The organism is Mesorhizobium sp. LNJC405B00 (assembly GCF_000502615.1).
In the GTDB taxonomy this organism is placed as follows: Bacteria; Pseudomonadota; Alphaproteobacteria; order Rhizobiales; family Rhizobiaceae; genus Mesorhizobium.
Window position 1 is genome coordinate 1 of sequence record NZ_AYWC01000018.1, and the last position, 57671, is coordinate 57671.

Annotated in this window: 47 protein-coding genes and 2 pseudogenes (1 of these 49 running past the window's edge); 23 read left to right on the forward strand and 26 right to left on the reverse strand. The window is 60.4% G+C overall.

Translation table 11 applies throughout. The features are described 5' to 3' along the window. Positions 1-528: 528 nt before the first annotated feature. The 9 genes and pseudogenes from fni to X756_RS140670 form a co-directional block, all read right to left on the reverse strand. Positions 529-1575, reverse strand: a complete 1047-nt coding sequence (fni, locus tag X756_RS140700; RefSeq protein ID WP_031239369.1) for a type 2 isopentenyl-diphosphate Delta-isomerase — start codon at positions 1573-1575, stop codon at positions 529-531. 85 nt (positions 1576-1660) lie between these two features. After that, positions 1661-2563, reverse strand: a complete 903-nt coding sequence (locus X756_RS140695; protein ID WP_023731263.1) for a hypothetical protein — start codon at positions 2561-2563, stop codon at positions 1661-1663. Beyond that, a complete protein-coding gene (locus X756_RS140690) occupies positions 2560-4110 on the reverse strand; it encodes a hypothetical protein (protein ID WP_023731264.1) in 1551 nt (516 codons plus the stop codon). The genes X756_RS140695 and X756_RS140690 overlap by 4 nt, the downstream gene beginning before the upstream one ends. A 146-nt stretch (positions 4111-4256) precedes the next feature. Then, the gene (locus X756_RS140685; RefSeq protein ID WP_031239371.1) at positions 4257-5246 is read right to left on the reverse strand and encodes a polyprenyl synthetase family protein; all 990 of its coding nucleotides are present in this window, start codon (positions 5244-5246) and stop codon (positions 4257-4259) included. 147 nt (positions 5247-5393) lie between these two features. Then, positions 5394-6737: a cytochrome P450 gene (locus X756_RS140680; RefSeq protein WP_023731266.1), complete on the reverse strand. Its 1344-nt coding sequence runs from the start codon at positions 6735-6737 to the stop codon at positions 5394-5396. After that, on the reverse strand, positions 6737-7579 hold the full coding sequence (locus X756_RS0135315; protein ID WP_031239373.1) for an SDR family oxidoreductase: 843 nt from the start codon (positions 7577-7579) through the stop codon (positions 6737-6739). Before X756_RS0135315 ends, X756_RS140680 begins: the two co-directional genes overlap by 1 nt. Before the next feature lie 168 nt (positions 7580-7747). Then, positions 7748-7873: pseudogene (locus tag X756_RS1000000170625) on the reverse strand (ferredoxin); the annotation flags it as partial. Between the two features lies 1 nt (position 7874). Further along, positions 7875-9164 (reverse strand): cytochrome P450, encoded by a 1290-nt coding sequence (locus tag X756_RS140675; protein ID WP_031239374.1) that lies wholly within the window; start codon positions 9162-9164, stop codon positions 7875-7877. 91 nt (positions 9165-9255) lie between these two features. Next, positions 9256-10458, reverse strand: coding sequence for a cytochrome P450 (locus X756_RS140670; protein WP_023731269.1), 1203 nt, complete (start codon positions 10456-10458; stop codon positions 9256-9258). Positions 10459-12100: 1642 nt separating this feature from the next. Here X756_RS140670 and X756_RS140660 point away from each other — a divergent pair. The 3 genes from X756_RS140660 to X756_RS140650 all read left to right on the forward strand — a co-directional run bounded on the left by X756_RS140660 (position 12101) and on the right by X756_RS140650 (position 15415). Continuing rightward, on the forward strand, positions 12101-12634 hold the full coding sequence (locus tag X756_RS140660; RefSeq protein ID WP_023731271.1) for a peroxiredoxin: 534 nt from the start codon (positions 12101-12103) through the stop codon (positions 12632-12634). A gap of 69 nt (positions 12635-12703) precedes the next feature. Next, positions 12704-14140, forward strand: coding sequence for an RNA polymerase factor sigma-54 (rpoN, locus tag X756_RS140655; RefSeq protein ID WP_023731272.1), 1437 nt, complete (start codon positions 12704-12706; stop codon positions 14138-14140). Between the two features lie 57 nt (positions 14141-14197). Beyond that, a complete protein-coding gene (locus X756_RS140650; RefSeq protein ID WP_031239376.1) occupies positions 14198-15415 on the forward strand; it encodes an MFS transporter in 1218 nt (405 codons plus the stop codon). A gap of 399 nt (positions 15416-15814) precedes the next feature. Here the strand turns inward: X756_RS140650 and X756_RS140645 are convergent, their stop codons facing one another. From X756_RS140645 to X756_RS140630, 4 genes are all read right to left on the reverse strand, one after another. Next, positions 15815-16051 carry a hypothetical protein gene (locus X756_RS140645; RefSeq protein ID WP_023731274.1) on the reverse strand — a complete coding sequence of 79 codons (237 nt, stop codon included), beginning with the start codon at positions 16049-16051 and terminating at the stop codon, positions 15815-15817. A gap of 704 nt (positions 16052-16755) precedes the next feature. After that, entirely contained in the window at positions 16756-20226 is a 3471-nt protein-coding gene (locus tag X756_RS140640; RefSeq protein WP_023731276.1) for an AAA family ATPase, read from the reverse strand. Then, entirely contained in the window at positions 20223-21482 is a 1260-nt protein-coding gene (locus X756_RS140635) for a DNA repair exonuclease (RefSeq protein ID WP_023731277.1), read from the reverse strand. The genes X756_RS140640 and X756_RS140635 overlap by 4 nt, the downstream gene beginning before the upstream one ends. 71 nt (positions 21483-21553) lie before the next feature. Then, positions 21554-27142, reverse strand: coding sequence for a DUF3320 domain-containing protein (locus X756_RS140630; RefSeq protein ID WP_031239377.1), 5589 nt, complete (start codon positions 27140-27142; stop codon positions 21554-21556). A 475-nt stretch (positions 27143-27617) separates the two neighbouring features. Here X756_RS140630 and X756_RS1000000168085 point away from each other — a divergent pair, with 475 nt between their 5' ends. Further along, a complete protein-coding gene (locus tag X756_RS1000000168085; RefSeq protein WP_084569971.1) occupies positions 27618-28505 on the forward strand; it encodes a thermonuclease family protein in 888 nt (295 codons plus the stop codon). Positions 28506-28538: 33 nt separating this feature from the next. On the opposite strand, the gene X756_RS0135325 is transcribed toward X756_RS1000000168085, so the two are convergent. The 6 genes and pseudogenes from X756_RS0135325 to X756_RS01000000165995 form a co-directional block, all read right to left on the reverse strand. After that, positions 28539-29693 (reverse strand): DUF4236 domain-containing protein, encoded by a 1155-nt coding sequence (locus tag X756_RS0135325; RefSeq protein ID WP_031239378.1) that lies wholly within the window; start codon positions 29691-29693, stop codon positions 28539-28541. Positions 29694-29752: 59 nt separating this feature from the next. Beyond that, positions 29753-30793, reverse strand: a complete 1041-nt coding sequence (locus X756_RS140625) for an OmpA family protein (protein ID WP_031198374.1) — start codon at positions 30791-30793, stop codon at positions 29753-29755. After that, positions 30790-32103, reverse strand: coding sequence for a hypothetical protein (locus tag X756_RS1000000166805; RefSeq protein ID WP_023731280.1), 1314 nt, complete (start codon positions 32101-32103; stop codon positions 30790-30792). Before X756_RS1000000166805 ends, X756_RS140625 begins: the two co-directional genes overlap by 4 nt. Beyond that, entirely contained in the window at positions 32103-32921 is an 819-nt protein-coding gene (locus tag X756_RS140620; RefSeq protein ID WP_031239380.1) for a hypothetical protein, read from the reverse strand. Before X756_RS140620 ends, X756_RS1000000166805 begins: the two co-directional genes overlap by 1 nt. After that, the gene (locus tag X756_RS140615) at positions 32914-34347 is read right to left on the reverse strand and encodes a hypothetical protein (RefSeq protein WP_031239381.1); all 1434 of its coding nucleotides are present in this window, start codon (positions 34345-34347) and stop codon (positions 32914-32916) included. Before X756_RS140615 ends, X756_RS140620 begins: the two co-directional genes overlap by 8 nt. 293 nt (positions 34348-34640) lie before the next feature. Further along, a pseudogene (locus tag X756_RS01000000165995) lies at positions 34641-35111 on the reverse strand (IS1595 family transposase); the annotation flags it as partial. A gap of 89 nt (positions 35112-35200) precedes the next feature. On the opposite strand from X756_RS01000000165995, the gene X756_RS04440 reads away from it, so the two are divergent. Next, positions 35201-35404 (forward strand): DUF6471 domain-containing protein, encoded by a 204-nt coding sequence (locus X756_RS04440; RefSeq protein ID WP_023731283.1) that lies wholly within the window; start codon positions 35201-35203, stop codon positions 35402-35404. 55 nt (positions 35405-35459) lie between these two features. Here X756_RS04440 and X756_RS140610 read toward each other — a convergent pair whose 3' ends face one another. Beyond that, positions 35460-36128, reverse strand: coding sequence for a hypothetical protein (locus X756_RS140610; RefSeq protein WP_023702833.1), 669 nt, complete (start codon positions 36126-36128; stop codon positions 35460-35462). 22 nt (positions 36129-36150) lie between these two features. Between X756_RS140610 and X756_RS140605 the strand changes: the two genes are divergently transcribed. Continuing rightward, positions 36151-36393: a hypothetical protein gene (locus X756_RS140605; RefSeq protein WP_023731284.1), complete on the forward strand. Its 243-nt coding sequence runs from the start codon at positions 36151-36153 to the stop codon at positions 36391-36393. Positions 36394-36662: 269 nt separating this feature from the next. Here X756_RS140605 and X756_RS0135340 read toward each other — a convergent pair whose 3' ends face one another. The 6 genes from X756_RS0135340 to hemP all read right to left on the reverse strand — a co-directional run bounded on the left by X756_RS0135340 (position 36663) and on the right by hemP (position 42626). After that, on the reverse strand, positions 36663-37160 hold the full coding sequence (locus X756_RS0135340; RefSeq protein ID WP_023706369.1) for a hypothetical protein: 498 nt from the start codon (positions 37158-37160) through the stop codon (positions 36663-36665). A gap of 1001 nt (positions 37161-38161) precedes the next feature. Then, positions 38162-38773 (reverse strand): nitrogen fixation protein NifQ, encoded by a 612-nt coding sequence (locus tag X756_RS140600; protein WP_023687343.1) that lies wholly within the window; start codon positions 38771-38773, stop codon positions 38162-38164. Between the two features lie 332 nt (positions 38774-39105). Next, positions 39106-39297, reverse strand: coding sequence for a ferredoxin (locus tag X756_RS1000000168090; protein ID WP_081725572.1), 192 nt, complete (start codon positions 39295-39297; stop codon positions 39106-39108). A gap of 40 nt (positions 39298-39337) precedes the next feature. Then, positions 39338-40555, reverse strand: coding sequence for a cytochrome P450 (locus X756_RS140595; protein ID WP_023727121.1), 1218 nt, complete (start codon positions 40553-40555; stop codon positions 39338-39340). Between the two features lie 844 nt (positions 40556-41399). Further along, the gene (locus tag X756_RS140590) at positions 41400-42491 is read right to left on the reverse strand and encodes a hemin-degrading factor (protein ID WP_023685011.1); all 1092 of its coding nucleotides are present in this window, start codon (positions 42489-42491) and stop codon (positions 41400-41402) included. Between the two features lie 30 nt (positions 42492-42521). Then, positions 42522-42626 (reverse strand): hemin uptake protein HemP, encoded by a 105-nt coding sequence (hemP, locus tag X756_RS1000000168975; RefSeq protein WP_023685012.1) that lies wholly within the window; start codon positions 42624-42626, stop codon positions 42522-42524. Between the two features lie 534 nt (positions 42627-43160). Between hemP and X756_RS140585 the strand changes: the two genes are divergently transcribed. From X756_RS140585 to X756_RS140505, 17 genes are all read left to right on the forward strand, one after another. Beyond that, a complete protein-coding gene (locus X756_RS140585) occupies positions 43161-43481 on the forward strand; it encodes an iron-sulfur cluster assembly accessory protein (RefSeq protein ID WP_023685013.1) in 321 nt (106 codons plus the stop codon). A 55-nt stretch (positions 43482-43536) separates the two neighbouring features. Next, entirely contained in the window at positions 43537-43887 is a 351-nt protein-coding gene (locus tag X756_RS1000000168980) for a hypothetical protein (RefSeq protein WP_155921674.1), read from the forward strand. Between the two features lie 36 nt (positions 43888-43923). Continuing rightward, positions 43924-45090, forward strand: coding sequence for a cysteine desulfurase NifS (gene nifS, locus X756_RS140575; protein ID WP_023685015.1), 1167 nt, complete (start codon positions 43924-43926; stop codon positions 45088-45090). Positions 45091-45115: 25 nt separating this feature from the next. Continuing rightward, complete coding sequence (gene nifV, locus X756_RS140570) at positions 45116-46324, forward strand: homocitrate synthase (protein ID WP_032999621.1); 1209 nt, start codon at positions 45116-45118, stop codon at positions 46322-46324. After that, entirely contained in the window at positions 46321-46701 is a 381-nt protein-coding gene (gene nifW / locus X756_RS140565; protein WP_031204291.1) for a nitrogenase stabilizing/protective protein NifW, read from the forward strand. Before nifV ends, nifW begins: the two co-directional genes overlap by 4 nt. Positions 46702-46887: 186 nt before the next feature. Further along, positions 46888-47739 (forward strand): electron transfer flavoprotein subunit beta/FixA family protein, encoded by an 852-nt coding sequence (locus X756_RS140560; RefSeq protein WP_023672212.1) that lies wholly within the window; start codon positions 46888-46890, stop codon positions 47737-47739. Positions 47740-47756: 17 nt separating this feature from the next. Next, positions 47757-48866: an electron transfer flavoprotein subunit alpha/FixB family protein gene (locus X756_RS140555; protein WP_023685019.1), complete on the forward strand. Its 1110-nt coding sequence runs from the start codon at positions 47757-47759 to the stop codon at positions 48864-48866. Positions 48867-48876: 10 nt separating this feature from the next. Then, positions 48877-50184 (forward strand): FAD-binding protein, encoded by a 1308-nt coding sequence (locus X756_RS140550; protein ID WP_023712672.1) that lies wholly within the window; start codon positions 48877-48879, stop codon positions 50182-50184. An 11-nt stretch (positions 50185-50195) separates the two neighbouring features. Next, a complete protein-coding gene (locus X756_RS140545; RefSeq protein WP_023731288.1) occupies positions 50196-50495 on the forward strand; it encodes a ferredoxin family protein in 300 nt (99 codons plus the stop codon). A 51-nt stretch (positions 50496-50546) separates the two neighbouring features. Further along, positions 50547-50861 carry a hypothetical protein gene (locus X756_RS140540; RefSeq protein WP_023672216.1) on the forward strand — a complete coding sequence of 105 codons (315 nt, stop codon included), beginning with the start codon at positions 50547-50549 and terminating at the stop codon, positions 50859-50861. A gap of 373 nt (positions 50862-51234) precedes the next feature. Further along, the gene (gene nifB, locus X756_RS140535; RefSeq protein ID WP_023731289.1) at positions 51235-52713 is read left to right on the forward strand and encodes a nitrogenase cofactor biosynthesis protein NifB; all 1479 of its coding nucleotides are present in this window, start codon (positions 51235-51237) and stop codon (positions 52711-52713) included. Positions 52714-52744: 31 nt separating this feature from the next. Then, positions 52745-52939, forward strand: coding sequence for a 4Fe-4S dicluster domain-containing protein (locus X756_RS140530; RefSeq protein WP_023672218.1), 195 nt, complete (start codon positions 52745-52747; stop codon positions 52937-52939). 98 nt (positions 52940-53037) lie between these two features. After that, a complete protein-coding gene (locus X756_RS140525) occupies positions 53038-53358 on the forward strand; it encodes a nitrogen fixation protein NifZ (protein WP_023672219.1) in 321 nt (106 codons plus the stop codon). After that, positions 53355-53567, forward strand: coding sequence for a putative nitrogen fixation protein NifT (nifT, locus tag X756_RS140520; protein WP_023672220.1), 213 nt, complete (start codon positions 53355-53357; stop codon positions 53565-53567). Before X756_RS140525 ends, nifT begins: the two co-directional genes overlap by 4 nt. A 32-nt stretch (positions 53568-53599) precedes the next feature. After that, positions 53600-54493, forward strand: a complete 894-nt coding sequence (locus X756_RS140515; RefSeq protein WP_031239384.1) for an SIR2 family protein — start codon at positions 53600-53602, stop codon at positions 54491-54493. An 85-nt stretch (positions 54494-54578) separates the two neighbouring features. Next, complete coding sequence (locus X756_RS140510) at positions 54579-56447, forward strand: ABC transporter ATP-binding protein (RefSeq protein ID WP_023731291.1); 1869 nt, start codon at positions 54579-54581, stop codon at positions 56445-56447. Next, on the forward strand, positions 56447-57671 hold the 5' portion of the coding sequence (locus tag X756_RS140505; RefSeq protein WP_023731292.1) for an ABC transporter ATP-binding protein. The gene runs 668 nt beyond the window's last position; only the first 1225 of its 1893 coding nucleotides appear in the window; its start codon is at positions 56447-56449; its stop codon lies beyond the right edge, outside the window. The genes X756_RS140510 and X756_RS140505 overlap by 1 nt, the downstream gene beginning before the upstream one ends.

The window sequence follows — 57671 nt, forward strand, 5'->3', positions numbered from 1 at the left end:
AAAATGTCTTTGACGGCAGCGCTGGCGGTCTTAACTTCAGTCTTGGTCATGGTGGCGTTCCTTCGCGGGAATCAGGTGACGTGAACAATCACCAGCCTGCCATGACCGCCCCCTCTCAGCGAATTTGCAGAACTCTCAGCACACTACCGGGGCAATGTGGATCGGTGCCTAATTTGCATAACACCAAGCAAACACAAGGGATTGAGGCTGGCTTACCTTCTCCGTTGCTTGCAGGAATACTCCTTCATTGCAATGGATTTGCACCATCTGCTCCTGCCGGTCTCCCGCCGCACCTGGTGTTCCGGCCCTTTCAGGGGCTCGGCTCGATCGGCGTGACCACCCTGATCAAGCATCGACATAGCCGTCGAATACCGCTTTACTCTCGGCTGTCCGTTCGGGGCATGGCGGGGTGCCTCCCCGATCACGAAGCAGCACCCGAACAAGCCCGTGACCAGCGCGTCTCCGCTTCCGAGACTTTCTCACTCAGTAAGGCTATGCGCCCGCCGCCACCTGCGGGCTACGCCGGCATCAACCGGCGGGCAGATGGGCCGAGGGCAATAAGCGGGCCTGGCGCAACGCCGCCAGATCAGCCGAGCCGGTGCAGAAGCAGGCGACGGCCAACTGGCGGATGACGATCTCGAAATGCGCGACAACGGCCTCGGTGGATACCGTAGCCGCGCGCAGCACGCCGGCTGCCTGCCCGGCGATGTCCGCGCCCAGGCGGATAGCCTTGGCCACGTCGACGCCGTCGCTGACCCCGCCCGACGCGATCAGCTTCACCGCTGGCAGCGCCCGACGTACCGCCTGCACGCTGGCCGGGGTCGGGATCCCCCAATCGGCGAACGCCATCGCAACTGTACGGTCGGCGGCATCGGGGGCCCGCTCGCCCTCCACCGCGGCCCAACTGGTGCCGCCGGCGCCGGCGACATCGATCACCGCCACGCCCGCCTGAACGAGCGCACAAGCCACCGAGGCAGAGAGGCCCGACCCCACTTCCTTGGCCACGATCGGCACCCCCATGCTGCGCGCGGCGCGAGCGATCTGGGCCAGGACGCCGCGCCAGTCGCGGTCGCCCTCCGGCTGTACCGCTTCCTGCAGCGGATTGAGATGGACAATGAGTCCATCGGCCTCTAGTGCATCCACCGCCCGGCGCGCGAGGTCCAGGCCGTCGGCCTCGCGCAGTTGCGCGGCGCCGATATTGGCCAGCAAGGGAACGTCTGGGGCCAGGCGGCGCAGCGCGCGCGTTAGCCCCTGGGAGTTGCGGGATTGCAGGCTTACGCGCTGCGAACCGACGCACATGGCGATCCCCAAGGCTTGCGCTGCCTCGCTCAGATGGCGGTTAATGGCCTCGGCGCGTGGCATGCCGCCGGTCATGGAGCTGATCAGCAGAGGCGCGCGCATGGTCTTGCCCAGCAGCGAGGCGCTGAGGTCGATCTGCGTCAGGTCCAACTCGGGCAATGCACAGTGTTCGAAACGAATGTACTCCCAGCCAGCGGCCTTGGCCCGTGCCGTTCGCCGATCCAGCACGATGTCCAGGTGGTCGTCCTTGCGCCGGCTCAACTTGGTGTCGCTGATGCTCGCTCCTTCCGCGTCATCGGGCGACGGCGTTGCGTCGGATCGGACCGACGGCAGCGCGCGGACGCCGCCGTCTCCCGCGCGTTCAGGCCGGCGCACGCTCGCCTCCGCCCGCAGCGTCGCTGCGGTAGCGACTGGTCGAGGTCTCGTAGTACTGCGCGCGGATGGCCGCCATGGCCTCGATCAACGGTCCCCACGGCGCGGGAAAACGTTCTTCCGCCATCACCCGGTGCAGCATGCGTGTGTGGCCGGCCAACTCGTCCTTGAGGAACTCCACCACAGGCATGGCCGGATAGCGCTGCAGCAGCAGGATCGCCGCGTTGTCGGCCTCGCCGGCCGATCTATCCTTTTCGCGTCCATGCAGATCGTTCTGCAAACGCCCTATTGCGGATATGAGCCGCAGGGCCTGGCGAAACGCCGGACGCGGGCGCAAGGTCGCCATGTCCAGCCCCCACAGCAACGACAGGCAACAGAACACGTTCGTGTAGGCGATCGAATCCACGCCGTTCTGCAAGTACTCGGCGTAGGACCAGCGCTCCTCCCCTGCCGCCTGCGCGTGTCCGGCGCGCAGCGCCGCGCAGTAGCACCGGGTATCCTCCAGAAGCTGGGCATAGTCGCGACGATCGTAGGCGAGCGCGGCGAGCGAAGCGCGCAGCACAGCACAGCCCTCGAATCCGGGGAGCACACACCGCACGCCCCGCCCCAGCGCCTGCTCCACCGCGGCGAGCTGCTCCGGCGCGATCAGGTCAAGGTCGTTGCAATCGTCGAGCCAGAACAGCAGCGCCAGTTCGCGATAGAAGGCAACGATCAGCGTTTCGTCCAGCGGATCGCGGCCGGTGCGGGCGCTGGTGTCGCGCAGGCTCGGATGGATGCGCTGCAGGATGTACTGGCCGCCCCGGACTGCTTCCACGCCATGCTCGTCGGCGAACCCGGTCAGGGAACGCCCCCACTCCAGCACCTGCTGCAGCGCGCGATCGGTCGGGATCATGGCCCCCCTCCTGCTCCCTCGGCCGAGACGCGCCGCCCCAAACGAAGCGCCAGCCACAACCCGGCGAGTTCGGCCACGCGCACCACCCGAGTGGGGCAATACAGTTCCTTTCCGATCCACAGCGGCGTCTGGGGCAATACATGCGCCGCGTGGCGGGCGAGCATCCACTTCAGCGCACGCGCCACCGCCTGCGCGATGCGCCGGCGCCCTGCCCGCTCTTCGCTCCCGTCCATCACGTGCAACGCGAACAGCGCATAGGCGGTTTCCTCGAGTGTGGACGCGCAACCGGCGCCCCAGCCGCCGTCGTCGCGCTGCGTCCGCAGCAGCCCCGCCAGCGCGCGCTCGTCGCGCCACTGCGGGTTGCCTTGCGCGAGCGCAGCGACCGCATGCGCGGTTGGATACAGCCAGGAAACGTGCCATTTTTCGTTGTCCCATAGACCATGCGGGTTGCGACTGGCCTCGACGTAGGAGCTGGTGCCGGCGGCGGGCTTTCCCAACATTCGCAACGCATGCAGGGCATGGATGTTGGTCGACACCGAGGCATTGCGCTCGCCCGGGAAGGTGACGAAGAGCTCGCCGGTTTCGAACTGGCGCAACGCGTCGGCCGCCGGGTCGCGGCCTGCAAGGCGAAGGACGCACAACGCAACGGCGGTGTCGTCCGCATCGGCCGCGAAGTGCAAGGCAGGACCCAGACCGCGGACTCCGAGACGGGCGTCGAGTTGCGCGATGATCACTTGCACCGCCTCGGCGAGCGCGGGATGCGCGAACAGACCGGCCAGATGCAGGGTGTACAGCGACCAGCATGGCTCGAACACATTAATTGGCCAGACGTTGGGAACGACACCTTCGATGCCGGTGCGCGTCGCCCGCGATGCCGCCTGCAGATACCCGTCGGTGCGCCAGACTTGCGCCGTTCTTCCCTGTGTCACGGCGTGCGCACGCCACGCGGCGGTGGCCGCTGGACTGATGCCGATGCTGCCGTCGTCGTCCGGGCATGCGGTGGCCGGCGACGTCCCCCAGGCTTCCCAGGAGTGCAGCAACGGATGGCCGCTCGGCAACGTCGCCACAGCCCCCAACTTGACCAGGCGTGCTTGCCGCAACGGCAACAGCGCCGGGTGGCGCGAAAACGCCAAGCCGCCCAGCAAGGATGCGGCCTCGTCGCACAACTGCGGCAGGATCAGCTCCGCGCCGATGGGCGCGTCTTCCGGCACCGCATGCGCGTAGGGATCGGGCTGGCGCTCGAGGAACCGGATTGCAGCCTGGGCTGCGTCGGCAGCGCCGGGAAGAGGATCGGCACGCTGCAATGCCAGCAACGCCGCCCAGGTAGGCGCATGGCGAAACAGCGGGAAGTCCGCACTTCCCCATCCGCCATCGGCCTGTTGCTGCGCGATGAGCCACGCGTATGCGTCGTGCCGACCGGTGACGTTGCCGTCGAATTGCAGAGCTCGCGCCGTGTCGTATACGGACGGACCGACGCTACCGCCGTCGCTCATCTCGCTCAGCAGATGACGCAATTCGGAAAGGATCTGTTCGGACAGCGCGTTCACGCGGTATGTTCCTTCTGCAGAGGGCTAACGAGAACAGAAACGTGCAGACGCCGCGCACGTCGCCGCCGACACGGACACTGTGCAGCATGCAGCGCCCGCCGGCCGATCGCACCAGCACAGGGGCGAGTCCTTACGGATGGGCGCGCTCATGCGTGTGGCGCGGACAGATAGACGTTGGCCCGCTGCAGCATCTGCGCCAACCCTTCCGCACGCGGCCCCAGAGGGGCGATGGCCTCCCCGGCCTCGTGCAACAAGTACAGCGCGAACTGGCGCGCTGCCTGCAGCCCCATGATCGACGCGCAGGTCGGCTTCTGCGCGGCCGCGTCCTTGCCGGGGGTCTTGCCAAGAGTCGCGGTATCCGCCGTCGCGTCGAGAATGTCGTCGGCCACCTGCAACGCCAGGCCATAACAGGCGGTGTAGCGATCGAGCGCACAGTACAGTGCAGCGTGCGCGGCATCCTCCGCGATGGAGTATAGCGCGCCCATGCGAACCGACGCGCGCACTAGCGCTCCGGTTTTCATCCGGTGCATCGCCAGGATCCTGTCCAGCCCGGCGTGCTTTCCGACCAGCGACAGATCCATGGCCTGCCCGCCTGCGGCACCCTCGGCGGACACCGCCTGCGCCAGTTCGCGCACGAGCGCAATACGATTGTCGCCCGGCGCATCCAGGCTCGCCAGCGTCAGGAAGGCGTGGGCCTGCAGCGCATCGCCGACCAGGATCGCAGTGGCTTCGCCGAACTTTACGTGCACGGTCGGAAGGCCGCGGCGAAGCACGTCGTCGTCCATCGCGGGCAGGTCGTCGTGGACCAGGGTACAGGCGTGCATCATCTCGATGGCGGCGCAGACGTCGTCGAGCATGTGCGCCGGCGTGCCCGCCAGTGCGCCGGCAGCCAGACAGAGCAAGGCGCGGGTGCGCTTCCCGCCATGCAAGGTGGCGTAGCGCATGGCCGCCATCAGCTCTGTCTTACCGTCGTCTTCGGCGCAGAGCAGACGCGCCAGCGCCTGTTCGACCCGCTTTGCGCCGTCCTGCATCCAGATCTGCGGGAGCAGCCCGCCAGATGCGCCGCGCGCCTGCGCGCCCAATCCGCCGAATGCGGAAACGCCAGTTCGGTCGCGTGGAGTGGAACCGGTCTGCATGTTGTTGATGTCCTTGTAGCTGAGACGGCCACGGCGAGCGCAAGCCGTCACGGTGTTGCCGGCGTCACACGAGCGCGTGCGCTGAGTGCAGCAATGCCGCGCCCCGCCGGCGCCGCTGCCTTGCCACACAAGGCATGCGATGCCAGCTCATGAGAAGCCTATGCGGATTGCCATGGACGGATGTGCGGTCGGGTAATAGCGCCGGCCTTTTTCGACGTCGCTCAGCAACTGCGGCCGCACCCGGTCCTTGTGCATGGTCAGCGCCAAGGCGATGCAGAACTGCACCATTTCCAGCCATACCAGGTGGTAGCCGATGCAGACGTGTGGGCCGGTACCGAACTGCAGCATGTCCACGGGCCGGATCGGTTCTGTGCGTAGCAGCCACCGCGCCAGGCGGAACTGATCAGGCGCCTCGTGCAGCAGCGCCGAGGTCGAGAAATGCAGCAGCGGGATGCATAGGTGGGTGCCCGCGGGAATGCGCCGTTGGCCGAGTTGCAATTCCTGCAGCGCGCGACGCGGCAGGAGCGTGGTCGCCGGATGCAGGCGCAGTGTCTCGCGGAACAGCGCCTCGGCGACCGGACACTGCGCCAGGTCCGCGTGCCGGGTCGGCACCGCGCCCACGCGTTGCGCCTCCTCTACCAGGGCGTCCCACAGCACAGGCTGCCGCGCCAGCTCGATCACAATCCAGGCCATCGTCGAGGCAGTGGTGTCGTGACCGGCAAGCAGCAGCAAGCGAATATTGGCGATCAGGACGTCATCGGAGAGCGGACCGTCGCTGCGGTCGAAGGCGCTCACCATGTCGTTGATCAGCCCGGTGCGCGCGGCATGCGCGCGCGCATCGCGGACGAACTGGCGCAACTGCGCGTCGATCCAGTCGCGAGCGGCACGGCCGCGCCGCAAGGGCAGTCCGGGCAGGTCGACTGGTGGCGCGACGATCAACTGCAGCAATTGCCGGTACTTGCGATGCCATCCCGGCAGATCCTGCGCGGGGATTCCCATGAGGCTGAAGATGAGCTTCAGCATCAGGTCGCCGGTCTCGCGCAGGATAGTTACCTCGCCGCGGGCGCGCCACGCCTGCACCCGCGCCTGGATGACCGGCGCGAACAGGTCGCCGATCCCGGCCTGGGTCAGCCCCTTGGGCAAGAACGCTGCCTTGATGGCATCGCGCGCCTGCCGGTGCGCGCCGCCGTCCAGGGCAACCAACGTTCCGCCAAGCAATTCGGGCGCGATCTCTTCGATCAGCGCCGAGGACACGTCCTTGTGCTTGAGCAGAGAGAATGCGTCCGGATCCACACAGGTCATCAGATGTCCGGCAGGGCCGAAATCCAGCCAGAAGTGGCTGCCCAGCGTCCGTTCTGCGCGTTGCAGCAGGCGCGGCAGGTCGCAGACAATGGCGGGAAGATGCCCGACCAGCGGGAAAGCGCCGGGCATGACCGGGATGTCGGATCGCAGCCGGTGCCGACGGTTGAGTGGGTTGAGCAGTATGTCCATCAGCAGCGCGCCGCCGTCGCCGATTCGGTGTCGTCGGCAGGGCGCGCGGCGCAGCTGTTGCCACCGTCGGCGTATGTCGGCACATGCGCCAGCATGCCGCCATCGATGCACACGACCTGGCCGGTGATGAACGCAGCATCGGCGGAGAGCAGGAACGCCACGAGCGCGGCCACGTCCTCGGGGCGGCCGACGCGCTGCAGGAGCTGGTGCCGGCGCAGATGCCGTTGCATGCACTCGTCCAGCTTGGCGAGGAGACGCTCGGTCATGATAAGACCCGGCGCAACCGCGTTGCAGCGAATCTGCGCATGACCGTACTGGGTGGCGAGCGAAGCCGAGAGCATGTTCATCGCCGCCTTCGACGCGCCATAGGACGTCTGCGCCGTGTCACCGCTGAGCCCTTGGCACGACGACATGTTGACGATCGCGCCACCGCCGCGGGCGATCATCCGTGGGATGGCCTGCCGGCAGCAGAGCAGCGTGCCGCGCAGATTGGTCGCCATGGTCTGGTCCCAGACTGCCAGGTCCAGGTCGAGGATCGCGCAGTCGCGCGGGGTCAGATGCATGGCGCTCGCATTGTTAACCAGCAGGTCGACCCCACCGAAGTGCCGCTCCGCCGTCTCGAACAGCGCTGCCACCGCCTGCTCATCGGCGATATCCATGGCTATGGGCAGCGCGTGGCCTGCTTCGGCCGCGATCTGCGCGGTGCAGGCGATGGCCGCCGAGCCATCAATGTCGGCCACCACCACTCTGCCGCCCCCGCGCGCGATGGCGAGAGCGCATGCCTTGCCGATGCCGGCGCCGGCGCCGGTCACCACGGCCACCTTGCCTTCAAACCTTGCCATCGTGTCTCCTGAATTGCATTGGTCTTTCGCAGCATGCCGCTCGGCCTGCGCCGGAGAAGGCGCAGGGTCGGCACTGGCGCTCTCGTCATGGCCAGCGTCGCTTTCGATGACCCGAATGGCGGCGACCGGGCACTGGTTGGCCGCAAGCCGCACGGCGGCGTGCAGCGCCTGCGGGACCGTCGCCACGCACACTTCGGCCACCCCGTCCGGTTCGCGCTGGCGAAAGGCGCCCGGCAGCGTCAGCACGCACTGCCCGGTAGTTCCGCACAGATCCTGATCGACCACGACCCGCATCTCAGCCCTCCTGCCGATGCAGCCGCACCGGCAGCGCGCGGAACGTCCTAAGGAACGCGGAGGGCTCCCGGGTCGGCTGCTCGGCCAATGCCAGCGTGGGGAAGCGCGCCTGGATCCGCGGCAGGCTCTCGGCCAACTGCACCCGGGCCAGTTGCGCGCCAAGGCAGAAGTGGATGCCGTGGCCGAAGGCCAGCATGATCTTCCCGTCGATCGAAATGCCAGAACTAGTGCCGCAGAACCGCACGGGATCGAAGCGGTCCGGATCGGCGAAGGCGTCCGGGTCGCGATTGCCGGCCGCGATCAGAACGCGCACGTCCGCGTTCTTCGGGATCACCACGCCGCCCAGTTCGATGTCGCGCTGGGCAATACGCGGAATGGAGCTGAACATGGCGGGCGCGTCGTAGCGCAGGGCTTCTTCGACGAATGCCTTTACTCCCATGGCATCACCTTTCAGCCAGTGCCGCTGTTCGGGATACGCCAGCATCGCCAGGACAGCATGGCCGATGGCCGCGGCAGTGGTGGCGAAGCCGCCCAGCAACATGCCCCAGAGCATGCTGATCAATTCCGTATCCGACAGCATCTCGGCATCGCCGTCGTGTGCGCCGACCAGCATTGACACGATGTCGTGGCTGGAATCGGAGCGCTTGCGCTGTATGAGGTCGCCGAAGTAGGCCTGCACCCTGGCGCTGGCCTCGTCCCCCGCGGCGAGCTGCGGATCGCTGGCGTGCGGGCTCAGGCCTTCCAGAATGGCGCTGATGCCGGTGACGAGCGCGAGAATGTCGCCCGGGCACATGCCGAACAGTTCGCCGAAAACCAGCATGGGCAAGGCCAGCGCGAATTCCTGATGCAGGTCCACTGCCTCCCCGCGCTCCAGTGCGGGCGCCATGCCGTCCAGGCGCGCTGCGACAATGCGAGCGATGGTCGGCCTCAGCTTGTCGATCTGGCCGATGGTGAAATCGCGCGAGATCAGCCGGCGCAGACGCGTATGCGTTGGAGGTTCCTTCATCGCCAAAGTGGACGCCAGCAGACTTAGCGACAGGCTGGTCGCCGCACGCGGGAAATAGCGCGCCAGTTCGCCTGGTGCCGGCCCCCGAAAAGCATCGCCCGTGGCCTTGAGCGCCCAGTAGATGTCGGCGTGGCGGCTCAACAGAAAGAGGCCCGACGCCGCGCGATGTACCGGATCGTGCTCGCGCAACCACCGCATGAATGGGTACGGGTCCTGAATGCACGCTGGCGACGCCAGTTCGGCGAAGGCGTCCCGGCATGCTGCCGTGGTTTCTTGCACGTCCATCTTGGTCACCTGTTGGTTGGCTGATCTGATCGGCGCGCGGCAGTCGCGCGGGCAATTCGAGGACATCGCGATTCCTCGTGGCGTCCGCGCATCACCAGAGCACCGGGAACTCCACGAACCCGCCAGTGATGATCTCCTTGCGCAACTCCAGTTCTTCGGGCGCCACCGCCAGGCGCAGCGCGGGAAAGCGCTGGAAGATCGAACCGAACACCGCTTTGAGTTCCAGCCTGGCCAGCGCCAAGCCGATGCAGCTGTGCGGCCCGTAGGAGAACGCCAGGTGCGGGTTTTCGTCACGTCCGACATCGAAGATTTCCGGGTCGTCGAAATGGCGCGGATCGAAGGACGTCGCCGGCAAGCCGACCAGCACCTTGCTCTCCGCGGAAACATGCACGCCCGCGATGGTCACGTCGGTCCTGGGATAGCGCATGATGCCGTCCCAGCCCGCGCCCGGCGGGTACATGCGCAGGATTTCCTCCACCGCCTTGTCCACCAGGGATGGATCGCCCACCAGGCGTGCGCGCTGTTGCGGATGGCGGAACATGGCCAGCAGGCCGAATTCGATCTGTGCCACGGTGCTCTCGTGCCCCGCCACCAGCATGCCCGCCGCCAGGCCGATCGCCTCTTCCTCGGTCGCCTTGCCCTGGTCGACCGCCGCGAGCAGATCCGTCAGCACGTTGTCGCCCGGATCCTGGCGCTTGTCCCGCATCTTGCCGCGAATGTAGGTGCCGAGTTCTTCCCAGGCCAAGCGCGACGCGCTTCGCGGGCCGCTTTCATGCTGGTGCGTCATCACCTCGTCGGACAGCCCGGCGAAAAAGGCGTGATCCTCGTAGAGCACGCCCATCAGCGCGCCAATGACCATGGCAGGAAGCGGAAAGGAGAGGTGGCGCCGCAGATCGGCGGGCTGGGGCTGGGCCGCCAGCGTCTCGAACAACTGCGCGACGATCGCCTCCACTTGCTGAGCGAGCTGCTTCACCCTGCCGTTGCTGAAGGACGGCGCCACGATCGTGCGTAACCGCGTATGCTCGCCCCCCTCGTGCGAGACCAGCCATCCTGGCGAACCGAGAATCACCGAATCCGGGGTGAATGCCGCCGGCGGCATTCCCGCGGGCCGGAACGCCGCGTCGGTCAACACCGCCTTGGCCTCGTCATAGCCTGTCACCCACCAGCCTTCGTGCCCGGACGGGAAGCGCACGCGGTGGATCGGACCGTTGGCGCGTAGCGCCAACATCTCGGGGGATGGCTCAATGTGATCGACGCGCCACATCGGCAGCGTCGGCAAGGGTTGTTCGGACATGGTGGCACTTCACTCTATAGCGAGGGCGGAAGGTGACCGGCGGGCGCTGCGGCAGCGAAGACCTAAGACGGCATATAGATGACGTCGTCCGAAGGCAGACCGATTATCAAGAACGGCTGGCGCGTAACTGTCTAGGCACATCGCGCGGCGATATGCAGAACGTTATCCTGCACCTTCGAGGTCAGGATAAGGTCGGTGTGGTGGGCCTTTGAGCCGCCGCCAGCCAAGATTTCCTGCGCAAGGGTCGACAAGAGCGGCGAGCTATTGGGTAAGGGCGGTTTCGCCGAGGACCCCATGCCCATAGACGCTATCCGACGCGGATTTGACATTTTGCTTTTCTTTCTTCGTTCCGTGCCATCCACGAAATGAAAGTCGGTCGGCGGCTCCCGGCCCGCAACGAAGCGGCTTCAAAACTCGTGCCAATTTGGCCAACCGAAGAAAAAATCTGTGATGCTTTTAGGGGCTTAGCCTGAGGCCAGAGAAGAGCTAGGCGAAATAGGCCGGTGTCGCGGGCCAACAAAGGCGACGGAACAGTGTCGGACAGAACGCCTCGGCGACCTTTAGGTCGGGCTTGCGACATTCTGGTCCAGTTTCGAACATAAGAGGCGGCGAACAGACACGATTGGGGAATTCGATCCTCACGGGGCCAAGGCGCTTGCCCAAGAGCCCCCGCTCATGGTCGCTGCGACAGGCGCATGTTCGCGATAGCCGTGCCTGCGCACCAATGAACGCTAGCGCCACACGTTACGCAATGACTGGAGTGCCCTCCAGGCTCAGGTAATGCATCGGCTCGGCTTCCGGTTCGTCTTTGCCCAGCCGGGGCTGAAGCGCCGAATATCCGCACCATACAGCATCGTTGTTGCCTGTGTGACGAGGCGGTTATAGCGCGCGCCCGATCTTCTAAGACACGGCCTCCGAGAAGGAGGGGCGGTCCAACAGCCCCTCTATTCCAAATGGCACGCCGCTTGCTGCTCCTGGTTAGAGCACCATCAAATCACGATGAAAGCGACTTGCACCATGCCCGACACGCGAAGCTCCAGACCGTGGCCTGAGGAGACGGTGCCCCTTGCAGCTGAACATCGGGGCATCGTCTCCTCCGGAAGTCCGATCTGGATGGCCGCTTTGCGCATGGCTGGTCCGATGCCGGCACGCCAACACGGGCAGCGCGCGCAAATGCGGTTTGCCGGTTCTGTTCAGCATGTGAGTGCCGAAAAGCCTTGTCAAAGGGTCACCCAAGCCAAGGCCGGCGGGTCACTGCCACATATCCACAACACGCTGAACCAGTCCAGTGACTCGGAGTCCTGTGACGCGGGTGTGTTGCATGAAGACATTTCAGGCCCCCATATGCTTGCGATATTGGCTCCTTCCGGCCGCTATCCTTTTTCGAAACGCAAGATCGCTAGTGACCGATCCCGCTTCCGGCGCCATAGCCGTGGAAAGCAACCGGCTCGACGGTGTCCAGATCGCACAGATCGATTGCGTTCGGGTGGCCAAGACACCGCCAAGACGTTCCCATTGTCGGGAGGGAAAAAGGAGGTTGCGAGCCGCGAGGCCCTCATTCCGTGCCGGGCATACGAGCCTTTGCCCGGTATTGCGCCAGCCTCTGCCAGAATTCAGCGCAGTCTTCTTCAGGAGCAACTTGATGACAGTTCGAAACAAAGTTCCCTTCGTCACCTTTCTCACGCGTGTTCACGATAAGTCAGTCCAGGGGCCAAATCCATATCGCTGGGAAGAAAAGACATCTGACGACTACTTTGCCGGCAAGCGGGTCATCCTGTTCTCGCTGCCTGGCGCCTTCACTCCGACCTGCTCGACCTACCAATTGCCCAAGTTCGAAGAGCTCTATGATGAGTTTGAGAAGGAGGGAATTGACGCGATTTACTGCCTCTCAGTCAACGACGCCTTCGTCATGAATGCGTGGGGGAAGTCCTTGGGCCTGAAGCAGGTCGAGCTCATCCCCGATGGCTCAGGCGAGTTCACACGCAAGATGGGCATGCTGGTTGCCAAGGACAATCTCGGATTCGGGATGCGCTCATGGCGCTACGCCGCCCTGATCAACAATGGCGTGGTGGAGCACTGGTTCGAGGAGGAAGGTTTCTCCGACAACTGCGAGGCCGACCCGTATGGCGTCTCATCCCCGCAAAACGTTCTTGAAACGCTGAAAGCCGCCGCATGACCTAGAAAACGTCTCACTGGCGCCATTGCAGGCCCCAAGAGGCTCCTCGACAGGATTATCGCACTCACCATGCAATCTTCAGCAAGCCTGTTTCAGCGCCAGAAGCAATCCATCGTCGCATCGCCTCAACTCATTGAGTCGATTCGCTTGCTGCAACTGGCGCATACCGAACTGCATCAGTTCGTGGAGCGGGAAATCGAGAAGAACCCGCTCTTGGAATCTGCGTCAAACGATGGCGGGCCTTTTGACGATGCTTCGATTTCGGGAGCGGATCAGCCCCTCGGCCCTGGTGCAAACGCCGTTGAAGGGCTGACCGGGGCAGGGTCGCCTGAACGGCTCGGGCAATGGAAATCACTTCGCAACACGACCAACAACCCGCCGGGCAATGCCCCTTCCCTCGACGAGTTTGCCACCCTCGCCGAAACATTGCACGACCATGTCGCTCGTCAGATCGCCCTCACTGCGTTCACACCACAGGAGCGGCTGATCGCTGGCCAGCTTGCCGCCGATCTGGAAGACACTGGCTATCTTCGGGCAAACCTTTTGGAGCTGGCCGAGAGCCTAAATGTCCATGAGGCTGTTGTGGAACGGGTTCTCGGAACCTTGCAGCAATTTGATCCACCGGGAGTTTTTGCGCGAAGTCTCAGAGAATGCCTCGAGATTCAGTTGCGCCAGCGAAACCGGCTCGACCCGGCAATGGCAGCTTTGGTTGCCCATCTTGAAATGCTTGCGCGACGCGATTTTGAGGCGCTGAAGCAGCATTGCGGCGTCGATGAAGAAGACCTTCTCGACATGATGCATGAGGTTCGTGCGCTCGATCCAAAGCCTGGGAACAGATTCGAATCCGGTGCGTCTGAATCAATCATACCCGACGTCTGGGTCACGCCCTCGCCGCAAGGCGGGTGGCAGATCGAACTTGATCCCGCCACGCTGCCGAAGCTGCTGATCAACCAAACCTACTATGCCGAAGTCACGCGTCAAACTGCCCAAAATTCGAAAGATAAAGCATTTCTCGACGAATGCTTGCAAAACGCGAACTGGCTAATCCGCAGCCTCGATCAGCGCGCCAAGACGATTGTTAAGGTTGCGGCTGAAATCGTGCGTCAGCAGGATGCCTTTTTGGAACATGGCGTCGCCCACCTGCGGCCTCTCAATCTCAGAACCGTCGCTGACGCGATCGGCGTGCACGAGTCGACGGTAAGCCGGGTGACCTCGAACAAGTACATGCTTACCCCGCGCGGCGTCTTTGAACTGAAGTATTTTTTCACCGTCGCGATCGCGTCCTGCCAAGGCGGCGATGCGCACTCCGCCGAAGCTGTCCGGCATCGGATCAAAGCGATCATTGCCGCAGAATGTCCCGGCGACGTGCTTTCCGACGAGGACATCGCTGTCCGGCTGAAGGAAACCGGCATTGATGTTGCGCGCCGCACCGTCACAAAGTATCGCGAAGCAATGAACATCCCCTCCTCCGTGCAACGCCGCCGGGAAATGCGCTTGTGTTTTTAGATTTGGGTCAAAGCAGCCAACATCACCTTGCATTGCATCAAAGTGGAGACTTCGTTCATGGCCCGATCCGCAGCAGGCGTCATGAACGCTGTTCTGCACGACCCAGAAAAACCCGTCCCACCGTCTGGTCCAGCATGGGGTGCCATCATTTCGCTTTCCTTGGGCACCTTCGGGCTGGTCACGGCAGAGTTTCTGCCTGTCAGCCTGCTCACGCCCCTCGCGCATGATCTCGGTATCAGCGAGGGNGCGGCTGGACAGGCGATGACGGCGACAGCTATCGTCGGGGCGATCTCGGCGCCGACGGTGGCCATCATCACAAAGCGCCTGGACCGCAGGACCGTCATGTGGACCATGACGCTGCTGCTGATCCTGTCGGACGTTCTGGCGGCCGGCGCGTGGTCGCTGGCGGTTCTCCTGACTGCACGCGTCGTGCTCGGCATAGCGCTCGGAGGATTCTGGTCGATGTCGGCAGCACTGGCGATGCGGCTCGTTCCAAGCCACCTCCTGCCTCGCGCTATGTCGATCATCCTCACCGGCGTTTCCGTAGCTACCGTCTGCGCAGCTCCAATCGGCGCTTATGTCGGCGATATCTGGGGATGGCGAAGCGCCTTCATGCTCGCCGCAGCCGGCGGCGTCGCTACACTGCTCGTGCAGCTCATGACCATTCCGAGACTGCCTCCGATTGGAGTGACTAGCGTCCGCAGCCTGCTGGATGTGGCAAAGATTCCGATGGTCAAGGTTGCGCTTTTTGTCATCCTGCTGGTCGCTTCCGGCCACTTCGCCGGAATCACCTATATCCGCGCCTTTCTCGAAAAGATTCCCGCGCTTGACGTTGAGACGATCTCGCTTGTGTTGCTTGCTTTTGGCATCGGCGGATTCTTCGGCAATTTGGCCGGCGGGCTTCTGGCCGAGTACAGTCTCAAGGCAGTCGCGGCCCTTGCACCGCTGCTCATAGGGATAGCGGCTGTTTCGCTACTGACGGCGGGAGCATCGGCCTTCGCCTCGGGGATTGCGGTTGGCGCGTGGGGCTTTGCCTTCGGCGCGGTGCCGGTGGGATTACAGACGTGGATGGTGCGGCGGGCCGTTCCCGAGCAGGCCGAAAGCGCCGGTGTGCTGATGGTCGTAGCATTCCAAGTGGCAATCGCAGCCGGCGCGATTTTCGGCGGGCTATTGGTGGAGAATGCGGGGATCGCCAGCGCCATTGCCTACAGTGCTGTTGCCACGTTCGTCGCTGCCCTCATAGTTTTCCTGCTCGGCCCGAAGCGCGGAACCTAGACCGCCTGACAGGAGAGATCTCAGCAGCGCAGCGGGACGAGAGGTCCAATCGCATGCACGGCGCGGCGCGATCCTCCGCTTGCATGGACCCGCGGAAGCGCTTCGCCGGCTTCACCTCCGAGCATGGCGACGGACACCGGCATCTGCCGCACCGTTAAAGGCCACGTACAGCGACCTTAGAGGCTCGCGCGGAAGAAAACGACTTCGTCACAGCTCTGCGCGCCGGCGAGTAAGGACTGATTGCACGATTGCGAAGCATGAGGGACCATTACTACCGACTTGAGCATCGTTTGGAGGACTGCGATATCCCCACATGAGAGATGGGTCGGCACCGAAAGCAGCAATGCGGATCCATCGACCCTGACCTTTAGCCTCCGACGTTCGGCGCTTGCTTGCCAATCAACCAGCGCCGTCGGGCCAGCGGATCTCGTTTCCTTCGGTTCCAATGGGCCAGGCCAGGCCAAAGCCGTTGACAAACGGCAGACTTAGATCGTTCGTGCTCGTCACCTTCGCACCGACGAGAATTACTTGTCGGCCAGTCCACCGCTGATGCTGGCGGTAGTCGAGCAACTGGCCGATCACGGCGCGAATCGCGAAGCGCATCGTAGCCGCATCAGCAGGCTTGATCTCGACCATCACTTCGGGATTGCGTCAACCGCAACCGAAGGTCGTCGCGAAAACAAGCGGGAAGATCTGTCATGCTGAGGATGGACATTGATCTCGTACTTCCGCACATACCGTTTGTAGACGTCGGACGCTGCCGCTCCAGCCGGTCGGCCACGACTTCGATCATGAACGGCCGATGCCCCGACGGGAGCGACTGGCTCGCTTTCGATAATGCCTTTACTCTCTTGACGAATGCTCTGGCGGATCGATCTGTCGTATCGTTCGCACCACCAGCTTGCCTGGCCACTCCACCCTTTGACACGGTGCCTATCCCTCCGGGGCAGCACGAATGCATTTTCGGCGAGCGTCCTAGCCCTGAACGACCTGATCTTATCCTTGTAGTGCTGGGCGGGTTACGCCCCTTGAACTGAACCCATATTCTGGGCGCGCCTGCCGATCCAATTCGCCCTTAATCGTCTCGAACCGCTGTAAACGTACCCGTCATTGGCTGCAACAAAGTTGCATTCTTCGGCGCAATAACCCTGCTTACTCGAAATGCCCCGCCACCGAGAGGCGGGCATCCGCGCTCCGCCCGGCGTAGTCGTTCATCCACGCAACATTAAGCAAAATAGGCATTTCTCAGCCTCTAGGGACGTCATGACGGATTCGATCGAAGGTTCCTATGTCAGACGAGTTGGTTAGTTGAACCGTTTTGACGCGAATTCTAATCGAGCCTAATCCAGCTGGTGAATGGTAGATTGTGGCACAACAGCCTTGGCGATTTCACATAGGTGCTTGTGGTGCGTGAGATAGATGACCTGACCTGTGTTCGCCATCTCCCCAAACAATCTGAAAACCTCCTCCGAGCGAATATGGTCGAAGGTTTCCATGATGTCGTCGGCGATGAAGGGAACCGAAGGCCGGAATTGCGCAAACTCGTAATAACCGGCGAGTCTCAGGGCAAGGTACAACTGAAAGCGCGCGCCCTTTGAAAGCGCATCGGTGACCTTGGATTGCCCGTCACCCTGCACCGCGATGAGAACCTCACCACCTTTTACAGGCTGGGTTGTCAGCCCCGAATACTGGCCACGCGTCATTAGCTTGAACGCGTCTGATGCGCGCGCCATCATCCCGGAGCGGTGGCTCTCACGGTAGAGCCGCAAAGCATTTCCGGCCGACATAATGCCAAGCTTCAGTTCGATATAACGGGTGGCCTTCTCCTCGATTTCCAACAGGGTCGTGCGCCGTTCGGCATCCAGGCGTGCAACCGCACTATCACCGCCGATGGCGTCCAGCTTGTCGGCCGCGCGCGTCTGCCGGATCAGCTGTTGCTGGATGGTTTCATCGAACTGGCGAAGCCGCTGCTCGCCCTCAGCCTTCTCGACCGCGAGGCTGTCGAAATCGATCGCGTCCAGGATCGAGCGTGCCTGGTCGAATCCATCGACTGCGAGTTCCGCCACTACCCGTTCCTCAAGTTCGGCGACGGTAGTGCGCAAGCCGTCGCGCTCACGCAGCAGCTCGTCGCGTTCGACTACCTCGGACAGAGTGGCGACGCCAAAGACGCCCAGCACTTCATTCTTGCGGCGTTCGTGTGCCGAAATCTCGGTGTCGAGGATTTCGCGCGCCTCCTTGAGGCGCTTCAGCTCGTTGCCCAGGCTTGCCTTCGTTTCACGTGTCCGCTCGGCACGCTCCAGGCGCTCGGCAAGGCGGGTGGCCAACTGCTCCGGCTCGCCATCCTTCGTCGGCTCGTCGGCTTCGACCGCGACGGCGATGACCTCGACCAGAAAATTGGCCCTGTCGGCCTCCATCTTGTCGATACGCAGCTGCAGATCCTCCCGTTCCTGCAGGCTTCTTGACAGTTCGGCCAATTGATCGAGCACAGCGCCAACGCCTGACGCGGACAGACCGCTTTCGAGCCACGTTCCCTTGAGCGCTTCGGTAATGCCGGCCAGCCATTCCTCCTCGCGACGCTCCGCCACCCCCACCGCAACCCGTCGGGCAGCTAGATCCTCTTCTTTGGAACTCACCATTCTGAGCGCCTCGGCATACTCGGCGTCCAGCTTGCGCTGCCGGTCCAGAAACAGCTCCGCGATGGCCATGACTGCTTCGAGGGTGTCGCCGGGCTCTGATACTATGCCGACGCTTTCCAGCGCCGCTCTCATTTCCAAGTGTATCTGCTCGCCGGCGTCAGCGGCTCGCTCGGCTTTCAAGCGAGCAAGTTCGATCTGCTCCCAGGCAGCGAGCGCATCGCTGCGCGCCTCGATCTGATCCTCGATCCTTTCGATCAGGCGCTCAGACGAAGGTTCCAGGGCTTCTCCGAGGAGCTCGCTGGCGGCCACACGGATTTCCAACAATTGGGTATCCGCATCCTTGACGAGCTGTTGGCTTTGGATGCCGTTTCGTGACAGGTTGGCCGTCGCCTCGGCCAGGGCACGCGGCATTGCCCGGATCTCGGCCAGATCCGCCGCGCCGGCCAGCCGGCCTGCGCTGGCAACGTCATCGCGCGTCAGTGCCACGGCGAAATCGTCAGCGGTGTCACCAGTCAACACTGCGCGGTGCCTTGCCCACGCATCATCGCGGAGACGGCGGATGGCGGCAGCCGCTTCATCGTCGACAACGTCAACCGAGGCTCGAAGGGCATCCAATCGTGCGGCGAGCATTGCATGGTGGCCCTCGTATTCGGCGAGGCGTTCGGCAAGTACCGCGGTGTTCCTTGCCAGTACTGACGCTACTGTCTTCCAGGCGGCAATCTGCCCGGCGCTCGGAACCGCAACGTTGGCGAGAGCGAGGGCATCTCCGTTCCATGGACGCAAGCGAGCCAGCGATGCCTTCCATCGGATTGTTCCCGCATCTCCCGCCTCGCGAGCCGTCTTGATCTCTGCCTTGTGTCCGCTTGCTCGCGCTTTCGACAAAGCCGAGCCCAGCCTTGCCCTGGCGGGTTCGGGCACCGCCCTTTCCTCGCCGACCCGCTGCCTTGCCACCTGCAACGCATCGAGTGCTGCCGCCGTCTCGTCGCGGGCGGCGCGCGCGCCCGTAGCAATACCGGACCTCTGCTCGACCATAGCGCGAACGACGCCAACTGTGACGGCAGTCAGAAGCAGTGCGGCAGGATCCGGCTCGGAAGACCGGCCCAACGCGGCAAGGCAGCTTGCCACTGTGTTGTTGAGGATTTGCAGCCCCATCCTGCGAGTGGGCAAGTCAAAGCCAGCCGCGGTATGGCGCACCTTGCCCTCCGCCAGGCTGCGAATGCGTTCGGAAATCGACAGGATCCGTTCGTCCTCGTCGACCGCAGTGACTTTTGCCGACAGCCGCTCGACCTCATCGATGTTTGCGGACAGTCGCGTTCTGAGGCTGGCATCGTCATCGATCAGTTCGGTGACACTTCCCGTCCATGTCCGGGCTGGGGAGGTGATGTCCGGCAGCTGATCCAGCCGGGCAATCTTGCGGCGCATATCCGCCAGCATCGGCGCAGCACGTACGTAACGAGCAATGGTATCCAGCCTGGCCACCAGCACCGCCCGATCGCTGATGGTTCGGCCGTACTGCTGCGATGCATCGAGACGTTCGGCCTCCAGCCCCTCATAGGTCGATGCAAGTGTGTCGATCGCATCCCTGCGCGACTTCACGTCAACAAGGCGCTTCTTCAGCAGCGCCAGTTCGGTGCCATGCGCCTGCTTCCGATACAGCGCGTCTGCTTCGGCCTCGAGGGCGTTCAACGTATCGCTTGCGTTCCCAAGACCGGCGCTGGCCGTGAAGAGGAGCTTGCCGAGGTCGCCCCGCGACTCCAGGATCGATTTTCCGCCGGCTTCCAGCGTTTCGTCATCGAGTGAAAACATGGTCGTGTAAGCGTCACGCGACAGTCCGGCGAGATGCGCCGTGATCGCCACCTCGATCACCGATTGGCCCGTCGCGTTCAATAGCGAATTAGTACGCTGTTTCGTACGCGTGAACGTGTGCTCGGAGCCGGCCAGTTCCAGCACCCCACCGATGCGCATGGCGCTGTACTCATGCAGGAAGTTGTAGCGGCTCCGTTCCTCGATGCCGAACAGCAAATCTAGATAGGCGGAAAGCGCTGTCGATTTGCCGGCCTCATTCAGGCCAAACACGATATGCAGATCAGGTCCGGATTCCGGTTTGGGTCCGAAGTCGATCGTACCATCGGTGAACTTTCCATAGCGAATGAGGTCAAGGCGCTGCAGCCTCATGACGATCCACCGGACTTAAGGCGGGAAGTCACCAAGTCTGCGCCCTTGGAAAGCACCTGATCGAGGAACCGTTCCAGCCCGGCTTCGTCCGTCCCAGCAAAATCCCGTCCGTCGGCCGGAAGGTCGGCGACCATCCTTTGGACGAACGCCCTCGCCTCGGCGCGGAAGGCATCCGAGGTGGCATCGGCGCGCATGGATTGCTCGAGTTCGAAAATCGGATCAGCAGTATCCTCGGCCGTCTCCGCCCGAGGTGGCGCGAGGTCAAGCTCGAGCTTCTCCACCCACGTATGGCCCAGCTGTTCCGCAGCCTGTTCGGCTTCGGCAAGAAGGAGGTCCTTGTCGCGGATCAGCGCCCACATCAGTGGTGATGTTCCTGTTAGGCCAACGCGCGCCACAGCATGACGCGAGCGGACGGTGGCCCGCATCTCTTCGAGTGCGTAGCGAACACGCGCGACGGCTTCCGGCCACTCAACTGCTCCGGTAAGGTCGACGCTGACCCGCTCGAACTGCGCAACGCTGGTCAGCCTTTCCTCGACCTCCACCGAACGGTCGTCGCGCACCGTTACTAGGGAAACTGATTTCTCACTGGCCTCGTTAATGTCCCTCCCCTGCGGTATTCCCGGCATCACCACCGTGCTTGCGCCGGAATGGACTTGGCGAAGATGAATGTGGCCAAGCCCCCAATAGTCGAAACCGTGGGCGTGCAGGTCAGCGATGCTGCAGGGCGCGTAAACGTCGTGACCGGGCGATCCGGCCAGACTGGTATGCATGATGCCAATATTGACGGCTCCTTCGCGAGCAGCCGGATATTTGGGCAGCAGGCTGTCCGGCGCCTTAGGGTTCGCAAAGCTCAAACCATGGAAAACGACGTCCACACCGCCGGCTGTCTGCAATACCGACTGAGCACGACCGCCAAAAATGGTCACGGTGTCAGGAAACACCAGCTGTTTGGAAATCCGCGACAGGGCGTCATGATTGCCGCGGATCTTGAAAACCCTGATGCCGGCCTGGTGCAGGCGTGTCATCTGCGCTGCCAGGAACCGCGCCGTCTTCATCGAGGTTTGATCACCATCGTATAAGTCGCCGGCTATTACCAACGCATCCACGCGTTCCTCTAGGCAGAGATCCACTATCGAAACGAATGCCTGGCGGCTGGCGTCGCCCACGAGCCCGGCAAGATCGGGATTACGCATCGCGAGCGAACGCAGCGGCGAGTCGAGATGAATATCGGCCGTGTGTACGAATCGAAATGCCATTCGGCCTCCGCCAGCAAAAGAGGTGTTCCGAGCTTCAACAGAGATTGCAACGAGGGCTCTACAATGCCCGGTCACACTTCAGCTAATGCCTCGCTCGCGGACTCGCCGGCCACCAACAAACCGTCTTGGGGCCGCAGCAAGCCCTTGGCAATCAAATCGGCGACCCCAGCTGAAATCAACTGCCGCAATTGTGCACTTGTGGCTTTGAAGCCCAGCATTCTCGCAACGGTTATTGCGATTTCTTCCTCCGTCGCACCGAGGTTGGATTTCACGACTTCCATGGCGCCTTGGGCGACTTCGTCCTGCGCAATCATTTCGGGCTTGCGCAATCCAGCGGACACGACGCCGCTGCGATCCCTGAGACGAACAGGAGCACCTGGCTTGAAGCAGAAGCTGCCTCGACGGGCTACTGCACCACCTCTCTGCGCTATGCCTACCCCTCGCTCGATTGCATCCTGAATCCTGCCACCGGCCCGCTGCAGACCCCACGCGCCCCGAATACGCGAAACTATTTCGTCGACATGGATTGGTGTTTCTATAGCCACCACCTGCTCGACCAGTCCGGCCATGATTCCGCTGGGCGTCTCGTGGAGTTCGAACGATCCCGGTCGGTTTAGTTCGGCCTCTTCGTAGGCTCGATTGGGTATCTCGGATCCCTTTGTGCTTTCGAGACCGATTTCCGTCACGTTGCCTCTGTCGACCGTAACAACCTGCACGGCTACAGCACGATTTCTCTGGACCCCCAATTCGGCCCGCTCATCGAGCTCTTTTCTCGCAGCCTCAATCGCTAATATGGTTCGCTCCAGCTGCTCGCGTGGCCTCTGAAACCAGTCAGCGTTCCAGATGCGATGGATTATCCAACCATGGTCTTCCAGAACAGACTGCCGTAGCCGGTCTCGATCTCGGGCCGAGCGCGATGAATGATATTCTGCGCCATCACATTCGATGCCAAGAATATAGCGGCCTGGCCTCTCCGGATCAGCAACCGCGAGATCGATGAAGAAGCCTGCAATGCCAACCTGAGCATGAACCTGGTAACCCTTTCCGATCAGCGCGTTGGCTACCTGCTCTTCAAAGATTGAATCCATTTCGCGAACCGTGGCCTGGGCAAGCGAAATTCGCCCTGTTCTCGCGTAGTGCAAGAAGAGCTTGAAGGCGAAGATGCCTTTCCCTTTGCCACGCTCCAGGTCGATGTCCTCGTCTGTGATGGACGCGAATACTTCGCAGCTGCGCTTGGCGCGGCTTATGAGGACGTTGAGCCGACGCTCGCCGCCTTCCGCACCAAGAGGGCCGAAACGCATGGCCATGTACCCCTGCGCATTCTTGGCATACCCCACTGAGATCATGATCACGTCGCGCTCATCGCCTTGAACATTTTCAAGGCTCTTGACGAAGAATGGCTCGCTGGGGTGCGCGTGAAAGAACTCCTCCGTATCGGGATTTAGTCGCCGCAGCCCTTCGAGTTCATCCTGGATCGCGCGGCGTTGGCTAACCGAAAATGTTGCAACGCCTAGAGTCTCTCGCGGGTTCACCTTCGCATGACGGATGATCGCTTCGGCTACTGCTCTCGCCTCTACCGGATTGGTTCCTGTGCCACCGGAATCGAAGACCCCCTCTGGCACATGATTAAACCGCAACCCCATGCCTGCCTCTTGGGTATAGGGGCTTGGCACGATGAAAAGCCGGTTCTCGTAGAACTGGCTGTTCGATACGGCGATCAGAGATTGGTGACGGCTACGGTAGTGCCAGCGGAGCATACGCTGCGGCAAGCCGCGGGCCGTGAACAGGCCGAGGATGCTTTCGATGTCGGCGACCTGCGCGCCCTCACCCTCGTCATCTTCAGACTGCGAGCCTGTCACCTTGGCGAAGAATGTCGTGGGTGGCAGTTGGCGTTCGTCGCCAACAACGACCACCTGATTGGCCCTGGCGATCGAGCCGAGCGCGTCCACAGGCTGTATCTGAGACGCCTCGTCCATCACAAGAAGATCGAAGGACATCCTGCCGGGCGACAGGAATTGGGCCACCGAAAGCGGGCTCATCATGAACACTGGCTTGAGTGCCTGGATGGCAGGCCCTGCCTTCTGCATCAACTGCCGGATAGGCATGTGGCCCCGTCTGCGCGCCATCTCAGAACGAAGCAGTCCGACTGGTCCAGCTCCGCCGTCTCTTGAAGGAATTTTTCGGTGATGAGCCGTCACAACTTCGATGGCACCGGCCTTGATCCTCTGTCGGTCCAGATCCGCGAAGTCACGTACAGCCCTGGAATGCAATTCCCCGTCGAACCTTGCCAGCTCCGGCTCATCGGTCGCCATCGCTAGAAACACTCGTTCGTAGTAGGCCATATCGAAGACTGATTGCGCCGATCCTGTTGTAATCTGGCCGTCGGCCAGGCCGTCTATCAACTGTCCCAGTCCAGCCTTTCGGGCTGTTTCGGATCGCTCTCCATAGGCAACCCATTTTGAGAGCTGTTCCTGATGATCAAGCCACCCCTCCAGTCGAGAAACAACCTCGACTATCGCGACGTCTGGAAAATCGTCTACTCCAAACAAGGAGGGAGCATCGGCTTTCAAATCCCCTGCAAGCGCCTTCAATTCCCGCGCTGCCGCTTGGGCCGCTTCACGCGCTGAACGCGCCAAGTTTGCGATCTCTTTTCTTTCAGGCAACCGCGCAGCCAAATGCCGGATTGAGCCATTTTCTCTCAGCCAAAGTTCGGCTTGCGCGAGAGCGGCCCAATCGGATCCTCGACCGAGCCACGACGAGCCGAATGCGAACTTGCCAAGGCTTTCCCCGTCCTCGATCTCTTGATCAAGCGCTTGTAGTCTGCCTAGTCGGCGTAGTATCTCCACCCGCTCACTGATCAGATCTGGAACGTCAGTCAGAACCTGTCGTGACGCGTCATCGGCTTGAGCTACAGTGCTTGCCTTCGCTTCCATCATTTGCAGCGAGGCCCGCTCGGCGGAAGCCACGTCACCTTGCAGGGATGACGCAAGGTGGCCTAAATCGTTCCAAAACCCCTCGATAATCGGCTGACCGATGTCGATCACCTTACGAACTCGGACCGCACGCGCGCCCGCTTCAGAGCGCTCCGCCATCCGCCCGGCTATAATTCGCGGTTCCGAGCCAAGTCCCCTCAGCGTGCGCATCCACTCCACTAAGGCCTGGAGTGGTGCCGAAGACGATCTCTCACCGCGCCAATCGGCTCCGAAGGCGGAACCGCCAAAGGCGTCGCCTTCGCGCACTTTTGCTGCGGCCGCCTGGCCCTTCATTAGAATGTCGAGGAGACCCACTATCTCCGCCGCAGGCGCGCTAGGGGCCACCAAAATAGTCCGCACAAGTGCAGTGGCACGACGGTAGTCACCATTCAATGCTTTCAATATTCCCGTGTGCTCGGCGAGCGCTTGCCGCGCCGCGGCCACGTTGGTACTCCACGCGGCATCAACAACTTTGCCCTGAAGCTCGGCTCTAGCAGTCTCTAGCGTTGCTACGCTGTCGGCAAGGTCACCAGCCTGTTCCAGCCCGGAGTCCCAAACTGTGGCTGCGAATGCCTCAGGGCTCGCATCGGGGGCTGCCGCAACTCTCTCGCCGGTCATCACTAACCTGAGGAGTCCTGCAAGCGTGTCCGGTAAAACCGTAGACCCCAGTTCTTGATTTAGCCGCTCAGCTTCTTCTCTTAAGCGTGGGAGCAACACGGTTAGCTGGCGCGCACGAACGAAACCATCTTTCGGAAAGTCTGAAGGAAGCTTAGCAAGCTCTGTCTCGAGACCTTCAATTGGCGTGTCGATAGCCGTCGCCACCAACTGCTCCGACAGTTCCTCGGATTTGCGGTTGAAATCTGTTCCTGTCCAGAGAAGCGATGCAATGTCCTTTGGACGCTCATCCCAAACCGGCGAGACTAGCGCCTCGGCAGGAAGTCCAGGTGCGGACGCGAGAAGCTCAGCGCGATCTTCTACCTCGCCGCTGTCGCTGAGGATTTGCGGAGGCTTCGCCTCGATCCGCTCAGCAATATCGGCCAGTTTGGCGTGCAGAGCCTTTGCTTGATCCAGCGACGACGCAATGCGTGGGACGAGCCTCTCAATGGTCGTTGGTAGAACGACATCCAGGCCAACTCCCCGCCATGGGTGGTGGATCGGCAAGCCGATCTCGTCGATCCGCTGAGACACGTCATCGAGAAGTTTGCGACGTTGCGAGACACCGTCATTCGTCCAAGCGGTGGTATCCTCAAGTTCAATGTCAACTGGCTTTTGCCCGTTCTGCCTTAGTCGGGTTAGCTGGCCAAGAACTTGGTATGGAGTGAGTTCGGACGTTCCAAATGGAACATGCATCCTTATAGCATGTGCATTGAGTTTGTCCCTAGCCTCCAGCAGGCGTTCAGTAAGGGAGGAAGCAAGCTGTCCGCGAGGCGATCCGAGTTGCCAGGTGCGCCGCAACTCCTCCAGCATCATGCGCTTGTTTGCCTTGTTGCTATGGAGCTCAAGGCAGGCGTCCCCCACCCCCGCAGTGTCAAGCCGTCGCTTCACGACCTCAAGTGCGGCCATTTTTTCCGCAACGAACAGCACGGTCTTTCCATCGGCAACGGCCGACCCGATAATGTTTGCGATCGTCTGCGATTTTCCTGTCCCGGGAGGACCTTGGATAACGAGGTCGCGACCCTTTCTTGCATCATGGATCGCCAGCGTCTGAGAACTGTCACTGTCGACGATATGCAACATTTCGGCAGGCGCGATATGCGGATCAATCGCAATGTCGTCCGACATCAGCGGTTCGCGTGTTTCGAAACCATCTGAAAGAAGCGAGCGGATCTTCGGTTGTTCGATAATCTTTGCGCCATCCGGCCAGAGATCCGGATCCAGGTCACGGTACATCAAGAACTTAGCGAACGAGAAGAAGCCGAGCACCATATCATCGGCAAGCACCTGCCAATCCTCTTTGGTCGACACTGCTTCGGCAACGGCATCGAGATAGGCCGAGACGTCGAAGTCGTCTCCTACTTCAAAACGCGGCAGGGCGAGCTTGTGAATGCGGTCGAGATAGAGTTCCAAGGAGAGGTTTGCGGTAAGATCTTCCGTACGAGCTCGCAGCCGAAACTTTTCTCCAGCGGCCCCTCGCTCCAGCCGTACCGGGACCAAAATGAGAGGAGCCTGGCGGATGTTTTCTTTGTTGCTCGGGTCAATCCACTTCAGCATGCCAAGGGCCAGAAAGAGGATATTGACGCCCTGCTCTTCCTCAAGTGTGCGGGCATCGTGGTAGAGATCAAGGAGCCGGCGCTGCAGCCCCGTTGGGGTCATCCTCGTCTGAAGCTTGGTGTCAGAATGTCGCGCAGATACCCCTCTGTCGTCGAATCCTTCGTCCTCAGGCTGAGCAAGAGCAACGGGGGAATAGTCGATTTCCTCGTCTGGAGGGCTGCTTTCAACCTGGCCTGCCTTCGGCCGATCCGGCTTGCCGGCCAGGAAGGTAAAAGCCTTTCCTTCGCTCACCAGCAATCGATAGATCTCAGACGACCTCTCGTCGACAATATCGATCGTCTTCGCGCTCTTTGAAAACCGTGGCACATTCAAAAGTCGGTTGCGAGCAGAAAGGTCGAGCAATTCCATCCTGGCTCGCTCGAGCTTTTCCTTTAAAGGCAGATCGCTTTGGAAGACCGATTTTTCAACTTCCGACACTCACACCCCCCTGATAGGCTGGACACATAGAGCCTAGACAAGGGCTGTCCGCAACATAAAATCTGGTTTTTCAACCTCGAATGGCTGCCACCAACACTTCAATCGTTTAGTATTGTGAGCACTGCGGCTTGGTGGAAAAATTGCGGATGTTTGTTTAACGTTCCGGACACTTCGCATCCCCACCTTGATCTCGAGGTTCCCTTTCAGACAAAATGCCATCATACGTGTGGACAAGGTGTTGGCAGCTCTGGCATCCGCCTCACCGGCCACGACCAACTGGCGCACAAGCCGACTTCTTTTTGAATCGGCCTCCTAATTTCATTCCGAGAAAACTTGTAGGCTCCAGCGCGGAAAGATGGTCGTGTTTACGGAAAAGGTAACTACAAAGTCGTGACTTCGGGCTGATCTGCGAAGGCACCATGGTGTTCAAAGCGCCGAACTACAAGGCAAACCAGCGCCAGCGAAAAAGGCGCCTATGAATGGTGCAGAGGCACGTTACAAATCATGCAGCTTGCGTTTCGCAAAGGATCGGAAATTGAATAACAATCGCTATTCTCATCGTCGCCGCGCGCGACCAAGGCGCGGCGCTGAACCAATCGTCCGCAGACGTTTCTCTCCAGATGTGCGCTTGCCTCTGATCCTGGTGATCGTGGTGGCCTTGGCTGCTTACGCGACCCACTATTTTACAGGCTCGGGTGACCAGTTACGTGGTCTCGATATAGCAAACTCGGCCGGGTCGAGACGGGCGCCGATAGTAGGCATAGCATCGGTGATTGATGGAGACACGATAGAGATCCACGGGCAGCGCGTCCGCTTCAACGGCATCGATGCACCCGAAAGCCGCCAATACTGCAATGACGCTAGCGCACATCAATACCCCTGCGGGCGCCGGGCGGCCGAAGCATTGGCGAATTTCCTTGCGGCTTCGCAGCCTGTCCAATGCACATTTGTTTCATGGGATCGGTACCGTCGCTTCGTCGGTGATTGTCGGCGCGCGGACGGTGTCAGCGCCGCGTCCTGGATGGTCGAACATGGCCAAGCCTTGGACTGGCCCCGCTATAGCCACCGCGCCTATGCGCAACAGCAAACTAATGCTGAAACCGCAAAGGTTGGAATCTGGATTGGGACGTTTGACAACCCTTGGGATTGGCGCGAACAACATGCCGAATCTGCGAGCCCAACCAAAAGCCCCCTTGGGCTTGTCAGCCGTCGCCAAGTAGCACAGAGCTACTCATGCCAACCTCGCCGCTTGTGCACGCAGATTTCATCTTGCGAAGAAGCACGTTGGTATCTCGCCAACTGCTCATGGGGGAGCAAGTTGGATCGAGATAGCGACGGGATTCCGTGCGAAGGCGTTTGCTGACCTGGGCTCACGCTTTGAGCCCATCCCCAACCATCACTCCCTAGTGTGCGCATTTAGCGTTATGAATTGGCGGTCGGAGCTTCGATGCAATTGCGCGAGTGCCGATAGAGCCTGGCAAAAGGGCTGGCTGACGTTTGTCTTGGAAAATTCCACCAGCTCGTTAAGTCCGGACGGGCTAGAAAACCGCAACGCTTCGTAGCGGCATACAGGAATCTGCCGATTGTCTTTGAAGCGCTTGTCAGGCCCGCCGTTTTTGTTTGGGTGAGCCCAGGTGTAGCTCACGATCTCCGCATCAGATGGAACTTTGCCGGTCTCGATAAAATTACTCGGGGCGAATTGGGTCTGCAGATCGGCATATCCGACTGCGCCGTATCGGTTTCCGTCCTTCACCAGCACTAGGTCAGGCATGAAGAAGAGCACCTGCCGACCCACATGGATTGAAGGAGGAGTAACGTTGCTGCGTACAACCTTCGGCAAGGAGCTTGTAAGTGTCGTGGGCTTTTTGTCGACCAGCATGCTGGCCCCGGCATTTCGCTTCCAAGCAGTCAGATCCTCTATCTTGCCGCCGGCAGCGACATGCCATCTCCCTGCGCAGCCGGTGAGAGTTTCGAACGCGCCGACAAGTCGCCCGTAGGCGGCCTCCGCGTCTTTTTCCAGATCGTAATAGAGCACGCTCACCCGGCGGTAACTGTCAAACCATTTGCCAATGAGCATACCCGGCACAAAGGCACCGATGCCCAGCACCGGTGCGGCACCTCCGAGCTTGGTCCCCACAAGGAAACCTGCAATCCCGAACAAAACCGCGAGTGCTACGGACAGCCGCGTCTGCGATTGCCTGGCATTGATTTCATCGAGCACATTGGCGAATGTCTCGTCACGCATTTCCACCACATCGCGGGACTCGACTTCTCTCATCACGACGCCGTCAGAGACGTATTCCGGGCGCGAGGATTGTGGACGGGGTTGCGGCGCAGATGGGGTCTGAGAGAGCTGAACTACCTTCTTCGCGCTGGCCTTGCCTAAAGTGCCACGATAGTAGAGCCCACCCACGCCGGCGTGGATGTAGTGACCTCTTGGCCCAGTGCCGATGCGGAGGCCCTTCACGCCAACGGAAGCGCCAACCCCACCGGACGAAAAGTTAAAGCGGAATGGTCCCGCACTGATCGATTTTCGAACGTAAAACCCCATAGCCCAATCCCCCCAACTCAACTGCCGTACCGACTAAGGCGCCAGTCTCTCGTCCCCATTCATGGCTTGGCGCCACCAACCGGCGCCAATTTTGATCGCTGCCTCACCCTAATCTCGATGCGCCTTCGAGCCCGTACATCGCCAATCTGCGCTCCGTCGGTGAGATGATCGCCGGGCAGGATGAGCTGACCACCAGACATCGGCAAAATCGTAAACCCCTTTAATGCGGGCATGTCACTGAGCACACTTGTAACTGAAATCGCGCGGGCCAGCCCAAGACCGGCATTGTCGGCGGGATGGAGTGAGCCGATTTCCACTTTCCCTGACAGGACCGGTTGGAGCCCCTTGTCCATGTTGGAGGATTCGCCCGCCATTGCCTGTTCGTCCGTGTGTCCAATTACCTCAATCACGTCGACACCGTACGAGGTCGCAGTCCCGGCGATGGTCTTCGCAAGATCGCGCAACTTTGTTTTGAAGGCATTCGAAAGCTCTGCGCTTCCGGTATCGAAATTATAGCCATCCAGTTCGCTGAGACTGATGATCGGCGGCCAATCGTGAGGTTTTGCTGCTTGCGTCGGCTCTGCAGCCTCCTTGAGCACATCAGCCAGATCCTGCAGCCCTTTGTCGGTGCCGGCGTAACCGAATTCTCTCAAGACCTTCGCCGCATCTATCATGGCCTTGGTCTGATCAATGCTTATGTCGTTGTCCGCAAGGACTTTCGCGACAGGGGCATTTCGCACGACCTCCTCCAGAGAAATACCTGCTTCCTTGACCGACTTAACAGCATCCTTGGCCAGGACCAGCTCGCGCCATTGTTCGTCGGGAACGGTTCCTCCCCTCGTGGGCTGAAACACCGCTTTTATCTGAGCCAGAAGCCGCTTGTTCTCGGCTTCGAGCCTCTGCACGTTTTCCTTGTTTGATTGAGTGGCTCGCAGTGCCTCATCGGTCTCTTTCTGCTTTTTCGTGATGATAGCACCGGCTGCTAGCAACAGGCAGAACACCAAAAGCAGCATCGTCTCGGCCATGGTCAGGCCCAGTATCAAACCGCGGCCAAAACCCTTGCGCTCGAAGGCGACCGAAGTCCCGCCAGCGTCACTCACCTGCCCCACCAACTGGTTCGCTTAGGCGGTTCCGTTCGTTCGGCGGCAGGCTCGCTTCCCAGAGTTTGGAAAGCGTCTGGTTGGGGCTCAGGCTCGACCCGAATTGGTGCGCTCTCGACGGTGTCATTTGCGGCCAGATCTGCCAGTGGCTGTTCAATCGCGATAGGAGCGTTGAGAGGGGGAACAGGCCTCGGCGCGTGAAGGGTTCTTCCTGCCAAGGTTGCGACAAGGTCTCCGGTGTCCTTGCTTTGCTTTTGCACCACTGCGGCAAGCGCCTGGGTCAAGCGTTGTTGCGCTTGGACGCTCTCCGCTGTTTGCTCTGCGGCTGCCACAGCCTTTTCCACACCTGCGGCCACTTTAGCCACAGCATCAACGATGCCCGCCATGCGGGCTTGCTGTTCCTGCGAAGCCGTCTCTGTTTTGACAGCATACTGAGCGACCGCGCTGCCAAGAAGTTTCACCATCGGCGCCAGATCGTTCTTAAGGACCTCATCAGGGACGACAACCTTCTCCAACTTGGTGGCTACGCTTTCGGCCTGTTCACCCAGTCTGCCAACTGAAGAGGACATTGAGCTGTTGGCTTTGTCGAGCAGATCGGCTGCCGCCTCGACGCGCTGTGCGATCGACGAGAACTGACTTTCGATCTGCCCAAAATTGTGGCTCAAAGCATTGCTGAGCTTTCCCGAGGCCACTTGAACTGGTCTGATCGATTCCATCGCGATTTTATCCAGGGCCGATCTTATGTGCTCTCCGTTCCGCTCCGCTTGAACGGCGATTTCGGCAAAACCCTCCTCCAACATCTGATTGCTTACGCGGCGAAAGTCAGCGAATTCCCTGGTTACACTTTCCATCTCGGCTCTTACACGCCGCGTCATATCCGCCAGTTCGTGCCTGACCGTCCGTTCGATGTCGGCAGGATCGCGGCGCATCTGATTGTAAAAGATCCGCAAAGCAATGCCCGTGATCGTCGACGTCACCGCGATACCAAAGTTCCTCACGATTGTGTCGGTGGATCCTTCGGAACCAAACTGAAACAGCGATACGCCGAGACTCGTCAACGTAAACAGGAAACCCATGTAGTAGAGATTGTCGCCTGTTTGCTCATCGTGGAGCCGTAGCTTGCCGGTGAAGACGGACGCGGCAAGATAGATGAGCATCAGGCACACCGGTGCGCTCGCCGCCATTATAGGGTCTACGCCCGACAGCTTGGCTATTGCGATGAACACGCAGCCACCCAGGGTTAGCGTCGCAAAGACGAAAAGGGGCAGGCTCGGATGTCCTAAGAACGACTCCCCTCGCTTCTTGGCCATTAGTTTAACCCCTCCAACCCTACCAGCTTCTCAAAATCACCATGATGGCTTTGAACCCACCGGGTCCAGAACTCTGCATGTTCGAAAGAGCCAAATGGCTTCTTCGCCCTATCGACGTAGAGTATCGTAAACCCGACGCCATCGAGCGATGTCCCGTAAGTCCTGTCAGCCGCGCTATCAAGGTACTTCTGATAATCGAGATCCGAACGATATTGTGAGTACAGCGCCGTATGTTCGATCATATCTGACGCGACTATTATTCGCTTAGCGGTCTTCTCTTTCGCCAAACTGCTATCGAATAGCGACAGTTTGATTTTCTGAATTCCGGCCATGATCGGAGATTGGCTCGCGGATTCTCCATTGGGAATCTGGTCGGGAAGGTTCGTCAAAGGGTCCTCGAACGCATCTTCCCATTTCTTCTGCCGCCGAGACGGATTGTTCGTCCAGCTGTCGACCGTCGAGCCGTCGCCCGGATTGCATCCATCAAACATCACAGTCAGGTCGCCGGGCCTCGCGCCCAGCGTCAATATCTTGAGATAGCCGCCAGGCTCGACGCGCCCAATGGTCTTGCGGAATTCATTCTTCAGATCCGCCATGGTTATCGGCGAAATCGGGTCGGTGGCGTCGATCAAGACCGCTGTCAGGCTCACAGGTCCGTTCAGTGGGCAATTCGTGCTGATGTCGATTTGGTCCTTCCCGGATCTCGACCACATCCAAACAAAACCGGCCAGCATCACAGCCGACAGCACGGCCAATCCGGCTGCTGCGACAATTGTGCCGCCACTGCCTTTCTTTCTTCTGCGACCCCGCCTAGCCATTCACGCTATCCGGATGAAGCTTGTCGAGATCTCGGTACTGTTCGATCCCGCGCTCGCATTCCAGCCCGATGAGCCGCACCTGAGCGTTGAGTTCTTCCTGCGCGTCACGAATTGAGGCGCCCAGGTCCTTCTCGCTCCATTCATCGTCGGACGATATCAGGGGTTTTATGCGCTCAAGTTTGTAGGGTGTGGCAAAATGTTTTGGCGCTGGCTCTGTGCGGGCCTGGAAATTGGCCTCCCTGTACTTTGAGAGAAGCTGGTTGCAGGCTCGCTCCAGCTGGTCTTGATGCTGCGCAAAGAGCGTCAGCAGCCTCGACCGATGGTCGATGATCGCTCGATGCTCCCTGCGTCTGCTCCCCAGCCGCTTGACGATGTCCTCCACCTTCTCGTTGTGCTCATCGCGCACCTCTTGCAGAGCCTCGATGAGCTCGCTCTTGCGCTCGATGTAGTCTTCCCGGCGAGCCACCAATCTGTTTTCGACACCCGCATAGCCCGGGTATGGGTCGAGAACGAACCAGCCGTCGATAAACGCAAAAATCGAAAACATGAGACCAATGCCGAACAGAAGCCAGGATTTCACGTCCATAAGGCCAGCCGGATTGGCGAGCATGCTGCGCACGACCTCGACGCCGGCTCCGTCCACAAAGGACCCGCTAACCTCGCGGTAATGCGCAAGCGCTAGGTTTATGGTCAATGCCAAGCCGATATAGGCCACTATCGACAGCGCGCCGATCAACTTCACAAAAAGCGATCTGTGAGTCACCAGGCGTGCACAGAATATTGCGAACAGCAGAGCGGCGCCGATGTTCAAAAACGAGAAAGCGGCGGCTTCGAGGAGCCCGCCAAAGAATCCCTGTTCATTTCCCTTTGCGAGGAAATTTCCGTTCATCGCCGTTTCAATGAGGAACAGGAAGATTAGCAGGGACACTCGGAAAACATGGGCCGCTCCGTGTTGAACCCTCACAGCCCGGACAAGCCCGTGCTTCTGTTTGAACCAGTCGTGTTCTTTCTCCGCATCGTTGAGCGATTTGCGCAATCCGTGAAGTTCGTCCAGGCCCACCGCGATCGAGGCCTTGAAATCGGAAACACTGGCGGCGTTCGCCTGACGGATCAGACCAAACTGCTCTTCAAAGTCGAGGCCAGCCAATCGGCCGGAGAGTAGCTGTAGGCTGTCTTCGAGTGTGTGATGTGCGGCCTTCTTTTCGTCCTCGACCCTCTCGATAACTGTGTGCTCTATATCGTCGAAATTCTTGGCCGTTTTCGGGGGCTGGTTAGCCTCGCCTCGCTGCGTTCCACGACCTTCAAGATCCATTTCGCGATCAATTTTCGCGACATCCAAGCTATTGAACAATTGGGTGCTGGCGCGGAAATCGTGATTTGCCTCTAGTAGAGTCTCCCGCAGTTTATTTAGCTTTTCGAATTTTATTCCCACAGCACCGCACCCATTTTTGTACCTCTGCCCGCACAAATGGCTTCTATGCACAGTAGAAGCAAAGGGCAACTGCGTCTTCGCAACTTTGCGGTCCACTGCTCACGAGACGATCGTCTGATGTAAAAATGACAACGATAGCTGCCGTGGCAAGCGGACTTGGGCCAATGAATAGGCCAGGCAGCACACTCTTCTCCGCCGGGCTTTGTGGCGAAGGAACTGAAGATCACGCCAATGAGCTGCTAAAAATCGACTCCAGAGGCGTTCGCGCAGTAGCAGAAGCGCGCGCCCTCGGCGCGCACCACGCCACCAAAGTAAGCGCCGTCAATCTCGACCTCGCCTTCAAGGGTTTCGTTCTTGGTTTCAGCCGACAGGCTTCGCGCAGCTTGTGAGCCAGCACAAAGGCGGTCTTGTACTGCACGTCCAGATCGCGAGAGAACTGGACCGCCGACATGCCCTTCGCGCCGTTAACAAACAGGCAGATCGCGGCGAGCAGATCGACAAACGACAGCTTGCGCCAAGGCGAAGATCGTGCCCTCGTAACCGAGAACTGCGCCCCCGCAAGCGGCGCACTTGAACTTGCGACGGGTCGGAATGTCGTAATGATCCAGGCACCCGCATTTCCGGCAAACAGGCTCGCCTTGAGTCGAAGCCCAGCGAAGGCGCTTGAACGCGTCGTAAGCCTTTTCCTCGCCACCCTTGTAAATCTCTTTCAGAGAAAGGGAGCGGCTTTCGGCGGAAAGGAGGAAGTGTTGGGCTATTGTCACATATCCGGTTATATGCGGGGCTTGTATCGCCAAATACAGGGGCCTGTACCACCGACTGTGATGATATTTTTTGAGGCGAGGCTATGGCAGGCAAGGACGACCCGCAGACCGTCGAATACGAGACGAAAGCCAAGAACCTTTTGAAGTCAGAGTTGAAGCGGAAGGGCGTTACCTATGCCCAACTCGCCGAAAAATTGGCGACTATGGACATTCACGAAACCGAGCGTAATTTGAACAACAAAATAAGCCGGGGGGCTTTAGCGCTGCGTTCTTACTGCAATGCTTAGACGCTATCGGGGCGTCCTCATTGCGGCTTTCGGAGTAGTTTTACTCGGGGCGGCTTTACCGCCAGACGAGCGCAAGAGCACTCAGCCCCAACATTCCGAACAGCATCAAGAGACCATAGGCAACCCTGTTGCGGCAAGCCCTCCGCCAGTCCAACAGGCAAATGAACCCCCAAGTTACACTAACCCATGCCAAGCAGGTCACGATGATCGCAGTTCCGATCTGTGTGCCCAGTGGAACGCTGCCGACGCTGCCCAACAGTCGGCGAACTGGACCACCATTGGCGCTATCGTGGGTGCTTTCACGCTCGCCGCTGCTATGGCCGCTGCTTACTACGCCAAAGAGGCTGCTAGGCACACCCAGCGCAGCGCCGACATTGCCGAAAAGGCTTTGCTCGATATCGAGCGCCCGTATTTGTTCGTCACCGCCACCAAACCGTTGGTGGGGGTGACGCACGATTGGGCTGACAAGCCCGACAACAAAAGACCAATTCCGGAAGCGGCATACTCGATCAAGAATTTCGGACGCACTCCTGCCATCATAAACGAGATTCGGGCGAGCCTCCGGCTTTGCAACTTGCCGCCAACTCCGCATTACCATCCCGGAGAAATCAATGACGTTGAACGGGTGCTCGGGGCAGACGATGCTCTTAGCCCTGCAGCTTTTGATCGCGGCGGCCCTATCACAAACAATGTGCTGAATGAGCTTTTCCTGTCCGATACTCACATAGGGGCGGGTTCCCTTCCATATGTATCTGTATGGCGAGATCACTTATACGAGCGTCAACGGGATCACCGACCAATTCGGATTTATCTACCGCTACTCGCCTCCCGGCAATACGTTCCATTTGCAGGACATTCCCGGCTACACCTACCGCCACCGTGACGTGAAGAAACATAAGCAAAACAATGACTTATCGGCCTTAGACTTGCTCCGAACGCGTAAAAGCGGCCTCGGGCGGTTGCAAGATCGCTACAATGTTTATTTTTGATATCCGCTCGGTAAGGCGCTTTTCGCTTAAGCAACTAGGCGTTCTCACATTTTTTGTTCAAGAACAAGGCGTTACACAACTTGCCTACGAGGCGAAAGCGCCTTAAGTGTCAACGTTTACATACGCGAAAGTGCCTAAACATCCTGCCTGCTGCGGATGGAAAAACGCTGACTGTAAAAGCCCGCCAACCTTTCGGCGGGCGGGCTTCCACTGCCGGAACTGGAGAGTGTCATGTCGACAGCCCCGACAGGTCGGAAAGGGGTCGCTGGTTAGCGGCGCGAGATCAGCAAGCAGAGCCGGCGCAGCTCACGATCATAGGTATCTTCGTTGCTAAGCACTTCGACGCAGCGCTTCTTCATCCGAGTGACCTGGGCGTTCGACATATCGCCGACAACGCTAGCCAGATTCGGGTTGCTCGAAGCGGTCGGGTTGCTGGGGTTGGCGGCTGGATTGGTTCCAACGCCGACATTTACGTCGGTACCGACCCCGGTGACGACACCGACATTGGCGCGGCCGGTGCCGATGGAAGCAGTCGCTCCGCCAGTGCCGCCGACGGAGGCTGCGGCATTTGCCCCAGAACCGCCTAGGGATACGCTAGCCGTAGCGCCGCTGTTGCCGCCCACATTAGCGCTGGCGCCTCCGCTGCCGACGGATACCCCGCCGACGCCTCCGACATTAATTCCAGCTGCAGTCGCTGGCATGCAAAGAATTACGAGAACACATCCGGCAGTCAGACTGCCCGTAAGAATTTCAAAAATTCTTGCCATAGTACGCCTCCTTGTTGCCCTGCAAAGGATGGGACATTTTTTGGGACCTACGGACGCCATAGTGACGCACTAGAGTTGAAAAACAACTTAACGGCCCGCGAAAGATTCGTTCTTGGATCATTACTTGGTAATTCTGAGGAGTCAGATATAATAAAATTTTACTTTGGCTCCTACGTGATTTTTCCATTTGTCAGATAATATCATTCCCTAAGCACTCCAGGTGCGGTGCAACAAGGTTCAGGGATGACCGTCCGGCGATCAGTAAGCGGCTACTACCGCCGATCGGACATACAACGCTATATTAGCACCTTTTGACGAACCCGACCGGCGGGCCGAGCCAGAATCCCGTCAGCGCAAAACCTGCAAAATCGCTTCCGATGCTCGCCATTGACTAGCACGGAGGAAGTTCTGAGCGCCAAACACGGTGACCATCAACCTACGGCCGCTGGTAACTGTCGACGTCGAGCATTTCGCCTGGTTGAAAGCTATGTGGCGCCGAAGCGGAAGAAAACACTGCAGACCCCGTTTCCTAAAATCGTATCAGGGCATTAGCAGTGACGCCGAGCGGCCGCCGACCTATCGATTAACTCGGTCCGGAGCCAGAGCGTTATAAAGGAGCAAACACGCCAGAAGTGAGATGACGCTGCCTAGCAGTTGGTCTGCCGTCAGGCCGGAAAAATAGACGAGATCGAACGCCAGTACACCCATCGCTCTAGCCACTCATGAATTGGAAAACCTAACGAGCTGGTCACCAAGTCCGGCCTGCTCAAGATCGCGCAACGTGTCCTTCAACTCCTTGCGCTTGTAGCGATTGATGATGCCGGCTTAGGTTGTGGCGGCATCTAACAAACATTCGACTCGCGCCTGCCATGACGACGACCCGCCGAAGCGAGCATCGCGAGCGCACAGTATTCAAATCCCCCAAGGCGTCCGTCGAGATTTGACAACAGACAGATGGCGCGGCGCGAGCTCTGACGCTGTACGACTGACGCAAGCGGCTCTCAATCCTGGGCGTTGTCCTTGGTCCGTGTGAGGCGGCTTTCGCCTTCCTCCGGGCCGAAGCAGCTTTCGAAATCATTGCAGTCCCGGCAACTGGGGGAGCTGCACAGCGAAAAGCCTTCGGCCTCGCAGAGCTTTCGGTAAAAGTATTTTTTCCATTTCATGTTTTGGGTGTTGCCGGCCGCCAGCGTCGGAAAATGCGAGGCGAGCAGGCGGCCGAGGTCGCTTCGACTAAAAAGGCCAAGGTCTTGCCAGAGGTGGTCATTGCGCATGGCACGCCGGGCGATGATCTTGGCGAAGCGGGCGCTTGCCTTGTCGTCGGGCCGGGCATGCGCCAGCAACAGTCCGCGCAGAAGTTCTTCTTCCAGATCCGGCTCAGGCTCGCTCCCCTCTTCCAAGGCAAACGCGTTGATAGGAAAAGCAGGGAAACAGCGGGACAGGACATCGCGCAACTCGGCGCGCGAAAGTCCGGTTGCCTCCGTCGCCGTCGCCTCGCCGGCCTCGATCTCCTCGAGCGCACGTGAAAGCACACAGGCAAGCACATGCTGGTCGAACCTTCTCTCCAGCTGCGGCCATTGGCCGGTGCTGAGCCGGGCATAATGTTGGGCAAATATGGCGCGTTCTCCTGGTTTCGCCCTATCAAATCATGCAGAGACCCGGCCTGCCGCAACATGGGTCGGGCAGTTCTTCGGTACGGCACTCCGGGTCGCCTCGCGTCGAGTAGTTCGGCAATTCTCGTCTGGTCCATCGGCTCTGGCGCAAATTCTGTGATTCGGAGAGGTTCGCGAACCCCGGCCCTGCCGTTTGCGCCTCACGGGGAACACTGGCGCCGGAATTTGCCCCGCAGAGTTGGACGTGAACCGTGCGGGACAGAGGTCGCGTGCTGAGTGCGGCCACATGGTTCAAGCCGCCAGACTCACGGTTGAATGCCGTCTCATCCAGAGCGTCAGCGAGTGAGTTCCAGCGCACGTTCAGGACAGGATCGCGCGCCTCGTGATGCAGGCAGTTCCTCCCCTTCCGCAACTTCAATGTCACCAGGCAGGATGTAACCGTCATTATCGAGTTTAAAGATGTCCGGCGCTTGCGCCGCGCATCGCGCGTGGCCCTGGCATTTGGCCTTTTGGACGATGATGCGCATGGCGCTGCCTCCATTGTCTGTGCCTGGGCTCGGGGCGGGCCTAAGACCAGTCCAGGATCAAATTTTCGATCCCGAACACATGGCCGCCAGAAGTTATCGGCGCCGTACCCTGCTTGATCCTGAAAGCCGGGATGCGCGCCAGCCACTCCTCCAGGCCAATGACAATCTCGCGCCGGGCAAGGTGTGAGCCAAGGCAACGGTGGGGACCATAGCCAAACGCTGCGTGGCGGTTGTCCTCCCGCTCCAAATCAATCGTGTTGGGGCATTCGAATTCCGCCGGGTCACGATTGGCAATCATCGTGGCGCAGGAAACATAGTCCCCCTTCCGGATCGGCGCGCCTTCGAAGTCGATATCTTTCGTGGCCACGCGGATCAACTGAATGGGCGGATAGGCCCGCAGCAATTCTTCGGTTGCGAGCGGGATGCGGTCCGGTTCGCTCCGCAGCAATTGCTGATCTTTGAGGTTGCGTGCGAGGTACGCCAAGTCAAAGCCTATAGCTGCTGCGACCGTGTCGAGCCCAGCGACGAAGACAAGCACGCCGATGCCGCGGACTTGGGTGTCAGTCAGCCGGCGGCCCTCGACCTGTGCCTGCACTATAAAGGTCATGAAATCGTCAACCGCCTCATCGCGGCGCATGGCTGCAAGTTCGTCGATGAATGCCACGATCGTCCGGGCAGCCACAGGTCGTTCCTTATCGTCGCCGTGGAGCAGATCTTTCCCCCAGCCGACGAATGTATCGAGTCGGTCATCAGGCAACCCCAGAAAGCGAAGAAAGGTGCTCACCGCGAAAGGAAAGGCAAAATCCTTCATCACGTCGCAGCTTGTGCGCGACGCGGCGATCCTTTCGATCAGCTCGACCGCCCGTTCGCGGACAGCCGGTTCCAAAGCCAACACCCGCTTTGGCGAAAGCAGCGGATTAAGCAGTGAGCGAAAGACGCCATGGGCCGGTGGATCGAGCTCAAGCGGGATCGTCGGCCAGTTCTCACCCAGTATGGAGGAGAAGATGCTGCGATGGCTGGAAAAAGTCTCTGCGTCCTGCAGCACCTTCCGCTGGTCCGCGGCACGGGTGATGACCCAGGTACCCCGGCCATCTTGCGTGTTGTAGCGGGAGTAAAAGATCGGAGGCCCGTCATGTACGCAAGCGACAGCTGCGTGTGGATCCCCGTTGGGTGTTGGTGGCATCCCTGGCGATGTAAACAGGCTGAAGTCCCTCACCATTTCGGGCGGGACATGATCTGGAACGGGGTTGGTCGCCATTTTGTTTTCTCTACATTGGCGTTCATGGCTCAATTGAGATTGCACCGCTGTTCATAAAGTCGATTTCCAGCATGGGCACGTCTCTTGTCGGGCGCCTTCTAGATTCTGTCGCCTGATACAGCCCACCTGCACCAGCGCGGATGAGATGGGTTGCGAAGTCGATCAGAGGGGCATCTCCGCCGCGCTCCGGTCATGAAGCAAAACGGCCGCTTCCCCGTTAGGGTTGAGAGACTGGTCAATCACCTCTGCCCTGCTGATCAAATTGTCGAAGCAAGTCGCGTGCCGGATAGGGTAGCCATGGCGGTGCACCAAGCAATGCCAGCCTGCGCTGGGTCTGCCGCTGATGATCACCTGTCCATCATTCTTATGACAACGTCCGACAACCGACATCCGTGGTCGGTTTTGTCGAGCCCGCGACATCGGGCTGTTCGGCTTGGCTGTTGCTGCACAGCCTGCCGGTCGACGAGCGAGTAGATCGCTCGCACGGCCCGGATTGAGCAATGACGCGATCCAGCGCAAGGATCGGGTGCGGTCCGAGAAGACCCGACGGCGCTTGCGCGAGACGATCGGAAATATCAAAAAGGTCAAGCCGCGCTTCGGTTCGGCGCTGATGGCGTATGCGTTTTATCGCTCGCAGGCGCTGCAAGGCTTTTCCGGCAGACGGCGATGCACTCGTGCGCACCGGTGCCGACGGGCGACCAGCTTGACTGTATAGATGCGGTCCATTCCGGCGTGCATCACCTGACCATGCGCATGCGCTACGACGGCATCCTTTCCGCTCATGGACCTAGATTTGCTCGCGAGCCGCTGTCGGAACGTGGTGCTGAGTCCTATCGCGGCCAATTCAATCCGAGGACCTGTCGGCAGTCAACACACCCCTGGAGGTCGGACCGGGAACGCGTGGCAGACTCTCGGCCAGAAACCGCCAGTCGCTGCCCTCGCGTTCGCCTTCCTTGCGCGTGCCGAAGAACTGGATGATCATCTTGCCGTCCGCGCCATAGGCTTCAATGGACGTAACGTGACCATCCCTCGTCGGCTTGCGCACGGCCCAGACCTCGCGGATGCGATGGGTCCTAAGATGCAGATGGAAGGTCTCTTCGAGCACATTGATCCGCGGCCCGATCTGCTTGACCGACCTGATCGGGCCGGAATGGATCTGAATGCAACCACGATTGCCGACAAAGCACATGATCGGCATCTCGTCTTCGGCCGCCTGTTGGAACAGGGCGCCAATGGCATCATTGTCGAGTAGCCAGGCGTCATCCTCGTCGGCCATACGCATCGCCTGGCAGCGGCTGAGCTTCAGTGTCTTCAACATATGGTAGAACTGATGCACGTCGCTTAGCCGGCCCCAGTGCTCGCGTAGGTCGTCGACCGTGGTGGCGTGGTCTGGACTCACTGCGTTATCGCGCGCGCCGCTCGCCTCGAGCGATATGATCGGCTCCTGGTCGGGGGATACAAGCTCTGCCGTCAGATCCTGATAGGCCTGCAGGTTCGAGGCGGGCGTGAGATGAGCTTTGTGCATCGCCTCGCCGGTGGCATCAAAGAATTGCAGGTTGCGGCGGATCTCGGCCCCCTCGCGCTTCTCGACGGCGAAGCCATACGCCCACGCTTTCGGGAAGATGCGCAGGTCGATCTCGTCGCCGAGCAGTATGGCATGCTGGTTGCCGGTGACCACTTTGCCGTAGACGCCAATCTTTTGGTGCACGGCACTTTCGTTGCTGGTGACCGCCATCACCTCGCCGACCGCTTCGAGGCCGGTCAGCAGATCATCGACGCGCGGCTCGATGCGCACCGCGCCGTGACCACAATGCGCCGCGACCAACTCGGCTTCCGAAATGCCCAATCGAGCGGCGAGATCATGCTCCCGGATCTTCGGATTGTCTTTGCACGCCCGCCGGATTTCGTCGGGCGACGGTTTCTCGCGTTGGTCCATGCTTACCCCTGTTTCTACGACGTGTGAGGATCATCTGCCCTGCCCGGGAATCTTCAGCCGATAAGGCGCGCCGAAATGCTCGATCCTGATCTGCTGCTGGCCCATGAACAAGGTGTCGCTGGACAGCGTGCGCACGGCGTCGCACCGATGCGAAAACCGGCGAGCAGCCACATGCCGATGGCATCCCATCGAGCCGGTCGGCGGCTACTGGGCGGTGGTGAGCCAGTATGGATGTTGTCGCAATCGGCCAAGCGGGCATTCGGATGCCACGAGCGGCTGCTTTGCCAACAACGCGTATCTGACCACGGTCCTGACATGTTACTCCCTTGCTTCGCCCCATCCATCGCGATGGCACCCACGGCATGGTTGTGGATCGGCATGCTCTTGCCGTCTCGCCAAACGGAGCTTCAAAAACCGTGCCAATTGCGCCGAGGCAAGCTCAGAAGAAGTTCTGTCCTTGGTGATGTGAGTTCACCCAAGAACTCAGGCCAACATCCCTCGTGCCGGTCCCGACAAACCCGACAGCACGTGTCGGTTGGCCGACACCTTATCAGCAATCAAGAGGCACCAGTGCGAGAGATGCCGCGCTGTGTTGAAACGTTTTTTGGCTTTGGCACGGTGCATGCAACGTGATGGGCAAGCAGGTCGCGGACTGAGGAGAATGGAGCCATGATTACGCTCACCGACAACGCTGTTGCCGCCTTCAAGACTGCTCTTTGCCGTGCCAGCGAGCCGGCGGACGGCTTTCGCATTATGGTCGAGGCCGGCGGCTGCGCAGGCTTCAAATACTTAATGGGCCTGGAGAGCGTGTCGCGCGAGGGCGACGCGATCACTGACACAGATGGGGTCAAGCTGTTCGTGGACGCGGGCTCCCAACCCCATGTAGCCGGCATGACCGTCGACTTCCTCACCGGGCTCCAATCTTCCGGTTTTGTCTTCGATAACCCCAATGCGCGCGAAAAGTGCGGCTGCGGCAAGTCCTTCAGTTAAACGCCCGAAGCGTCTGTGCGGCCGACAGAGTGATTTTGCGGCAGAGGAGACTTATATGGCCGGCACAACAGATGTCCCCGTCCTAAAAAACAAGACAAGGTCAAAGCCGATCTCGGGACCGCCATTCGCTCCCAGTAGGATTCAAAGAACGTCGCCTCCCGAAGCAGCTCGGTTCCTGGTGGCACCCGAGCTGCTTGCGGACAAATCGCGCCGCTGCGCCAAATTCGGCTCATCGGTAGCGTTATCGCGTTCGGGCGTCCTTACCTGCGGGCTGACCTACGGCCACTGCGAACATGTCCATATCGACGGAGATCCGGTTTACGTCAAACACTCCGGGCGCCTGCGCGCGCTGCCAGTTCAAATGATCATCAACGGCATGCGCCAGAGGCTCAACGAGTCGGTCTAGCGCTCGCGTCATTCTGTTTAACTGAGGATCGCACCTATGAAGCCTGTCTACCTCGACAACAACGCAACCACACGGGTCGATCCTGAGGTCGTGCAAGCGATGTTGCCGTTCTTTAGGGATCAATTCGGCAACCCTTCGTCGGCACACGCACTTGGCGCCTCAGTCAGTGCGGCGGTGAGAAAGGCGCGGAGGCAGTTGCAAGCTCTGATCGGCGCGGAGTTCGAGGATGAGATCACTTTCACCTCGGGTGGGACAGAAAGCGACAATGCAGCGCTTCTTTCAGCGCTCGAGGCGGCGCCCAACCGAACCGAGATCGTGACGTCCGCGGTCGAGCATCCCGCCGTGCTGACGCTCTGCGCGCATCTTGAGAAGACCCGCCGCCTCAAGGTGCACAGGATCCCGGTGGATTGCCGTGGTCGGCTCGATCTCGACGCCTATATGGCCGCCCTCACCCCACAGGTTGCAATCGTGTCAATAATGTGGGCGAACAACGAGACTGGTGTGATCTTCCCCGTGGCAAGGCTTTCCGAGTTGGCCAAGGAAGTGGGCGCCCTATTCCATACCGATGCTGTGCAGGCGGTCGGCAAGCTTCCGATGGACCTGAAGTCGACCGCAATCGACATGCTGTCGCTCTCCGGCCACAAGCTGCACGGGCCGAAAGGGATCGGTGCGCTTTTCGTAAAACGTGGCGTCGATTTCCATTCGCTGATCAAGGGGGGTCACCAAGAGCACAACCGGCGTGCTGGAACCGAGAATACGCCCGGCATAGCCGGGCTCGGCACGGCGGCCGAACTCGCCTTGAAATTCATGGACGACGAGACCACACGGGTAAAGTCGCTCCGCGATCGCCTGGAGGGCGGGATCCTCCAGCGCATCCCAAGCACCTGTGTCACTGGTGATCCCTTGCAACGGTTGCCCAACACCGCAAACATCTCCTTCGAACATGTCGAAAGTGATGGAATTCCACTTCTCCTCAGCCGCATTGGCATCGCGTGTTCCTCTGGCTCGGCCTGCACCTCCGGCTCTCTGGAACCAAGCCATGTCCTAAGCGCGATGAAAACGCCACACGCGGCAGTCCGCTTCTCCTTGGCGCGGGACAACAGCGAAGAGGACATCGACCGGGTGCTCGAGGTCATGCCGGGAATCGTGGGGAAGCTGCGCAGCTTTTCCGGTTCTGGGCCGGGTAGTCCGGTCTATGCGTGAGCCGCAGAAGAACAGGCTGCCTGTCATGACCGGTCATGTCTCCCTCAACGATACGACCTTGCGCGATGGCGAGCAGGCGCCGGGCGTCGCCTTCACCACGACGGAAAAGCTGGAGATCGCTGAGTCTCTTGCGGCGGCTGGCGTGACAGAGATCGAGATCGGCACGCCGGTCATGGGCGTCGACGAGATGGAAACAATTCGCGCCGTGGTAGCGCGGCGTCTTCCGGTTCGGCTCATGGCCTGGTGCCGGATGACGTCGTTGGATCTCGATGCAGCGATCGAGAGCGGCGTCCAAGCGGTCAATTTGTCGCTGCCTGCGTCGGACATCCAACTTGCCGCCAAGCTCGGCCTCGACAAGGCGGGAGCGCTCCAGGTCATCGATCATATGGTCAGGCGCGCCGCCGATGCCGGCTTCTTCGTCGCGGTGGGCTGCGAGGATGCCTCGCGGGCCAATCGGGATCATCTCGCCCGCATCATCGAGACGGCCGCACGCGCCGGCGCAAGCCGCGTGAGGCTGGCCGACACAGTCGGTGTTCTCGACCCGTTTTCGACCTTCGAACTTGTCGCCCAGCTCGTGGTGCAGTCTCCAATCGACCTTGAATTTCATGCGCACAACGATCTCGGACTTGCTGGCGCCAACACGCTGGCGGCGATCCGCGCAGGCGCGCGCCATGCCTCCGTCACCGTCCTGGGGCTCGGCGAGCGTGCGGGCAATGCCGCGCTGGAGGAGGTGGCCGCCGCAATGGCAGTCTTCGACGGCGCAGACACCGGCATTGAGCTGACCGCATTGCCCGGCCTCGCCGCCCAGGTGGCTTGGGCCGCCCGCCGGCAGACCGCAGCCACTAAGCCGGTCGTCGGCGCCGATGTATTCACCCACGAATCCGGCATTCACGTCGCAGGGCTGCTGAAGGACTCGCGTACTTATCAGGGGCTCGATCCGACTCTCGTGGGCCGCTGCCGGCGGATCGTCATCGGCAAGCATTCCGGCGCCACTGCGATTGCCCATGTGCTGAGCGAAAGCGGTCGCGATCTCGACCCGGATCTGGCAGCCGCGATGGTGGCCCGCGTCCGACGCGAGGCGGCCGAGACCAAATCGACCGTCACTGCAACTCGACTGGTCGAGCTCTACGATGGAATGTGCAGCGAGGCATCCCTCATCGAGCTGTGCGGGTCCAAGTCAGCCGTGCGCGAGCGCACAGAGGCCACAGTTTTGCGACCAGGAAGAATGCAATGAATTGTTCCGCTGACAGCCGCCCCATGGATGTCACCGACATCCTCGCACGACTGAAGCGCTTGTCGGCTGCAGAGGAATTCTTCTCAGTCCTAGGCGTCGCCTATGACCCGAAGGTACTGAATGTCTCGCGGCTCCATATCATGAAGCGTGTGGGCCAATACCTCGCCGAAGAAGATTTCTCCGGTCTGCCCGGCCAGGTGATTGCCGCGAGGGTGCGCGCGACGCTCGAACGAGCTTACGAGGACTTTGCGATTTCCTCGCCGCTCACGCATCGGATTTTCAAGGTGCTCAAGGACCACGATCCGAACAAACCTGCCGCGCCGGGTCACACCTTTGTTCCGTTCGACTCGGTACTGAAGCGGTTCGGACGGGAATGATCGGCGACAAGGGTGCGACGCGACAATGTCGAGCAGCCGCCAAATGCGGTCATCACCACAGCGCCGTCAGAAGCAACCAGCCGAAGTTGTAGGGAAGGGGGGAGCGCAAGAGACTTGGCACGAATAATGCGGACAAAGGAGATAACCGCAATGCCGGACCCGGACAGGAGCCTAGAGAAACCGCCAATGCACATCGTAATCTGCATCAAGCAGGTGCCGGACTCGGCACAGATAAGGGTCCATCCGGTCACGAACACGATCATGCGCCAGGGTGTTCCGACCATCATCAACCCTTACGACCTGTTCGCCCTCGAAGAAGCGCTCAGACTGCGCGACGCACATGGCGGCGAAGTCACTGTGCTCACCATGGGTCCGCCCATGGCAGAGGACGCGCTGCGCAAGGCGCTCGGTTACGGCGCCGACCGAGCGGTGCTCTTGACCGACCGCTATTTTGCCGGCTCTGACACGCTGGCAACCTCGTTCGCCCTTTCCCAGGCAATCGCGAAGATTGGCGAGACGTTCGGCACGCCAGACCTCGTCTTCACCGGCAAGCAGACGATCGATGGCGACACCGCCCAGGTCGGGCCCGGCATCGCCAAGCGCCTCGGACTCCTGCAACTGACCTATGTCGCGAAGATCCCTTCTGTCGACCTTGCTGCACGCGAGATCAAGGTCGAGCGCCGTTCCGAAGGCGGCACACAGATGCTGAAGAGCAGGCTCCCTTGCCTCATCACCATGCTGGAAGGCACAAACGAGATCCGCCGGGGCTCGATCCAGGACGCCTTGTGCGCCGCGCGCAGCCAGGTCTTGAAATGGAGCGCGGCCGACGCCGGCATTGAGGATCTCACCAAATGCGGCCTGCGCGGTTCACCGACGGTCGTCAAACGTGTTTTCGCCCCTCCTGCTCGAGCTGAAAAGGCGGCACAAATCGACACCGCCGAGAAGGCCTTGCGCGATGTCGCTGACGAACTCATCACCGCAATCTTCACCCGCCAGCCGGCGCTGGAACATGAGCTCGCCTTTAACGGCGGCGCGTGACGGCAAGGAGCAAAACGATGTCGACCGCGAACGGAGAAACCCCTCGCCCTGCCGCCGGCCGCGCCGGCATAAAGAAGGAATTGCCCGCCCATTTCAAGGACTATCGGCACGTTTGGGTTTTCATCGAGCTCGAACGTGGCGAGGTCCATCCGGTATCATTCGAACTGCTCGGCGAAGGCCGCAACTTAGCAGACAAGCTTCAGGTCCAGCTTGCAGGCGTCGTGCTTGGACCGCCGGGAGAGGCCGTCGGGAACGCCGTTGCCGAAGCATTCGCGTATGGCGCTGACCTTGTCTACATCGCCGAGGCGCCCCTGCTCGCCGACTATCGGAATGAACCTTTCACCAAGGCGCTGACGGATCTGGTCGATACCCACAAACCCGAAATCCTTCTTCTCGGTGCCACCACACTGGGCAGGGATCTTGCCGGCTCCGTGGCGACGACCTTGCAGACGGGGCTCACGGCCGACTGCACCGAACTCGATGTGGATACCGACAGTTCGCTCGCCGCCACGCGTCCGACTTTCGGCGGTTCCTTGTTGTGCACGATCTATACGCTCAATTTCCGCCCGCAGATGGCGACCGTGCGGCCGAGGGTCATGCCCATGCCGCAGCGGACGGATAAACCGGTCGGGCGTGTCATCCGGCACAAGCTTTCGCTTGCCGAGGACGAGATCGCTACCAAAGTCCTCGGCTTCCTGCCGGACAATCAGTCGGCGAAGGCAAACCTTGCCTATGCCGACGTCGTGGTTGCGGGAGGCCTTGGTCTTGGCGCGGCGGAGAACCTGCAGCTTGTGAAGAACCTCGCACGAGCAATCGGCGCCGAGCACGGCTGTTCGCGTCCGTTGGTCCAGAAGAGCTGGATGCCAGCTGATCGGCAGATCGGCCAAACTGGCAAGACGATCCGGCCGAAGCTTTACATAGCGGCCGGGATTTCCGGCGCCGTCCAGCATCGGGTTGGCGTGGAGGGGGCGGATCTCATCGTGGCCATCAACACCGACCCGAACGCGCCGATTTTCGATTTCGCTCACCTCGGAATCGTCACCGACGCGATCCGCTTCCTGCCCGCACTGACGGAAGCCTTCACCCGGCGGCTGTCGCCCCACAGTCGCGATAAGCTTTCGAGCTAAGGGGATGGACATGATCGAGGAAAACTTCGACGCCATTGTTGTTGGGGCAGGCATGTCCGGAAACGCAGCTGCTTACACCATGGCCAGCCATGGCCTGAAGGTGCTGCAGTTGGAGCGGGGTGAATATCCGGGCTCCAAGAATGTCCAGGGTGCCATCATGTACGCGAACATGCTGGAGAAGATCATCCCGGATTTCCGGGATGATGCGCCTCTCGAGCGGCATTTGGTTGAACAGCGGCTTTGGGTGATGGACGACACATCCCATACAGGGATTCACTATAGGTCGGACGACTTCAATGAGGCGAAGCCCAACCGGTACACGATCATCCGTGCCCAGTTCGATAAATGGTTTTCGCGTAAGGTGCGCGCGGCCGGCGCGACCGTTCTGTGCGAGACGACCGTGACGGAACTCATCCGTGATGCCAATGACAGGGTGATCGGCGTCCGCACAGACCGGGCGGGCGGAGCCATCTACGCGGACGTGGTCGTTCTCGCAGAAGGTGTCTGCGGACTGCTTGGCACTCGAGCCGGCCTGCGCGAGATGCCAAAGCCGCAAACCGTGGCCCTCGCCGTCAAGGAAATGCATTTCTTGCCCGAAGAGGTCATTGAGCAGCGGTTCGGCGTAAAGGGCGATGAGGGCTGCGTGATCGAGGCGGTGGGCACGACCTCCCGCAGCATGGCCGGGCTCGGCTTCCTCTATACCAACAAGGAGTCCATCTCACTGGGCATTGGCTGCCTCGTCTCCGATTTTGCCGCGATGGTCGAGAGCCCCTACGTTCTCCTTGATGCCTTGAAGAGCCATCCTTCGATCCGGCCGCTGATCGCCGGCTCGGAAGTGAAAGAATATTCCGCACACCTCATTCCCGAAGGCGGCTACAAGGCTATTCCGCAGCTCTTTGGCGATGGTTGGGTCGTGGTCGGCGATGCCGCGCAACTGAACAACGCCATTCACCGCGAGGGTTCGAACCTCGCCATGACCTCCGGCCGCATTGCGGCTGAGGCAATCGTCGAGGTCAAGAGCCGCAACGGTCCGATGAACAAACGGAATCTCGCCCTTTACAAAGCCATGCTGGACAAGTCCTTCGTGGTCAAGGACCTGAGGAAATACAAAGACATGCCGGCCTTGCTCCACACCAATTCATGCAATTATTTCACGACTTATCCGCGGTTGATGTCGCAAGCTGCGCAGAACTTCATGCGTGTCGACGGCACGCCGAAGATCGAGAAGGAAAAGGCGACCACGGCGGCCTTCATCAAGGCGCGCTCGCGCTGGGGGCTGGTCAGCGACGCGGTCCGCCTTGCATTGGCGTGGCGCTGAGGGGAGACGAAATGACCAGCGCAGCGACGAAGTCACGTGTCGAGGACAAGCTTTACCAGAACCGCTACTTGGTGGATTCCGGCCGCCCGCACATCAAAGTGCGACCGCACCAGAAGCCGAGCGCGAATTTGCTCGCTCTGACCCACGTCTGCCCGGCGAAATGTTATGAGTTGAACGACAAGGGTCAAGTGGAGATCACTGCCGACGGCTGCATGGAGTGCGGCACCTGCCAGATTTTGTGCGGGACGACTGGTGAGATCGAGTGGAACTATCCACGCGGCGGTTTCGGAATCCTCTTTAAATTCGGATGACCGGCGCACGCATGCCCTAAGCAGATACCGCGCTCAGGGACTCTACGATATGTGAAGGTGCTGACCGCGCCAAGCGAGCTGGAGATTACGCTCGCCATACGCTGGGCAATTGTCGTGAACGTCCTGCCCACGTTTCTGCAGACGGGTGATGGAGAAGTCGTCGTCTGGACGCTGAAGGAGAGCCGGAGATTGCCGCCACTGCCGGCAACACCCACGCACCTCAATCAGGCACTCGCCGCCTCATACCACAGGCTGTACCAGATCGAGCGGATTGCGGCTGCCGGCCAGTCGCATCGGCGCCTCCGCAGCAAGGTATCTCCCCTTACGGCCGGCGTCCGAACCATGCCGCTTGTCGCCCGCATCTGACGGAACGCTAGTGGCTGATCGACGCGATTGACAAGGCCGGTTGGGTTTTGCCAGGGCGACTCGTATCCCTGGCCTCACGCCCTGGATAATCGGCTACGCCCTGCGCCGGCATGGTATCAAGGTGAAGGAATTCGGGACGTCGTGATGACGTCAAGCGTAAGCAGCCCGGAGTGGTCTCGCTCACACTCTGCGCGCCCGAGGCTGCTAGCCTCGCGACCCTATTTGCCTGTCCACTGTCGTAAGCCCGACAGGTGTGTCGGAGCAATCCGAAGGAATGTGACACGGGAAGCCTATTCATGAACCGAAACAGCTCTTTGGGCTGGCATAGCTCTTGCGCTTTGAACTGCGACATCACGCAGCAACGGAGCCGTTCATGTCTGCACCGGCAATTTCGCTTGAGAGCCTCAGCACGACATTCGGTGACCAGTTGCTTGGCACCATGAAACTCGGGGGCTGCGCGTCTTCGTCCTGCGGCTCGTCGACAAAGCCCGACGACACGGATCCGGCTGTCTGGGAGAAGATCAAGGATCACCCCTGCTTTTCAGAAGAGGCGCATCACTATTTCGCGCGTATGCACGTCGCGGTCGCGCCGGGCTGCAACATCCAGTGCAACTACTGCAATCGCAAATATGACTGCGCCAACGAAAGCCGGCCTGGGGTAGCCTCTGAAAAGCTGACGCCCGATCAGGCGCTACGCAAGGTGATCGCGGTCGCCAATGAGGTGCCGCAGCTTTCCGTGCTCGGCATCGCCGGACCGGGCGACGCCTGCTACGACTGGAAGAAGACGAAGGCGACCTTCGCCAGGGTCGCCAGGGAAATCCCAGACATCAAGTTTTGCATATCCACGAATGGGCTGGCGCTGCCCGACCATGTCGATGAGCTTGCTGACATGAATGTCGATCACGTGACGATCACGATCAACATGGTCGACCCTGAGGTCGGTGCAAAGATCTATCCTTGGATCTTTCACGATCATCGCCGCTACGTCGGCATTGAAGCCACCCGGATCCTGCACCAGCGGCAGATGTTGGGCCTGGAGATGCTGACCGCGCGGGGCATCCTCACCAAAATCAACTCGGTGGTGATCCCGGGCGTGAATGATGAGCATCTGATCGAGGTGAATAGATGGATTAAGGACCGAGGCGCGTTCCTGCACAACCTTATGCCGCTGATTTCGGACCCGGCCCACGGCACGCACTACGGTCTGAGCGGGCAGCGCGGCCCAAACGCAATGGAGATGAAGGCTCTTCAGGATCGTGTCGAAAACGGCGCCCAGTTGATGCGCCACTGCCGGCAGTGCCGGGCAGATGCCGTGGGCCTGCTCGGAGAAGATCGTGGCCAGGAATTCACAGTCGACCGGATTCCCGGCGAGGTCACCTACGATGCCAGCAAACGCAAGGCCTATCGGGAGCTGGTCGCGGAGGAGCGCCGTGATCACGTCGAGGCTAGGAGAGAAGCGATCGGATTGGTCAAGGCAGCGAGCCCCGGCAAGTCCCTTCTCTTCGCGGTGGCGACCAAGGGCGGCGGCCGCGTCAATGAGCATTTCGGCCATGCGAAGGAATTCCAGGTTTATCAAGCCTCGCTGAAAGGGATCAGCTTCGTCGGGCATCGGAAGGTGGACAAGTATTGCCTTGGCGGCTGGGGCGCAGAAGCCGCCCTCGATGGCGTCATCGCAGCGCTTGAAGGCATAGATATCGTACTGTGCGCCAAGATTGGAAATTGCCCGCAGGATCAGCTCGCGGAGGCTGGAATCAGAGCCACCGACGCCTGTGCCCATGACTATATCGAGACAGCAATCAGCGCGATTTACATCGCCGCATCTGGGACCCCCACACTCGCGGCGACGGCCTGAGCTGTCTCCTTCATTCGGACCAGGAGTTAAAATGGCTTTCAAGATCATCGCATCCCAATGCACCCAATGCGGCGCCTGCGAATTCGAATGTCCTTCCGGCGCGATCAAGTTCAAAGGCGAGAGCTACGTGATCGAGTCACAGAAGTGCACCGAATGCGAGGGGGTCTTCGATGCGCAGCAATGTGCCTCGGTATGTCCGGTGCCGAAGACCTGCGTTCCTGCGTAACGGACATTGGACTGCCGACATGGTTGGGGGCTGCCTACGCAGGACGCCTGGAACGCCTTGTTCGCAATCTCAGCCGCAAGAGAAATCAGGGAAGGGACATGTCGCTCGGACGCGAAGAGGAGATCGAAATCCGCAGGCCTCCACGATTCATGCCGGGAGAGCGGGTACGTGCCACTCGCCACATAAAGAATGACGGCACCTATCCTGGCAGGGAGATCGGCGAAAATCTCGTGCGGAAGGGGGACGAGGGATATGTGCGCGACATTGGCACCTTTCTCCAGCAGTTCTTCATCTATGCGGTCGAGTGGATCGACCGTGGCACCGTAGTCGGTATGCGAGCGCGTGAACTGATGAGCCTCGACGAGGCCGAGGCGCCCTGCAGTGCTGAAAGCAATACCAATGAAGGGACGGCCAGATGAAAGTCATGATCCGCAGGACCGATGCTGGTTTGTCAGCGTATGTCCCCAAAAAGGACCTCGAAGAGCCGATCATCAAACTCGAGAAGGAAGAGTTGTGGGGCGGAACGGTCACGCTCAGGAACGGGTGGCGGCTCCTCCTACCCGATCTCCCACACGATACGCGTCTGCCGATCACCGTCGAGGCAAGGAAGATTTCCGAAGAGGGCTGATGCTGCCCCTAGGTGCGTCGCGAGGAAACGAGATGAACACGATCCTGACATCGGGCCACCTCGTCATTGTGCGGGACAGTTTTGCTGAAAAGCTGCTTGACCTGGCGAAGGAAGCGCTCGCCGCCGATGAGGTGATCCCCTATCTCGGTCCGGGTCTTCTTGAGTTGAACTGTATGGAACCGCCTGTGCCGCATACCCCGGAGGTTGTTGCCGCGGCACTCAATGCACGGGCTCCAGCCCCTTCCAGGATCCGCACCAATATGTGGTCGGTTGCACAGTTCATCGAACAGCGCCGGCATCGCCGGACGCTTCAAGCTTGGATGACCGACATATTCGCAGCGCCGGTGGGGCCGACCCCCTTCCACGCCTGGCTCGCAAGGCTGCCACTCTCCCTCATCATCGACAGCTGGTATGACAGCGCGATGCGCACGGCTCTGGTAGAGACCGGCCGAACGGACGTCCTTGAGATACAAGGCGTCACGCGCGCGAATGAAATCGGCAACATTTGGACGAAAACCTACGATTTGTCCGGGAGGGAGCTCGACCCCCGATTGGGGGCCAAGACGGTTCTCTATTCACCTCACGGGAGTATTACGCCCGCGCAAAACTTTCTCGTCGCAGATTCCGACTACGTCGAAGTCCTGTCCGAAATTGATATCCAGACACCGATCCCAGACGCTGTGAAGGAACGGCGCATCACCCGTGGATTTTTCTTCATTGGCTGCCGCTTCAACGATCAGATGCTGCGCACCTACGCCAGACAGATCATGAAGCGCTCCCGCGGTCCCTATTGCACCGTAATGGACGCGGAAACCCTGACCAGAAACGAAGCGCGTTTTCTTGCGGCAAGCGGAATCACGGTGATCGACGTGCCACTAAGTCAAGCGGCGGCTCGGCTTGTGGGAACGGGCACGGCTGCAGGTTGAGGACGGGATTAACAATGGCGGATGCCTTTGATGATGTCTGCTTCGGCTTTCCTCGAAGGCGCAAAATGCAGTCGGGAATACACCCGTGAACAGTGAAGCTGTCAGCGGCGCAACGAACGCACTGAATTCGTTGGCCCATGTTGAAGCGGCGCGCTGGGGCCGGGATTTGAGTACGCTGTTGCGCATCACGCGTATGAATCTGCGCCATCCGTGGCAGGTTGCCCTCGCTATGGGCTCGACGATCATGGCGGCAATCCTCCAGTTGCTCATTCCCCAGCTTCTCGGCCGGGCTGTCGACCAGACCCAGACAGCTATCGGGGGCGGTGTCGCGGGGGCCGCGGCAGGACAAGCGCTCTGGGCCCCGGCTCTCCTGCTGCTCGCCGTCAGCGCGCTACGCGGCGTTTTCACGATGGCGCAGAACTATTTTGCCGAAGCCGTCGGGCATCATGTCGCGTACGAATTGCGGCTCGCCTACTACGACAAGATCCAGCGTCTCAGCTTTTCCTTTCACGACCGGGTCCATTCAGGCGATCTGATAACCGCCGGAATGCTCGATCTCGAAGGCGTGCGGATGTATTTTTCCACCGGGCTCATGCGGGTGCTCCTGCTGACGATGCTGATCGGGATTGGCGCTTACATGATGATCTCGACCGATCCGATGCTCGGCTTGGCCGCGCTCAGCTTCGTGCCTTTTGTCGCTTGGCGCTCATCGACCACACAGCTTAGGCTGCGCGCCACCTGGCTCGACCTCTATGAGCGCCTTTCGGTACTAAGCCGCGTGATGAAGGAAAATCTCGCAGGTATCCGTGTGGTCCGCGCTTTTGCGGCTCAATCCTATGAGATGCTGAAGTTCGACGGCGCTTCCAAGAACGCGCTCGACCTCGCCAACGATCTCGTTGACATCTACGTACCCAACACGTCGGCGATGACCTTGTCCTACTTTTTCGCAATGGGATTGGTGCTTGGGATCGGTGGCAACAAGCTCGTCGCTGGCGAGATCAGCGTCGGAACCATGGCGACCTTCCTGACCTTCATGACCATGCTGCAAATGCCAGTCCGCCAGATCGGTCTCATGGTCAATGCGTTTGCCCGCGCTTCTAGCTGCGGTTCGCGGCTTTTCGGTCTCCTCGATCAGGAGATCACCATCAGGGATGCTCTCGAGGCCAGACCGCTTGAGATAAGTGACGGCACTCTGCGCTTCCACAATGTCTCATTTGCCTACCCCAACGCCGAAAACCGCGCCATTCTGAAGAACCTCAGCTTTGAGGCCCGGAGAGGCGAGACGATCGCGATCGTCGGTCCGCCGGGTTCCGGCAAATCGACGATGGCTCATCTGGTCCCCCGCTTTTACGACGTGACCGGTGGCGCCATCACGTTGGACGGCCAGGACATACGCAATGTCACCCTCGAGAGCCTTCGCAAGGCGGTCGCGGTTGTACAGCAGGATGCGTTCCTATTCACCACAACGATCGAGAACAACATCGCTTATGGCGATCCCTGGGCGAAGAGACAGCGAATTGAACGCGCTGGAGAATTCGCCCAGCTCCACGACTACATCCTCGGGCTCCCGGCAGGGTATGAGACGGTCGTGGGCGAACGCGGCGTTTCTCTCTCTGGCGGCCAGCGCCAGCGTCTCACGATTGCTCGCACCATGATGCTGCGCCCCTCCGTCATCATTTTCGACGACTCGATGGCCGCGATCGATGCCGGCACCGAGCTGCGCATTCGCGCGGCGATGCGGCGCTTCGCAAAGGATCGGGTGACGATCATCATCGCGCACCGGCTGAGTGCGCTTAAGCATGCCGATCAAATCCTTTTTGTCGATAACGGCGAAATCGTAGAACGCGGCACGCATGAAGAGCTTCTGGCGAAGCGGGGACGCTACAGGGCCCTTTACGATCTCCAGACGCGCCCGGGTGATAGCATTATTAGCCAGGATGGGGGCGCCCGCTGATGGACCAGGGCCGCGGCGAACTCGAAGCCGAACGTGACGACGGGAGACGCCCTCCGCGCGCGGTCGTCGGCTCGCACCGGATCGAGGAGGAGATGTTCGGCCGGGCTTTCGACAAGAGCATCCTCCGTCGCATCTGGGGCTTCGTCCATCCCTACCGGGCAAAGGTAGTTGTCACGATTGTCGCGATGCTGATCTTCACCGGGACGCAGCTTCTCATCCCCTTGATCATCCGGTACGCGATCGACCTCGGCATGAACCCGGCAAGGCCCGATCGCTCAGCCCAGCTTGCGGCCGTCGGCGCGTTCCTTTCGGCGATTTTGGTCAATTTCGCCGCCGGCTACATGCAGGAAGCCTTGGATGGGAAAATGGCCGAAACTGTCCTGTTCGACATCCGCCGCGCCATGTTTGGCCATCTGCAAAAGGTTTCGCTCTCTTTCATGGACAAGACCGAGGTCGGACGCCTGATGTCGCGCCTGCAAGGCGACGTTAACTCCATACAGGAGTTCCTGGAAACCTCGGTATATTCCCTAGGCGATGTTGCGCTTCTCTTCGGCATCGTTTTCGTAATGCTGTGGCTCGACTTTCGCCTCGGCCTCCTGACGCTATCGGTTCTGCCGATCCTGGTGATCGTCCGCATTGTCTGGTTGCCGCGTGCCCGCGACGCCTTCATGGCTGCACACGAAACCAATTCCGTCGTCAATGGCGCGCTGGCCGAAGCCATTCACGGCGTGCGGACCATACAGTCAATGGACCGCCAGCAGGTGAATTTCAGTCTTTTTGACGATCGGGCCCATGCCAACCTCAGGACCCACCTGATCGCTGCCAGATATGCACTGGTCATGGTGCCCATCGTCGATGGCATCTCCGGCCTCGCCTTGGCCGCCGTTATTGTGGTCGGCGGCTCGATGGTCATGAATAGCCGTATAGATGTGGGCGTGTTGGTAGCCTACCTATTTTACATCCAGCGCTTCTTTGACCCGATCCGCTCACTCACCCTGCAATATTCGGTCATGCAGCGCGCCATGGCCTCAGGCAAGCGCCTGACCGATGTGCTCGACGTCAAGATCGATGTTAAGGACAAACCCAATGCCGAGGTGCTTTCGCCCGAAATGGACGGCTCGGTCGAGTTTAGGGACGTCACCTTCGGCTACGATCCGAACCGTTCGGTTCTGAAAAATGTCTCGTTCAAGGTCAATCCGGGCGAGACGGTCGCACTAGTCGGAC

Excerpts from the sequence above, each read along its gene's own strand:
- X756_RS140695 (WP_023731263.1), bottom strand. The coding sequence starts at position 2,563 with ATGATCCCGACCGATCGCGCGCTGCAGCAGGTGCTGGAGTGGGGGCGT.
- X756_RS140685 (WP_031239371.1), bottom strand. The coding sequence starts at position 5,246 with ATGCAGACCGGTTCCACTCCACGCGACCGAACTGGCGTTTCCGCATTC.
- X756_RS140680 (WP_023731266.1), bottom strand. The coding sequence starts at position 6,737 with ATGGACATACTGCTCAACCCACTCAACCGTCGGCACCGGCTGCGATCC.
- X756_RS0135315 (WP_031239373.1), bottom strand. The coding sequence starts at position 7,579 with ATGGCAAGGTTTGAAGGCAAGGTGGCCGTGGTGACCGGCGCCGGCGCC.
- X756_RS140675 (WP_031239374.1), bottom strand. The coding sequence starts at position 9,164 with ATGGACGTGCAAGAAACCACGGCAGCATGCCGGGACGCCTTCGCCGAA.
- X756_RS140670 (WP_023731269.1), bottom strand. The coding sequence starts at position 10,458 with ATGTCCGAACAACCCTTGCCGACGCTGCCGATGTGGCGCGTCGATCAC.
- X756_RS140660 (WP_023731271.1), top strand. The coding sequence starts at position 12,101 with ATGACAGTTCGAAACAAAGTTCCCTTCGTCACCTTTCTCACGCGTGTT.
- rpoN (WP_023731272.1), top strand. The coding sequence starts at position 12,704 with ATGCAATCTTCAGCAAGCCTGTTTCAGCGCCAGAAGCAATCCATCGTC.
- X756_RS140645 (WP_023731274.1), bottom strand. The coding sequence starts at position 16,051 with ATGGTCGAGATCAAGCCTGCTGATGCGGCTACGATGCGCTTCGCGATT.
- X756_RS140640 (WP_023731276.1), bottom strand. The coding sequence starts at position 20,226 with ATGAGGCTGCAGCGCCTTGACCTCATTCGCTATGGAAAGTTCACCGAT.
- X756_RS140635 (WP_023731277.1), bottom strand. The coding sequence starts at position 21,482 with ATGGCATTTCGATTCGTACACACGGCCGATATTCATCTCGACTCGCCG.
- X756_RS1000000168085 (WP_084569971.1), top strand. The coding sequence starts at position 27,618 with ATGAATGGTGCAGAGGCACGTTACAAATCATGCAGCTTGCGTTTCGCA.
- X756_RS0135325 (WP_031239378.1), bottom strand. The coding sequence starts at position 29,693 with ATGGGGTTTTACGTTCGAAAATCGATCAGTGCGGGACCATTCCGCTTT.
- X756_RS1000000166805 (WP_023731280.1), bottom strand. The coding sequence starts at position 32,103 with ATGGCCAAGAAGCGAGGGGAGTCGTTCTTAGGACATCCGAGCCTGCCC.
- X756_RS140620 (WP_031239380.1), bottom strand. The coding sequence starts at position 32,921 with ATGGCTAGGCGGGGTCGCAGAAGAAAGAAAGGCAGTGGCGGCACAATT.
- X756_RS04440 (WP_023731283.1), top strand. The coding sequence starts at position 35,201 with ATGGCAGGCAAGGACGACCCGCAGACCGTCGAATACGAGACGAAAGCC.
- X756_RS140605 (WP_023731284.1), top strand. The coding sequence starts at position 36,151 with ATGTATCTGTATGGCGAGATCACTTATACGAGCGTCAACGGGATCACC.
- X756_RS0135340 (WP_023706369.1), bottom strand. The coding sequence starts at position 37,160 with ATGGCAAGAATTTTTGAAATTCTTACGGGCAGTCTGACTGCCGGATGT.
- X756_RS1000000168090 (WP_081725572.1), bottom strand. The coding sequence starts at position 39,297 with ATGCGCATCATCGTCCAAAAGGCCAAATGCCAGGGCCACGCGCGATGC.
- X756_RS140595 (WP_023727121.1), bottom strand. The coding sequence starts at position 40,555 with ATGGCGACCAACCCCGTTCCAGATCATGTCCCGCCCGAAATGGTGAGG.
- X756_RS140590 (WP_023685011.1), bottom strand. The coding sequence starts at position 42,491 with ATGGACCAACGCGAGAAACCGTCGCCCGACGAAATCCGGCGGGCGTGC.
- X756_RS140585 (WP_023685013.1), top strand. The coding sequence starts at position 43,161 with ATGATTACGCTCACCGACAACGCTGTTGCCGCCTTCAAGACTGCTCTT.
- X756_RS1000000168980 (WP_155921674.1), top strand. The coding sequence starts at position 43,537 with ATGGCCGGCACAACAGATGTCCCCGTCCTAAAAAACAAGACAAGGTCA.
- nifS (WP_023685015.1), top strand. The coding sequence starts at position 43,924 with ATGAAGCCTGTCTACCTCGACAACAACGCAACCACACGGGTCGATCCT.
- nifV (WP_032999621.1), top strand. The coding sequence starts at position 45,116 with ATGACCGGTCATGTCTCCCTCAACGATACGACCTTGCGCGATGGCGAG.
- nifW (WP_031204291.1), top strand. The coding sequence starts at position 46,321 with ATGAATTGTTCCGCTGACAGCCGCCCCATGGATGTCACCGACATCCTC.
- X756_RS140560 (WP_023672212.1), top strand. The coding sequence starts at position 46,888 with ATGCACATCGTAATCTGCATCAAGCAGGTGCCGGACTCGGCACAGATA.
- X756_RS140555 (WP_023685019.1), top strand. The coding sequence starts at position 47,757 with ATGTCGACCGCGAACGGAGAAACCCCTCGCCCTGCCGCCGGCCGCGCC.
- X756_RS140550 (WP_023712672.1), top strand. The coding sequence starts at position 48,877 with ATGATCGAGGAAAACTTCGACGCCATTGTTGTTGGGGCAGGCATGTCC.
- X756_RS140545 (WP_023731288.1), top strand. The coding sequence starts at position 50,196 with ATGACCAGCGCAGCGACGAAGTCACGTGTCGAGGACAAGCTTTACCAG.
- nifB (WP_023731289.1), top strand. The coding sequence starts at position 51,235 with ATGTCTGCACCGGCAATTTCGCTTGAGAGCCTCAGCACGACATTCGGT.
- X756_RS140530 (WP_023672218.1), top strand. The coding sequence starts at position 52,745 with ATGGCTTTCAAGATCATCGCATCCCAATGCACCCAATGCGGCGCCTGC.
- X756_RS140525 (WP_023672219.1), top strand. The coding sequence starts at position 53,038 with ATGTCGCTCGGACGCGAAGAGGAGATCGAAATCCGCAGGCCTCCACGA.
- nifT (WP_023672220.1), top strand. The coding sequence starts at position 53,355 with ATGAAAGTCATGATCCGCAGGACCGATGCTGGTTTGTCAGCGTATGTC.
- X756_RS140515 (WP_031239384.1), top strand. The coding sequence starts at position 53,600 with ATGAACACGATCCTGACATCGGGCCACCTCGTCATTGTGCGGGACAGT.